A 53758-nucleotide genomic window follows, 5' to 3' on the forward strand; every position below is an offset into this window, starting at 1 on the left:
CCTTGGGTGTTGGAGCATCAGCTCATCTCAAGCCTGGACGTTCCCCTTAACTTGGATGCCAACGCGCACAACAGTTTCTTCCCAACTCTGAAGGCTGCGCGGCAGTCGGCACGCGATCGGGCGAGGGAATTGCCTGTGGTGCCGAACCCTGGTGTGCGTGGACGCTGATCCTCGCCTAGACGCCGCTGAACACGATCGCTGCTAGAAACAGCACGATCAGTGAGAGGAAGATGTATCCAAGGATGAGGCCCGCGAGCGCAAGACCGTTTCCTTGTTCGCCAGTCCGCTTGATCTGACTGCGGGCTATGTGACCAACTGGGATTGCAAGTGGCGCGATGACGATCCCCAGCACTAACGCGGCAACAGCCATTGAGTTCGTGCGCGGGTTATAGCTACCCATGGACTCTTGGCTTTGAACTACCGTGCGGGCCTTGGCTTGGGCAACCTGTCGAGTGTCTTCACGAGCAATACGGACGCGCTCAGACCGTTCGGGGGCGACCAGGAGCAGCACGAGAATCACCACGGCAACGAGGGATGCGACGAGACTGGCCTTCTGCGCCGTTGGTGCGTATTCGTGGGTCCATGACATATTGACCTGCTCGTCATACACGATTTGGACTGCACATGCGGCACCAAAAAGCACTAAGGCGCAGATTGCTGGAATCATGCTCCCCGCGACCGTAATTCCGGTGACAAGGCTCGATCGGTACTGAGGGAAGAGGCTCAGGACGAGCCAAACTGTGCTGACCACCATGACGGCTGAAGCCAGGAACCACAGGAGAAGGTAGAGCACAATCGTCGAGGTCCACTGTGGATCGATAGCGAGCGATTCGACACCTGAATATTGAGTGTTGGTGAGCCGTGCTGCGAGCAGTGCTATCACCGTCGCAACCAGGGAAGTAATCGCTAATCCGCGTCCTCTCCCAATGAGTCGACGCTGCGACTCGGTAGCGGAATTTTCCAGATGATCTTGGCGATAGAGATCCGACATTTGTTATGTCTCCTAAAGAGTTCCTTCGCGGATGAAAACGGAGTGTAGCGCGGTTCGTTGCGAATCGGAATATTTGTCATCTGTTTGGGGGACAAAGGAATCGGGGGCTTGCGGCCGACAGAGTTTTCCACAGGTCGTTGCATTTCGCTATTGCATTTATCGTTAGTTTGGCTCATAGTTATTTGCATAGTAAATAAGCAGGAATCAATGCAATATGAGTTCATATGATCAACCAAACAAAAACCGCCGCGGCCTCGTAGTCTTTCTACTAGTAATCGTTGCCTTCATCGCCGTCGCAGCCTTCAATCAAAAGACCGACCAACCAACTGGCCTCGTAGTTCCAACTGAAACCTCGACATCAGCACCCGCGCAACAGAAGTCCTGGCACAAGGTCATTGAGCTATCCGGCTCCACAAGTAAGCGCAGTGACATCTTCCAGCTGAACAGCTCCAAGCAACGGATCACTTACACAGTGAACGGTGAGTACAGCCCGTTCGTGAACATCTACGTCATGGCAGAGGGTAAATCCCTCGACAAGCACGGTGGAATCCCTGAGGTCACCATGGCTCCAGCAAGTGGAGATACGTTGATGTACAAGGTATCTGGCGGCTACTACCTCGATGTTTCGGGGAATGGTGAGTGGACGGTGATCGTCGAGGAAGAGCGATAGTCATGGGGGCACTACTAAGAACTCCCACTGAGGAAGATAAGCGTGAAGAGGAGAGGTTTAGCGCAAGGATTCTGGCGCGTGTACTTGAGTGGGAAAAGGCCTGGGAAGAGACCAATGGCTTTCCATCGGCCAACTCGACATGTTCGAGTGATGAGGCGAAGTCATGAAGTTGAAGCGCTTCAAACTCTCACCAGTCGATCCCGCAGCGTCCATCCTGATCATCCTGTTGGCTGGTCTCATCCTGGCACCGGCGATCCAATTTCAGACCGAAATATTCAAGACGGACAGATCCGAGCCTTCGCAGCCTGAACTGTCAGAACCGGCCGCTGTTTCCACCAGCGCCATCAATCCGAACTCCCTCGAAGCGCTCGTCAACGTCGAGAGAACCAAAGAAGGCAAACAACCCTTCACAACAAGCGACACACTTCGATCGAGCGCGTGCGCCAAAGCGGATCACATGCTCTCACAAGACTATTGGGCGCACACCTCGCCAGACGGCGTGACTCCCTGGACATTCATCGAGAAGGCCGGCTACCGCTACACAACTGCGGGGGAGAACCTTGCGAAGTCATACCCTGATGATGCGAGTCTCGTCGCTGCCTGGATGAACAGTCCATCTCACCGAGAGAACGTACTTGGCGACTTTAATGACCAAGGGATCTGCCAGAAGGCTGGGACGTTGCAGGGGAAGACGACGACGGTGACCGTGCAGCATGTTGGGGTGCGGTCATGAAAACAACTCTGCGAGAGGAGGTCCTGGCCAGTCCTGTGACGGTTGATGAGAAGAACATCCTTGATTTCTTCACGACTCTCTCGATCATCCTATTCGGTCGTGAGCTGTCGATTGAATGCGTGCAGTTCATCGTCCTGATCATGAGGCTTGGCGGATCTAGGCAGCGGGTTGAACCGCAGGTCATCACTCCCGTGGTCCAGGTTGCCGATTACTCAGCCGTGCGAACCCAGGAGTTGGCGGCAATGCACTCGATGAGGATGCGATCATGAGCCGAGTGATCAAGTTTCGTGCTTGGGATCGTCGCAATAAGAAGATCTACCCAGTCGTATCCATCAGGTGGTCGTACGGGTCTGTGTTGCGCCATTTTCACCGTGGAGTCCCAGAAGGATACTGGCTACCAGAAGAAATCGTAGTCATCCTTGGCAATGGCAAGATGCGTACGTTCTCGTACGTTTCTCATCCAAGGTCGTATATCCGTGTTGGATCACGCAGAGTGCTGAGAGGGCATGCGGGGCGACACATCCGCGACCTGACGCTCTTGGAGTTCACTGATCGACGCGACAAGTACGGAATTGAGATCTACGACGGTGACATTCTCGAATACCAATCACTGGACTACGACTCAGACGAACGCTCGGATCGATACGTTGTCGAATGGAAGGACCGTGGCTTCGTGGCCGTGTGGGAGCACGATCGAGTGTTGAAAAACCGGGACAACGACGGTCTGATCGATCCGCACCTCGACATCGTGGTGATCGGCAACGTGTACGAGCATCCTCACCTACTGGGGGAGCCAGCCTGACGTGGCGAAGTTCTACGTCTACATCACCGATCGACTTCATGGTAACCAGAACTTTGGCTTCGGTCACGAACGCGTGTTCACCGAAATCTACGACGCTGAGAGCAAAGCTGATGTCAAAGAGCTGGTGCTGAAGGACTTCGATTACATGCCGAAGGTGCGGGAGAAGACGACGGCGAAAGTGCCTGATACTGAACGGTTCATCACTAGCATCCATGAACTCAACGACTACTGGCATGATATCTGGTTGACCCCGCACAAGTGCAGGGAGTGCCTTAACGAGTACACGAAGATCGAGAAGGCGAAGTTTCGCATGGGCGGCTCACCTGAGTTCTGCTCTAGCGAGTGCCAGAAGCAGTACAACATCCGCTTCGAGGCGACGACGGTGGATAGCTACAACACCGCGACCGTCTACATGATCACCCACAAGCCGAGCGGAAAGAGGTACATCGGCGTGACCACACGTTGGTTGATGCAGCGCTGGTGGGAGCACATCAAGGCGCAGAGCGGATCGCCATTCCATCAACTCATACAGGCGAGCAGCATCACCGACTTCACGTTCGAAGTGCTGGAGGTGTTCAAGCCGAGTGAACACGATCCTTATGAACGTGAGGCCATTTACATCAAGCAGTACGACGCAGTGGAGCTTGGCCTTAACGCCGTGAGCGGTCACGCTGCGAAGAACTAAGGCGACATGAACACACACCCATCTTTGCCGCTCGAACCTCACGAGCGGCCTTCTGTGCGTTCCTAGTGACATATTTCAAGCATTGTCGTACGTTAAGAACATATGGGTAACCAACCAATCAATATCCGGCGCAGTCTCTTTGGCCTAGTTTGGTTGATTCTGGTTGGACTTCTGATCGCTGGATTCATCTATGGTCTGGCGTACTTCCTCCACACCCAGAACCCACGGGACACGACACCGATTGCAATCCTCCAGCTGATGGGCGTCGTCGTCCTGATCTCCACAGCGGTAACCGCCATCGTCTACAACCTCCACTCGATGACACTCAACGACAGCGGGGTGACGATCAAGAACTGGGGAAGTCTGTTCTTCAGCAGCGAGACGCACTGCGATTGGAATGAGATCGAAGACCTCAACGTGCAGCGAGGGGGGCCGTTGGCGTTCGTGGGTGGTTACGGCAATCTTCTAATCCAAACAGCAGGCACCGAGACGAACCTTCGATTCAACTACTGCCCTCGCCCTGAGTACTGGCGCGACTACATCGACCAGCGCAGCGAGAGCACACCTGAACTAGTTCGCAACGTCTAGAAGAACGAGAAGATCGCACCGGACACAACGAGTAGACCCAGACCAAGAAGCAGCATGTGGAAATCGTCCTTCATCGTTTTCTTCTCAGATTCCTTGTAACCGCTGGTACCTGACTTGCTGCTTGTCTGCCAGAGATCCCAGCCACCGACCAGGACAAGGAAGATTCCGACGAGTCCCGCCACTGCTTGTAAGAACCGCAGCACGCCCAAGATGAAATCCATCGTGAAGTCTTACCACGGCACACCGTCAGCAACGCCGGTACCACGGGTTCCCGCTTAGTTAACTGTTACTAGTTGTTGCGACCGAACGCCTTGTCGCGGTCGTGATTAAGCTGGTGGGATCAATCAGCGCACGGGAGTACATCATGCACCGGCTCTTTATCAGTATGGGACTCGATTCAGAGATCGGGATCTACGAGTTGTACGACCGAACGATGGCATCCGTCAGGCGTTGCTTGAGCGAACTTGGCTACTTCATCGGCCCTTCGACGCTTGAAGATCGGTCTGAGCAGCTTGGTCGTGGGTTCAGTCAGTACCTCACGTTGGAACCTGAAGGACAGCTGGTTGCCACGGTCATTGAGATGGATCAGATAGTTCTCTTCGAGCTACATATCGATGCACTGGAACGGGAGGTCAACCGTGGGTTGCAGTCGATCGTCAACGATCTGATTGACACCTATGACGACATCCACGCGTCTGTTCGCATCGCTGACGACGTTCGTGACTGATCATCGCTGACCGAGTTCAGTTTCCAGTCGTTCAGCAACACTGTCAGGCATGGTCGAGCAAGAATCTTCACCGCGCTCTTCCGCGTGGTCGAGTGCAGAGTCGGTAATCCCCACCGTCGCAACAGTGCCTTCCCATCCACCAAGCGCAGCGATCGAGCCAGGGTTGAACCTCGCGGCTATGTCCACCTTCTCGATAGCGAGTTGATCAGCATCAGGTCCGAGGTAGATCCCGCCGTCTGCTGCACGTTCGATGTACGCGGGTCGGGGTAATACTCCCGATAGTTGGTTGGCGTTGTACTCGCTCATGAACCACGGCGGGGTGTTGAAGTAGTACCAACTCGCAGCGCAGACCCCGTAAAGGCCAGGTCCGAACTGCGCGTAGTTGAGATACAGCTCCAAGATCCGCTGATCTGACATCGAGTAGCTGAACTCTGTTGCCATAACTGCTTCGAGTCCCTTACGGATTGCACTACGCCCAGGCCAGAGGAAGATGTTCTTCACCAACTGCTGGGGGATGGTTGATCCACCAACTCCAGCATCGCCGTCCATGTATTCCCTTGCCTTAGAGGTCAAGTCGCTGATCTCAAACCCACCAGCTCGCATACCAAGTCGCTGATCCTCGTGAGCGATCACTGCTGCAATCATGTATCGGCTGATGTGGTCGAGTTCGACGTACTGGTAAACGATCGGGCCTTCGTCTTGCAGCATGAACGACGTCCGAGGTGGCGTGAACCATCGGTATGAGAGTGTCACCATCTCCGAAAGCACTAGGGGAGTGAGCATTACGAGCGCAACGTACATCGTCCATCGACGCCAGCGGGGGCGACGTCTGCGGGTGGCCGGCGGCTGTTCGGGCTCATAGATCTCGTACTCGGGTTCCGGTGTGTGTACCCGCTGAGACTCGGGGAGCAGATCGTCGAGGGAGAGTCCCCGTGACCTGTCGAAAGCGGTGGTGTTGGCGGTTTCCATGGGTGGCCTCCCAATTCTCTGGAAAATCGCGCACGGGACAAATAGCCGAATGCGGATTTCGATCCATTTTATGCGAGATTTCGAGAAAGGGGATAGCGAGTTTCGGGGGTGGGGAATGGGGAGAATCGCGAGGTGGGGTTAGCGATTCGAAGATGGGGTGTAGCCGTCCATCGTCTGATGGGTGAACAAGTAGTCGATCTTATCTGCGTACTTGCGGACGTACGGGGTAAGAGTGATCTTCGCTGTTAGGGGGATATTTAGTGAACCGTTTGTTTTAACTATCATTACGTTACCTATTTAAACACAAAGTCTAAAGAATTGCAATAGTAAATTGTCCTCATCGCAAGGACGAGGACAATAATGTTTCAACGAATCGCTAGTATCTGAAAAATTAAAGCGTTCGTTACTTGTCATTGTACTTTATCTACTTCGGCAATTAAAGGTCTGAGGTTCAATCAAGTTGAAAGCTGTGGATAAGTTCGACCATTTCGCTATTGCATTTATTGGTCTTTTGGCTCATAGTTATTTGCATAGGAGAAACATGAATATATGAATCTAGAAAAGACATCCACACCCGAGTACATCAGCACTAAGTACTCCTCGCCTCGCGATGAAGTCCTGCATCACCTCTCGTTAGAAGGCTGCGCCAACCAAAGCTCAGGGGACACCGCATCTACCACTGGTTACTTCGCCAGGATCAGCAACAGTGAAGCCGAACTCCAAGAACTGACAATCAACTTCGAGGAAGCCATGCAGTCTGCCGGCCTCGTTGATCCGTCTGCCTTAATCGGACACTACCTCCTCGTTGAAACCGACGATGGCTTCGTTCACGTAGGTGACTACAAGTCTGAGGAAGAGGTGATCGCTGACTATCTCAAGCTCGAAGCTGCTTATGAGGACTGGGCGGGGGAGATGGGATGAGGGAGATCAAGTTTCGAGCTTGGATAAAATTCTCCAAGCGCTTCCTGCCGTTAGACGCTGCCTCGAAAACCTATCTGCGCCTGAATGCAAGTGGTGTCTACTGTGCGACCGTCGAGCCGATTGATTCGAATATGGGCCATGTCGCGGCGGACGACCTAGTGCTTACCCAGTTCACCGGTCTCAAGGATAAGAACGGCGTCGAGATCTATGAAGGTGACATCCTTCGCCATCCGTACATGACAGACGAGGACGACCCTGCTGAGCCTGACGTTGGTTATCTGGGTAGCGAGTCTGTGAAATACGCGGTAGGCGAAGTCAAGATAAGCCCGTATCTCGGTTCGTACCTCAAACTACGGTCGGGTTCGATCAGACGAGTGACGAGACATCGAGTAACTGGCGGTGAAGTCATCGGCAACGTGCACGAGCATGGTCATTTGATGGAGGTCACCTCATGACCCCAACTCAAACCCTCCGCGCTGCAATCAAACTCGCCAACTCCAACGGCTACGACAACCCTGCACTCTTCGGAACCATGGATCTGATTAACCAGTGGAACATGCCACCTCGTGCAGTACTGGGGATCTTGCTGATGAACCACGACTTTTGCCGAGCACTTTGGGGTGAGGAATGGATGGTTCGTACCCAGACCATCGCTGTGTCTGATGATCCGTTCGGGTATCTGGCGGGGAGTTTGGAGGAGCGGGGATGAGTAAAGACAATGCACAAGAACAATATATAAATAAGTTCGTCGATAGATTCGACCATCGAGAAGCGGGTAGGGAACTAAGAGATTTAGTCAACTCCGAAGTACGTCAGGTACTCGATAGGCTGCTAATTGAGCAAGAGACGTTCAGCGATGATTTTCGTCACAATCAGGCGGTAAAGGTAGCAGCTATCGAAGCAGAGAGGAAACGATATGAGTAAATGGGAACCAAGCTACAACGGAGAGCCAAGACCTGGAAACAGGACTTTTGCACTTGCTCAGCTAGCAATAGATAGGGGCTGGAACCCAGCAGGTCATGGCAAGGCGCTGAGTTGTAAATTCTTCTTCTTTATAGACGAGCAATATATCGAGATGAAGGTAAGAGGATATGCAGGCTATGACCCTACGATAAGGTTGAATGTCAGCGATTTTATATTTAATAAGAAGTTTGCAAAAGCGCTAGTAGGTGCGAAAAAGTACAGAAAGTTACTGCAAGGTGCAGTACTGAGCCGAAGTCCTGTTGACTATATGTATCGTGAAGCTATAGATAAGACGGCAAAAATAGGAACACGGATATGACTAACGCCCCTACAGAGTCAGAGTTCGATAAAGAGCTAGACCACATTATGGGTTGGTGTAGCGGTATTGCTCATAGCCCTTGTTGGTATGACGAAAATATCATCGGTAAGAATTTAACTGGCTATGACGAAGATATGTTGGCTAAAGAAGCTATCAAGCGAGCAGTTGATAAACATGTGATCGGTGATCCTATTAACGTCCACAGTCGATCAAATCTATATGCGAGCAAGCCAGGCACCGAGGGACTTGAGCAAAAATGGTATGACTTAGGAACGAACGGACGAGTTGAAGAGCAACGTAAAGCCCTATATGGGGGAGATAAGAAGTAATGGAGATCATTGAATTAGCGAATAGGATTAAGAAGTTAAGCGCAAACGATCGAATGTATCTGTTGCGTGAAATCCTCAACGATGAATCAATCAGCGTAACTGAGCTTCTAGTATCAAAGGTTGCAGATCTCGAAGACTTCAAGAAGAAAGCTAAAAATGACATCGTCATGGTTGCAACAGCTGGCATAGAACTCGGTGAGAAAGAGATGCGTGACGTTACAAAGATTAAAGGGTACACCCGCAAGAAGGACGACTCATTCAAATTGGCAATGGTTAAATGTCTGATCGAAGCAGGTGCTTATAGAGGCACAGAATACGGAGATGAGATCGCGGATGCGGATTTTGGGTCTGTTGATCAGGATTGGTACGAGTCATCTTGGCGACCTCTAACATTCAAAGGAAAGGAGAAGTAATGAGCACATACCCAAGTCAAGAACATTTTAACATTGAGCATAGTGAACCACGTGAGTATGGAGAAGGCGACTATTGTTTAGTGGGCGCACAGTACACAAAAGAGGAAGCGACTAAACGAATCAGCGATTTCATTACAATGCTGACAGGTGAACCGGCTTCAGATTACTACGACATGAATGAAGTGTATAAGATCTCTGTCGGAACTGGAATGAACGAAGATGGTGAGCCTGACTATTGTGTGACGTCTAGAGGAGGCGAACCTTATGAAGCATGGGCGGTAGCGCAATAATGCCTAACCCTACTAAACCAACAACCAACCTAACACGAGAAGAGCTGCTAGCTGCATTGCGTGGTGGAGCAATCAACTTCGACGACGAAGCATCGAAACTCATCGACACCTACACTCAAGCAAAAGAGCGTGAAGCAAGGGTAAGTGAGCGCGAAGGTATGCAGTTCTTCGATGAAAGTGGTGAGGAGACTTTCAAGCCGTATTTGCAGTATAGATTTACAGGTGGTGGCTTGAAGCTATCGTGGGAAGACCGTACGTCTGAACTCGCCGCCCTCAAAACTAAGCAGGAGGTAGCTAACTAGCCCCATATGGAACGAACCAAATCCAGACGAACATCCGAGCGCAAAGCTCCCGAACCACTCAACATCGATTACCCGGCCATGATGGAAGAGATCCTGAACATGCCTGGCGAAGTTGGCAACGCGTACAACAGGTTTCGACGCTACTCGCTGCTCAACCAGGCGCTACTCATGAGCCAAGGCGTTACAGAGCCGATCAACACGTTTAAGGGCTGGCAGGACCTTGGAAGACAGGTTCAGAAGGGCAGCAAAGCCAAGTTCATCATCCGCCCGATCACCATCAAGCGGGAGAACGACAAAGGCGAGGAAGAGCAGTTCATGCGCTTCAAACCCGTCAACTGCCTGTTCACCGTGTCTGAGACTGAAGGCGACGATCTACCTGAGTACGAGCCACCTGAGTGGAGTGAGAAGCGAGCACTCGGGGCACTTGCGATCAACCGGGTCGCGTACGAAGGACTTGACGGCAATGTGGCCGGCTACTCCTACGAGCGCAACGTCGCCGTATCTCCCGTAGCCCCTTACCCGTTCAAAACTCTGATGCATGAACTCGGACATGTAGTCCTCGGACACACAGCAGCGGACGCTCACGCTGAGTACACCCAACACAGGGGAATCGCTGAGTTCCAAGCTGAGGCAACGGCTTACCTAGTTCTCAACGAGCTAGGAGCTACCGATCAGATGGATGCTTCAGTCAGTCGCGGCTATGTCCAGTCCTGGCTCAGTGGTGAAAAGCCTGACGACAAAGCGATCCGTGCGGTGTTCAGTACGACGGACAAGATTGTGAGGGCGGGGCTTGAGGAGACGTCAGACTGACGCTCTAGCGCCCACTCTCAATAACCGCACCGTTCGGTCTGAACTTCGCAACTCATGTGCTACTTTCAGCGCAATCGTGCTCATTGTGAACATTGGGAGATGACCTTGAAGCGAATAAGTGCTGTTGTCGCCGCTGCCTCTGCAGCGGTTTTCGTCCTTGTTGGTTGCAGCAGTTCAGACTCAGATTCAGGCCCAAGTGCAGCGGAAGATCCGCAGGCAGCCTTGCAGCAAGCGGCGGAGACCTATGCCAAGGGTTTCTATGAGGGCGATGCCAGCGCTGCTTACGACCTGTTCACCAAGTCGTGCAAGGAGACGTTCTCGAAGGACGAGTACAAGGCACTTGCTGACTTCGCGCAGGCGACACCGAACAAGATCACGAGTGTTGAGGTCACAGTAGACGGCGATAAGGGGAAGATGGCCGTCAACTTCGAGGACGCGTCTGACAACGATCGCAATGCGCCTTGGGTGCTCGAAGACGGCGAGTGGCGCTTCGATGATTGCCGGATGCGGGAATGATCTTTCCGGTTGAGATCTGGGGCACGGTCGGACAGTGGGCGAGTGCCTTTGCGACAACACTATCTTTCATAGGTGCAGTAATCTTCTTTGCGCGAAATAAGCTTCAGGCTGACCGGGCGCAGGCGAACATGGTAGGCGTATACCTGATGTCGGATAGTCCTCTGAAGGTTCGCATGAGAAATACATCAGCGTCGAGTATTTACGATATTCGGGTGTCTCTCTTGCGCCGCCCGTTCAAGGATGTGCTTTTTCACGGTAATGGCACCTACCTGGTGGAGGCATTGCCGCAAGTAAAACGACAGTGGGAAGCTGCCCATGATCACCTTCGGTTGTATTTTGACCACGAGATAGAATCCCTTGCTCCTAGCGGGGATATAGTGCAAGAGTTTGAGGGTGTCGTGTTGAGTAATTTCCACGAGATGCACGTTTCTTTCATGGATGCCTCCTCGGTGCGATGGAAGCTTATTGTCTCTTCGTACAAGGACGAACAACGGCATAAGCTTTCACGTGTGAAGTTTGATGATGGCTACGAGAGGGAAGGGTCACGCTTTCAGGCGTACAGGGATAGGTTCAGAATCTGGAAATCTCGAAAAGATACGCGAAAATGGTTGCGCGCGAACAGGTAATGCCGCAACGCTCGTGACTTAATCTTCCATATGTCATAAACTAGTCTCATATGGAAGAACAAACCCCTCAAGAAGAAAAGAACAAGGGTGGACGGCCACTCACCTACGCCACAGCGGCTGACTTGAACCAGGCGATCCAACTCTACTTCGATCGATGTGATCCGCACGTGGTGAAGACCATGGTTGCGACAGGTTTCAATACCAACGGGCAGACGATGTTCGATACTCGTGAGGTTCTTACAGAGCAGAAGCCGTACACGATGAGCGGGCTAGCTAGGGCAATCGGACTGACCCGCCAGAGCCTTCTGAACTACCAGGATCGTGATGAGTTCTTTGACTCGATACAGGGGGCGAAGCTCCGTTGCGAGGAGTACGCAGAGTCTCAACTATTCGGCCCTTACTCCAATGGCGCGAAGTTCAATCTGATCAATAACTACAGAGGTAGACACCAAGACTGGTCAGATCGTCAGGAACTCACTGGTGCCGAGGGTGCACCACTCATGCCGATCGGATTAGACAGCGCCATTTTGGCCAGGATGCAAGACCGTGGCGAGACTCCACCAGTCACAACGGAAGATAGCGGAGAGTAGTTCTCGCTTCAAAGTCCTCAGGTGCGGTCGGCGCTTCGGCAAGACCACTTACGCAGTCGAGGAGATGAAAGGCGCGTGCCTCTTTGAGCCCGGGCCTGTTGCTTACTTCGCCACCACCAGAGATCAAGCTCGCGACATCGTATGGGCTGAACTCCTCGAAAACGTCATAGGCACAAGCAATTACGTCTCTCACAACGAACAACGGCTTGAGGTCACGCTTCGACGGCCTGACGGGTCTCTGAACCGTATCCGCTTGTTCGGCTGGGAGAACATCGAGACTGCCCGAGGCAAGAAGTACAGCCTGGTGGTCCTGGACGAGTTGGACTCGATGCGTGCCTTCGAGAAGCAATGGCGCGAGATCATCCGTGCGACCCTCGCTGACTATCGCGGACGTGCCTTGTTCATGGGTACGCCGAAGGGCTACAAGTCGCTCTATCGCCTTGAGAAGCTGTCGAAGACGAACGCGAACTATGAGGTCTTCCACTTCACGAGCTTTGACAATCCCTTCCTAAGTGTCGAAGAGCTGGATGAGATGCGCGGCGAGATGACCGTGACCCAGTACGCACAGGAGATGCTGGCCGAGTACCACAAGATGGAAGGCCTGATCTACGAAGAGTTCAATCGTGATCAGCACATCAAGGCGTTGCCGTTTACCCCTGAACGATGGGCGCTCAGTATCGACTTCGGTTACAACCACCCGTTCGCAGCGGGGATCTTTGCCATTGGCTCGGACAACAGCCTGCATCTGGATCGGATGGTCTACAAGCGCAAGCTCAGTGACGAGCAACGTATGAACGCCGTGCGTGACTTGATCGGGGATACCAAACTCGACTTCCAGATCGGGGACTCGGAAGACCCACTGGCAATTGACACACTCAACAGACAGCTCGGACTCAAGATCCAGCCTGTGGTCAAGGGTGCCGGCTCAGTCTTGGAGGGCATCAACAAGTCGAAATCTCTGCTCCATCAAGGACGTCTGACCATGGACCCATCCTGCGAGGACTTGGCATGGGAGAAGGAAAACTACAGCTGGAAGCTGGACAAGAACGACGAGCCGCTTGACGAACCAGTGAAGCAAGATGACGACGCCTGTGACATGGAGCGCTACGCGGTGATCACGATCCACGGCACGAAGAAGAAGGAGTTCAGGGTGCGAACTGCGTAGGCAGATATGCTCGCAGCTAAACCTCCCGACGCAAGGACGTGGAACTTGATCGACTTGGATGAATTGCCCCGGACGAAGAAGCTGCTCCGCACGGGTGTTCCCGAGATGCTTCACCAGTACACCAATGCAGCCTCAGCAATGTCGATCATCAAGAGTCGATCGTTCTGGGCGGGACTACCTGAGCAGATGAACGATGAAAAAGAACTGAAACTGGCGTACCAGTATTTAAACAACATCGCCCGCGGGCATCATCTCTACAAGACACTGACTGGTCGTGATTCGCTGTTTGCAGAGTGGGTGGCCGACTGTGACTATGACTATTTCCTGAAAAAGAGCCCGAAGTCTTTCATCGTTTCGTTGACGCCGGAGGGAGATTCACTCTCGCAATGGCGTGCGTACTGTGAACGAACAGGAGGATACTGCGTTGGCATACCGGGAGATGTCATTCAAACGGCAGCTGACGACGATGGTTGGTTCTTAGCTCCATGTCTATACGAACATGACGATATACAGACACTTGTAAGTGAGATATTCGATTATCACGTCGACCTCTTTCGTAAGGCTACAGCTTCCCTTTCATCGACCACAGCTTTCGGTAAGGCTACCGTGGCTTGCGGTGATGCACTCTTGTCGGATCTGAGGTTCTACGGTCACTTCATCAAGCATGGGTCTTTCAAAGATGAGAAGGAATGGCGGCTTTTGAAAACGGACCATCACCCGGCTGGCAGCGATCTGCGCTATGCGGGCGGACGTGAGGGTATCCGTGCTTTCATTGAGTTCAAATTTCTCCCTGATATCCATCCTGGATTCCCTTCGAGGCCAAGGCCATCACTCAGGATCGGACCAAATGTCATCCCTGGTAATGCGGAGTATGCGTCGACACGGTTTCTTGAGCAATTGAACGGCGATGGTAACGCTGACGTCTGGAGTACGAACAGCAGCTTCAGATGATCTTGCATAGTTGTGGACACCTAGGTCTTAGGTGAGTTGATGGCCCGTTGAAAAGCGTGACATCCGAATTGGCTTCGCTCTCGATGTGTAAGCCGTCTAGTCAGAAAGGCTAAATTGCTCTAATATCAGAAGTAGAACAACCGTAGCGCACACAACTTCATATGGCACAAAAAAGAACACCCCTTCGTATCAAGCTCGCATCAGCATTACTCGGCAGGAACAAAGCCTTCATTCCTCATCTCAACAACACGCTTGAGATGTTCGATACCGGTAACTCCATCAAGAATTACCGCACCAAGCAAGAAGCGATCACTGCCAACCTGGGTTGGGCGTTCACTGCGAACGACGCAATCGTGCGCCCGACTGCCAGGGTTGAGCTGAAGCTCTACAAGCGGGACAAGAAGGGTGATAGGACTGAGATCTTCGAGCACGACATCTTGGACCTGCTCAAACGCCCGAACGGTGCGCTCAAGGGCAAACAGATGCGCCGACTCCACTTCAGCTACATGAACTTCACGGGTGAGAGTTACGAGCTGATGATGAAGGGCGATGAGCCTTTCGAGCCTGCCAAGGGGCAGCTACCTGACTCGTTCCATGTCTTGCCTGCACATCTCGTTGAGTTCAAGCTGGGGGAGACGTACAGCCAGAGCACGGTGAAGTTCGACAACAAGATCTACTCGATCGGGTCCGTGATCCGCGACCTCAACCCCGATCCGCGGAATCCGTACTTCGGTCAGTCCATCATCACGGCGGCAGCCGCGACGATCGACACCGACGAGCAAATGAAGAACTGGAATCGTCGCTTCTTTGCGAACAACGCACGTCCAGGACTGATCTTCTCAACCAAGGAAGAGATGTCAGATGAGGTCTACAAGCGCTGGAAGGAACAGTTCAGTGATCAACACACTGGTTCCGAGAACGCGTACAAGAACCTCCTGGTCGAGAACGGTGATGCCAAGCCCTACATGGTGAGCCAGCAAGACCTCGACTTCCTCAACAGTCGCAAATTCACTCGCGACGAGATCTTCGCGATGTTCCAGACCTCACCTGGTGTCGTCGGCATGATCGAGAACGCCAACAAGTCGATCATGGACGGCGCGATCTACATCCACACAATCAACAACGTCCTCCCTCGCATCGAGGACTGGGTAGAGCTGCAGAACACCAGCTGGATACAGGTCTACGACCCATCACTTGAACTCGACTTCGTGAACCCCGTACCTGAAGACAAAGAAGCCAAGCTCAAAGAGGCTGACAAGGGCGTAAACAAATGGCTGACGATCGATGAGGTTCGTGAACAGTACGGCATGGAGCCGCTACCAGAAGGCCTAGGGTCGACGATCTACGCACAAGGGTCTCTCAGTCCACTTGAAGCCTTGGGGCACCAGGAAACGCCTGAAACGACGCCACAGGGCAATGGAAAAGATGAAACCTCAACGGACACAACGACTGAGGGTAAGAAGAGCTCCCCAAAACCATAGTGACCCGAGACTTCGCCGACGACAAAGTCGAGGAGTATCGACGTAAGGGAGATCGCCACGAAGCAGCGATGCTTCAGTCGCTCCGCGCTCAATTCGACAGCCAGCGGACTTTCATCCTGGGCAAGCTGGACACCACGCCGACGCCTACTAAGGGCTACACCCGCAAGGACTGGCTCAGCGATGTGGTCGAGTGGGATGGTTTCGACATCCAGCTGGCGCGTGCACTTGCGCCGGTACTGCTGACTGTCATAGGTGAGACGGGCAAGCTCGCGATGCAGCAGGTCGCACTCGATCCCTCGCTGTTCAACACGTTCAACTCAGCAATCCAGGCTTACTACAACGGGCGCAGCACCAAAGTTGCGAAGGACATCAACGACGAAACTGAGAAGCAGCTACGGGCTGAACTGTCGCAGGGGATTCAGGCCGGCGAAACCAGCTTCGAGCTTCGAGCACGCATCGAGAAGGTGTTCGGTGCTGCCCTAACCTACCGAGCTGATCGCATCGCACGAACGGAAGTCACTACGGCACAAAGCTTTGCAGACATCGAAGCGTGGAGTCAGTCTGGCGTTGTCGAGTCGAAGGAGTGGTACACAGCGCTTGATGAGCGTGTATGTAAGTTCTGCCGACCGATGCACGGCACGGTCATAGGTCTGAGAAAGAAGTTCTTCAAGAAGGGGGACATCTTCGAGGGTGACGACGGCAAGACGATCAAGCTCGACTACACCGACATACACGGGCCTTCGCTGCACGGGAACTGTCGGTGTGTGTTGCTGCCAGTTCTGGAAGAGTCTGTCTAAAGGCAGGCGCAGAAGCTTCCCTTCGACTACGCCTGCCCAGACGCAGGCTAGCACTGATCGAACGTATGTGCGAATATGCAAATAGATGCAGTACATCACCACCCCACATCAAGCCGAGTTGAACGCCGCTGAAGTTATGAAGGCCTGGGGCTTTACTGATGCCGTCGCAACTACAGGGGGAGCAGATGGTGGGATCGACGTCAGATCATCACGCGCTCTGGCGCAGGTGAAGTGGAAGGGCGGTGCTGCAGGTAGACCTGAGATGCAGCAGCTTTACGGGGCGCGGGGGACTGACACCAAGAAGGTGCTGTTCTTCTTTGCAGCATCCGCATACAGCAAGGCTGCGATTGGGTACGCCGACGAAGTGGGGATCGGACTGTTCACCTACGACCCGGTAGGGGTGATGACGCCCATCAATGGCGTGGCTCAGCGGGTAATCAGCTCGGGTACACCTGCTGCCACGACCACCGTCAGCCCTAGCTCGCAAGATGGATTGTTCATCGGCGCACTACTTCTCGCGATCGTCGTCATCGGTGGCGTCGTCATCGCTCTCGGGTACCTCTGATCTGCCGTTTGCCCGGATCTCCGCAGCTTTGTACTCAGCGATTAACGGGTAGCGCTGCGCCGCCGCTGCGAACACTCGAAGTGATTCCGAAGTGTTGTGTATGCCCGCGTCGGTCTCGAATGCGGTTTCCCAGGTAAAATGTTTCGAAAGCTCAATGTCAAGTGGTGGTTTATCGAACTCGATCTTAAGAAGAACGCCACCTGTCTCTGCGGGGATGACACCCGACTCAAGTCGGAAATCATTTCCAGGGCCTCTCGGTCCGTTAAGAGTGAAGTTAATCTTATCGACTGCCTTTGGTAGAACTCTGATGTCATGGAATGCACGATGCTTATCGATGTTGTCAAGATTATGGAGGCCGAGAAGAGCGTTTTGTCCCTCGACCGTCACTAAGTGAGGCTGTGATACCCGTAGCCCTTCGATCAGAGGTTCATCGATGTAAGGCTTCATTCGTCTACGCCATTTTCTCCAGGCGTCACCATCCTTCGATACGGGGAATTGAACATCGTGCGGATTGATCGGAACCGATGAGAGTTCGTTCGCCTTCTCCCACATCCACGCATCCAGAGCTGATCGCAGGTTATGGATGGCATCTCCGAACATCGTTCCCCACTCGTCAATTGGCGGAGGTGACGAGACACGAAGTTCGACTTCAAAAGTCCGACCATCGCGCGACGTGTGGTGAACAACGTGGGTGCCGTTCTTCGCCCAGTCGATTACCGCGGCCTCGAGGGTGTCGATATGGAGTATCCCGCGCTGAACCTTTGCCTTGACTGAACGGCTCAACTCGGGCATCGGCGGCCTAATCGGTGTGCTCATGGCGTGACTCTACATGATGTGACAACTTCGTACTATTGATTTAATCGTGAAGTTAGTTGTATCTTTAGGATTAGAGAACAACTATGGAAAAGAAACTAAAGTTATATACAACCACGATCAAATCAATTGACGACGAAAATAAGTCAATCCGCTTCCGTATCAGTGACGATTCAATTGACCGCTACGGCGAGAAGGTTGATCAGTCCTGGAATCTGAAGAACTTCCTGAAGAACCCGATCGGTCTTTGGAATCACAAGAGCTACAACGTCGAGCCTGAAGATGTGCTTGGCCAGTGGAGTGACATCAAGACCGAAGACGACGGTACCTACGGGACGCTGACCTTCGACGTAGACATCAACCCCAAGGCCCTGACGGTATTCAACCAGTACGTCAAGCGGACGCTTCGTTGCGTCAGTGTCGGCTTTATACCTCACTCGATGGAGTGGGAAGACGACACCCCAGTACTGAAAGACAATGAACTGCTTGAAGTCTCGTGTGTGCCGATCCCTGCGAATGCAAACGCGGTGGCACTCGCACTGAAGGACGGCTCACTCAACACCAAGGATGCCCAGTGGATGCTGCGCAGTATGCGGGACGGCGCGACAGAGCTGCAGGAACAACTGAATAAGAACAAGCCTGAAGAGGGCGAGGAGAAGCACGTGGAAGAAGTAAAGACCCAACTCAAGGATCTATCCGATCTGATCGTCAACCTAGGCGAGCAATTTTCAGCGCTCGACACGAAGATCGAGACGGTCAGCGGTGAACTAACCGAGGTCAAATCCACAGTCGCAGAACTGAAGCCAGTTGAGACGGGCGGATCAACCGAACAGGGGCAACCAGCTAAGGGCGGCGAAGACGACCAGCCCGGTGCAGGTGAGGACGAGTTCGATGAAGACGCTGAACTTACTCCAGAGCTACAGGCGCAGATCGACGAAGAGTTCGCCTCTGAGTCGCAACAGCAATAACCAACCAAATCTATTTTGCCGAAGGGGGTGATATGAAGAAGACAGTTAAAGAGTACACAGCCGAAAAAGTGGCTGAAGCAATCAAAAACAAGTCACAGGATCAAGTTCCTGGTGCAGGCGACGGAACGACAACCGTAGTCGAGACAGAAGACAGCAAGAACGCGGACATCAGCAAGGCATTCTTCAAAGCTCTTGCGACGAACCAAGGTATGGGCGAGGCGCAGAAGAAGATCCGCGAGCAGTACAAAGCCAAAGCTCAAACGATCGGAACACCTGACGAAGGTGGAGTCCTCGTACCGTTGACAGTTGACGCGAATATTCGCACTCAACTTGAGTACATCTCTCCGATCCGCCAGATCGCACGAGTAATCAGCAACGCTCCAGCGCGACTACAACTTCCGTCTGCTGATGGTGGCAACGCCTACTGGGTCGCTGAAGCTGCGCTGATCCCAGAAACAGAAGTCAACTTCGCAGTGAAAGAGCTTGTCCCAGAGAAGCTTGCGAGCCGTATCAAGGGCATCACTCTTGAGTTCCTACAAGATGCAGCGATCAACCCAAGTGCTCAGGCCCTACTGGAGAACCAACTAGCGCAGAAGGCTGCTCTCGTTGAGAACCAAGCGTTTGTGAACGGCGACGGCGCAGACAAGCCTTTCGGTTTCCGTTCGAGCGCGGTGACTCCGTTGACACTCGCTCAGGCTGGTGCAGCTCTCGCGTGGAGTGATCTCCTAGCCCTCCAGTTCAAACTGCCTACCGCATACCGCAACCAGGGCGTCTACGTAATGTCATCTGCTGCGCTCGCGAAGGTCATTGGTCTCAAAGACACTGCTGGCCGTCCGCTGTACATCAACTCGATCACTGAGAGCGGTGCGAACACACTCCTCGGTCGTCCTGTGTATATCGTTGATGAGATCCCTACTACGGGAACGACTCCGAACTTCGTGACTGAGGTTTGGTACGGCGTATTCAGCGATTACGTGATTGGTGATCGACTAGGTACGACGTTTGATCTTGGCACCAGTGGTGACGACTTCGATCGTGCGGTGTACACACTTCGTATGCTCAAACGAGTCGGTGGTGTTCCAACAAGCAACAACTTCGCGAAACTTACCGGAGTGACACTCGCCTAATGACGGTCGTAACTTTCGTGGATGATGTCTACCCTCACTGTAACGGTGACATGGTAGACCTCTCAGCCGAAGAATTAAAAGCGATTGATGCCACTGTGTCAAAGCGTGGCATCAAGGGTTACGAAACGGCCAAAGGTGAATCGGTGGAGGAATCCGCTACGCCGAAGGCTAAAACAGAAACAAAGACAGAAAAGAAGTAGATCGGATCAACTTCGCATGAGGGTCGCTAGTAATAGCGGCTCTCTTGTTTTATATTGAGGCTAGATGAGCAAGATAATCACCCTCCCACAACTCAAGGATATAAACCCTGGTGTAAATGACGCTGTAGGAGGCCTTGTGGTCGCCGCAGTGAACTCCTGGATCGAAACTGCGACAAGTAGGTGCTGGGGTGAGACGAGAACCGTCACAGAGCTTCAAAACGCTTCGGGGATCGTGTGGCTCGACCATGTGGATGTCGTCGAAGTCCTCTCCGTCACAACGGGATACCCGAACAGTGATCCGCACATGGTCGATTCCAACAGCTACTACGTGACTCCCGAAGGGCGGTTGGTGCTAAGCAGAGGCCGGCAAACGTCGCTGCCACCGTCAACACTCGACTATCTCTCGATCGAGTACACGTACGGGGTTGCAGAGGACGATGTACCAGCGGCGTTGGTGCTCGCAGGTCTCGGACTTGCGACGGGCTACTACGAGTACGTCTCAAATGGTGGACGGGAAGTCAGTCGCGCGATGGTTGGCAGCTACACCTTGCAGTTTGCCGCAGGTAGTAGTGACGGATCAGGAAGCGGAGCACTTGGTTCGACAGTCACGCGGGATACGACGGTGATCAACTCTTACGCAATGCGGAGGGTGTGATGCTGCTACTTAATCACACGTGCACCGTCAGCAGGGACACTCCGGTGGGTACGAATGGGCGAATGAAGATGCAGCTCTACAAAACTGGGATTCGATGCCTCGCGTTGCCGATGGGATCAGCAGTCACGATCCAGAACGAGATGCAGATGGGTCGTGGATTCGAGGTCAGTATGGGTCCGGGTRAAGACGTCAAGGTTGGCGATCAGTTGTCCTGCAATGGAATGACTCTGAGCGTCAAGTACATCCGTGACTACACAAACGTACCGCCCGTTAGTCACATAGAGCTGGTGTGCGAGCAGGTGATCTGATGGCGTCTGTCACCATCACCGTCGACTCAGCCCAACTCCGCAAGATGTTGGAGATCGCACCTGAACGTGTCAGGACTCGGCTGAACCGTGTTCTGAACATCGTTGCTGTCGAGACACAGCGTGAGATGCGAATCAAAGCGCAGGTAGGCGTCAGTGGAGATCTACGTCAGTCAATCAAGCAGGAAGTCACTGGCACAACGGCGATCATCGGCCCAACAGCCAAGTACGCGGAGGCTGTCGAGAACGGATCTCGTCCTCACTGGACAAGCGTGAAACCCGATACCTCGCTCTACAAGTGGGCGAAGGCCAAGGGAATCTCACCGTATGCGGTGCAACGGTCGATCGCTTACAAGGGTACGAAGGCCCATCCATTCGTCGCACCAACGGTGACGCTGATGGAACCCCGCATACAGCGACGATTCGATACGGAGATAGAAAAACTAACGGAGGAACTTATGAATGGGTAAATCTAGATCAATCAAAGACGCACTGGTGCAAGTGCTCTCGGAGATTCAGAACGGAGATGAGCCAGCGTTCGTGGAGGTGACTGACAGCACTTCGAAGGACTTCGAGGGGTATCCGTCGGTTCGTGTGCTTCCCAATTACATAGAGAACAACAAAGGCTCGATGAGTCAGAACGATCGCGATGTCTGGTTTCAGGTGGTGGTTCACCTGAAGCTGGAAGACGTGACGAAGGTTCAGTCTGAGACGATTGATCAAATGTATGACCTGACCGATCTAATCATGGACACGCTCGATGAAGCGGACTTCAACAACACTTTGGAAAAGAAAGACTCCACCATAGGTACATACGTCATGGATGCCGACCGTGCGGACTGGGATGTAGTCGAAAGTAAGGGAGGTGCGTTGCTGATGCTCGTCATCGGAGTGCAGGTTTCCTATTCAAAAGATCTAGATAATGGAGTAAATTAGCGATATGAGTGAAAGTATCAAGAAAAAATCTAAGGAAGAGGTGATTGAGCAACTAAGTCACCAAGCTCGGCTGTATTTCGTGCCGAATTTTGGGACTGTTGAGGCAGACACCCTTGAAGAAGCAGTCGAAAAAGTAAAAAAGAAGAAAGAAGAGGACGGTGATGCCAACTGAACCATACATAGGAAGGCGTGAAGCGATTGGCTTCGGTATAGGAACAGATCCAGCAGTGACGGTCGCGCCGCAAGGCTGGATTCGCTGGCTTGACCAAGACGTGCAGCCGAAGCTTGAGATCATCGAAAACGAAAGCGCCATGGGCGTTGTCGAGAAGATCAACGACAGTGAAGTGGTCGGCAAGTGGGTCGAAGGAACGATCGGTGGCAAGGTCACAGAAGTCGGCGTTGGGTTTCCACTACTAGGGATCTTCGGATCAGTCACTACAGGTGCGGTAGTTGGCGGCGTGTATCCACACACCTTCGACGTCAATCAGTCGAGCATCCCACCTGCGATCACTCTGGCAAAGGTCACTCCGATCCAATCGAAGCGGCACAGCTACACGACGTTCGATACGTTCGAGCTGACAGCTGAGGAGAAGGGCTGGGTACAGGTCAGCTCTGCAGTTAAGGCTCGAATCGGTGAGACATCAACTGAGGTAGTCGCACTCACAACTGAGAAAGAGTTCACGAGCAAGAACATTGTGCTCAAGACCGCTGCTTCAAGTGCTGGCCTGGCTGCCGCGCCGGCCATTGCCGCCAAGAGTCTGAAGCTCAACATCGAGCGACCATCGGAGATGTGGTTCCCGCTAGGTGGTGACGACAACCCTGTGTTTGATCGGGGTGTCTTCGAAGCCAAGGGGGAGTTCGTGATTCGCTACCTCAGCACTGACGTGGAAGACGACTATCTTGCCAACGCAATCAAGGCGATGAGCATCAAGATGACCAACGGCGCGACGAGTCTGGAGTTCATCGCTACTAAAGTGCGCTTCCGTGAGCTTGAGAAGTCGAGCGACCGCGACGAGATCGTGACGCAGACGGTGAGCTTCTACTGCGAGTTCGATACAACGGCAGGTAAAGCAATCCAAGCTGTGCTCAAGAACCCTCGCGCATCGTACGCAGCAGCGTAGATCGCTATTGACCAATGATATGCCCCTTGCTTAAATAGGGGCATATTTAATTGGAGACTCATCGATGGCAATTTCATTTAAGCTAACCCGAAAATTCAGCCTTGCAGGTATCGCTGATGAGTGGGACGAACAATGCTTCATTCGCTACAACACCATCACCGTTGCGGAGCGTCGTGAACTTGCGCAAGAAAAGATCGTCGATGACTCGAAAGCGACCGAGCGGATTGTCGATGTTGTCACGAGTCATATAGTTGGTGGTCAGGTCTACTCACAATCGGACGCCGGTGGTCTTGCTTTGATTAAGTTCACTTCAGAAGACGCCGTGACAGTACTTGACCTACTTCCTATGGGCATTATAGAACGCATCTATGACGCAATGAATTCAAGTGAGTACTCCGACCCAAAAGCCTCGTAGGCGATGCAAAGATCGCCGCAGAAGATCTCCAGGAGCGCATGCGCGACTACGTGGTCCGTGGGCTGGCCGTAGATGTACCGGCAAGCGTGCAAGATGACTTGCTCATCTTCCGTTATCAGCAGGAGTTCAATCTTTCTTACAATGATGTACTGAGGGAGCCTGAAGAAGCCCTAGAGCGGGCAATTCTCATATGGTCGCTTTATGATGAGCGTGATAAATTGGAAGAGAAGAGGCGGCAGCGAAACAACTAATAAGCCGTCGTGAGTTAAGTAGTGGCGAATAAGAACATCAAGATCACCATATCCGCCGAAGACCAAGCTTCCAGAATTATTGAGGGTGCGGCCGACAAAATCAACGGAGCTACCGAAAGTGTTTCCGATAAGTCCCGTGAGGCGGCAGATAAATTCACAAGTCACTTCGGCTTTATTTCTACGGGAATACGAGCAGCAGCGGCAACAGCGGTAACCGGAGGCGCTGCACTTATTGGATTCGGACTGACCTCCGGTGCTCAGTTGCAGAACACCGCTGCATCCTTCAAAGCGCTGACCGGCGATGCGGCCACGGCGAAGAGCCTGTTCACAGACTTGTATGACTTTGCCCGCGGTACACCGTTTGCGTTCCCAGACGTAACAAGCGCAGCGAAGACCCTACTTGGTTACGGACGTACAGCGCAGCAAGTGAAGAACGACGTAAAAGTACTCGGAGGCATGGTAGCCACCACTGGTGCTGACTGGAGTCGCCTTGCTGTCGTATACGGCCAAGTGAATGCTGCTGGCCAGCTGTACGCGCAGGATGCGCTTCAGCTCATCGAAAATGGTGTCCCGATCACCACTGCACTCGCCAAAGATCTTGGTATTTCGATTCAAGATGTTAAGAAGCGCATGGAAGAAGGCGCAATTAGTGCTGAGGATTTCAACCGCTCGATGGCGAAGATGGTCCCGGCAGATGCGATCGAACAGATGAGCAACACAATGACCGGGAAGCTCTCTGGGCTCACAGGGTCAGTTCGCAACCTAGCGTTCTCGCTTGTCGGGATCGACTATTCCCAGATCGAAGATGGTGGCCCACTTCTGGTTAAGCAGGGAGGTCTATTTGATCGGCTCACCAAGGGCGTCGAGGGACTGTCGAAGAAGTTGAGCGAACCAAAGATCAAGGACGCGCTGTCCAAGATCGGTAACGCCATGGCTGATGTGGTCGAAGGCGGGGGTCGTATCCTACTCAACTTCATCTCTTGGGCTTCGAGCAATATGGGTCTACTCCAAGCTGCGGCAACAGCATTGGGTTTTGCGTTCGTCTCGATGAAGGTTGGCAATGTTGTTGCGGACTTGGCTGCACTTGTTCGCGTCGTTCCGACAGTTAGCGCCGCACTGGCGCTGTTTAACCTGAACCCAGTCGTGTTGGGGATCAGTGCTGTCGTTGGAGTGGTCGCAGCACTCGGGTTTGGTATGGATGCGCTGCGTGCTTCGTCAGGTCAAACCTCTTCTGCCATCGACGCACACAAGGCTGCGCAAGATCGGCTCGCACAAACGAATCGCGATGCCAAGCTCGCTCAGGATGCCCTCAATGGGGCGGTGCTAAGTGCCGAAGGTGCAAATCTCAATGTTGAACGCGCACAACGTGCCTACAACGATGCGGTCGCACAATATGGGCCGAAGTCGCTCGAGGCTAGGGAAGCTGCGTATCAACTGAAGGAGGCCGAGAATCGACTGGCTGAGGCCAACGAGAACGTTAGGCGGAAGACCGAGGAGGCGAGGCAAGCGCAGGACAACCGTGCGAAGGCAGAGGGTGCAGTCAAAGCTACTTCTGAGCGTATTGGTGGTGCAGTCGCAGGTGAAGCCGCTCAGTGGTCAAACTTGGCTGGACGAATTAACGAAGCTGCGGAAGCCCGCAACAGGGGTGAGTTCAAATCTGCACTCCCAACGATGAACGCCGCACCAGGACTGAAGAACGCAATCGGTACGGCTTACTCACCAGGCGGTAGAACGCTTGTCGGTGAGCATGGCCCAGAGATCGTGAACATGCCGCGTGGATCTCAAGTGACGCAGGCCTACCGCACACGCAACGAGTTGAACTCGGGCGGCGATGGCGGGGGAGTGACCAACATCTTGTCGGGCAACTTCACCTTCAACAACCAAGAGGCGTCTGACGCGTTCTTCAACCGACTCGATTCAACACAACGACTAGCAAAGGTAGGCATGTAATGAGCGCAATCGCACTGAAATACGGAGCATTTGACCTCCAGACCGACAAGATCACTACGACGGACACGGACGTCTACTCACCGCCGAAGAACAACGTGCAGGCTGACAAGCTCGCTGGTGCGGACGGAGCTGTGATCGTGAAGACGAACTTTGAACCGAAGACCTTTACCGTTGCCGGCCGAATCAGGGGGAGTACCCGTGAGGAGACGGAGAAGTTGATCGACGCGTTCAACACAGCGATGATGCAGCCGAATCAGGCCTTCGACATCGCTCGCAGTGGTGACATCAGGCGGTACGTTTCAACTGCTCAAGGCATCATCATCAGCACAAGTGGTCACAACACGGCGGGCTTCTCGGTGGACTTCATGTGCCCGACTGGCGTTGCTTCTGACACCTACAATACGGCGCTTCTCAGCCCGTCGAACGTCGCGACTTCTACGGCTTCACTCGGCGTCAGCGTTGGCGGCACGTATCAAGCCGAGCCAGTGATCAAGCTGAAGATCAACACACTTACGGGTGGGACAGCCAAGCGAATCACCGTGACGAATGGATCGACCATGCGCGGAGTATCAGTCACGCGTAACTGGGCAGCGGGGGACACGATCGAGATCGATTGTCTTCGTAAGACGATCTTCGTCAACAGCGCTCCGACTGATTACCTAGGGCAGTTCCCGGTTTGGGTGGTCGGACCAGGCGTGATCGCATACAGCGACGACTTCACTGCTCGCGACGTGACAATCGAGTCGATCTACGTAAGACGTTGGCTCTAAACATCATTCACCTATAGGACGATCAGAGCGCTCGTCGTATATTGAGGGAAAGCAGTAAACAGGAAATCACATTCAATGGCCAACAGTTTGTATGACAAAGCGAGAGAAGGTTTTCTGGACGGATCTATCGTCCTGACGACCAACAATATCAAGGCAGTACTTGTTGATACGAGTACCTACACTCCGAACCTGGCGACTCACGCCAACCTGAGTGACATCCCAACACCAGCGCGAGTAGCAACGAGTGGGAATCTGACTGGCAAGACCGTGACCAACGGAGTTTTCGACGCAGACGACCTGACGTTCGCCGCACTCGGTGGCGCGAGTGTTGAAGGGATTGTTCTGTACAAGGACACAGGAACAGCAAGCACCTCACGACTGATCCACTACATGGATACAGGTACCGGGCTTCCCWTCACCCCGAACGGTGGTGACTTGAATCTAGCCTGGTCAAACGCGGCAAATAAGATCTTCAAGATCTAAGGCTCGACCAAGTGATCTACTACTTCGGTGACGGATCAGACGGCGCACTCAACGTAGCGTCGGGCACTCAGAACTTGCCGTTGAATCAGATCCACCAGTTCACGAACGTCACGATCGCAGCGGGTGCGACTCTCAGTACTGCATCGACTACGGGATCGGTTCTCTTCATTGCAGTGCAAGACACCTTCACTTTGAACGGCACGATCAATGTGTCGGGCAAGGTCAACCCTGGCTCTGCGGACTGGTCGTTCACAGTAGATGGAGTCACCTACTCATCACCTGGCGTTGCTGTGGGTTCCTATTACTCAGACCATGGTCCAGCGAACTTCGGTTTTGGTAGTGGAGGCGCTGGAGGAGGGTTCAGCGGAGGACCGCTCGGCGGCAGTGGCGGCAGTGGTGGGTACGGGATATCCGGTGGCGCAGGCGTAGGGCAATCACGCAACTCAAATGGCACGTTCAGCATGAACGGAAACGCGGGCTCGAACTCGGGCGGTGGGTCGGGAAGTAGCGCGATCACGATCAGCAAGGACAGCACTCGCTTCCTGACCGTCACCAGCAACAGTGGTAGGGGTGGAACCTCATACGGTGAGAGTGGTGCCGACGGCTCGGGTTCAGTTGTTGATCAAGGTGGAACTGGGAGTGCAGGTTACTCGTGGGCATCAAATGGCGGTGGAGGTGCTGGAGGTATCGCAGGACGCGCAGGTGTCCACATTGTCATCCGAGCTAGGAAGATTGTTCTCAACGGTACGATCATCACCAGTGGATCGGCGGGCGGCAATGGTGGTAACGGCGGGCGGTTGCTCCGGCAGTCAGGTGCAACCAACTTCTGGGGATCGCCAGGACTCGGCGGTGGTGGGGGATCGGGTGGAAACATCTCGATCTTCTACGCAGACACGCTCACTAATACTGCGGCGAAGTTCGTCAACGGTGGGTCGGGTGGAGCTGCTGGGTATGGCGACACTGGGTTTGTTCAACCAGTAAGTCAGGGTGGTTCAGGAACTCCCGGCACCTTCACCTCCAAGAAACTCACCCCTGCTGAGTACGCGTCGTCAATTTCAGTCGATAGCACCAATTCTCAAGTCGCCTATGGATCGCCAACTCTGACAGCTGGAGCAGTGACGGTCACCCCGACTAGCGCAGCCTCCGGTTATGCGGCAGGGCCACCGCTAATCACGATGAACATCTGGGACGTTGGAAACTCAGCGTCGGTAACCGGCTATGGATCGCCAACGATCACACAAGGGCCACCACCTCCACCGCCTCCAGTGAACTGGGAAGACCTCGGAGTTGAGAACACCAAAGAGTATGTAGCCAAGGTCTATTCGAAGACCGGGCAGTTCATGCGCGTACTCACGGACATCACAGACGATCTGACCTTCTCCCAACAGATCCTCACACCAGGAACTACCACCACAATCAGACTGGCGCGATCTGCTGAGAACACGATCGAACTGCGCGAACCACTCACCGATCAAGCTGGTGTGGGATATACCGATCAAACCGGCGACCCATACGTCGTCACCAGCACCACAGCAAACACTGTCGGTCCAGACACGGACATCGAGATCGGTCTCGGCGTGGACATCTTCGCTCACTACGGAGGCTATGAACCCCTCGTTGACGATAAGGGCGAGCCGTACGTTGATCAGGACGGCGATCCCTACATCGTTTCTACGGGTGCTCCAATGGGCCGGCGAGTCTTCAGCGGCAAGATCATGAAGTACCGCGCTCACTACGGCGACACGGAGTACGTAGAAGCGACGCTCATCTCGCACGGAGTCGAGCTGACAAAGGGTGAGCTGATCAAGAGCGGTGCAGCGACCACCGTGACCTATCCGTCTACTGAAATCGCTACAATCGCCAAGAGTGTCCTCGACACCAACCCTGGCCGAATCGGTTACACCACAGGATCAATCGACACCACAGGCGTAACGCCGACGATGAAGTTTGAGCTGAACACCAAACTTGAGGGGATCAAGAGCCTCTACTCGCAGACCCCAGATGGCTACTTCTGGTACGTCGATGTGGGGGAGAACCTGCTCTACATCAAGAAGCGAAACACGGTGGCAGACCACATCTTCGTTAAGGGAAAACACCTGGCGGACATCGACATTGAGAAGTCTGCAGAGGATCTGAGAAACAAGGTCTACTTCGTGGGTGGTGATCCAGGCAGCGGCACACTCTTCAAGGTCTATACCGATACTGCGGCAATTACCGATTCTGAACTGGGAGTACACCGAATAACAGACCGACGCTTCACCCTCACGGCAAGTGCTCAGCGTTATGCCAGCAAAGTAATGAGTGAGTATGGCCGCCCGATTTGGACATCGACAATCACGATCCCGTCGAGCGTGTATGACATCGAGAGCATCAAACTGGGGCAGATGGTTGGTTTTAGGAACTTTGGGAACTTCGTGGACACGCAACTTCTTCAGATTGTCGGGTATAACTACACCTCGACGCTGATCACGTTGACGCTCGGAACTCTTCAAGAGGGGATGGCAGAGATCATCGCGGACCTGGATGCGGGGTTGTCGAATGAACAATACCAACAGCTACCTACAACTCCGTCTTAACATGTTATATTAGCGATAAAGAGGAACAACTGAATATGGCAAAACAAATTACAGACAACGCTTCAAAATCACCGGTCGCGCAAGAAGACATACTTTTAGTGCGGGATGTCACTTCAAATACCGATAAAAAGACGACGGTTGCAGGAGTTGCACCCGCTGTCGCTGCAAATCTGCCACCCGCCTCAGTGTCGTCGACGAAAATAAATTTTGGAGGGTCCGGTGCGGGTGTCTGGTGGGAGGAGATAGCTCGAACGACGATAGCATCATCCGGAACAAGTATCATTGTCTCAGGTATTCCATATAGGAAATACATGCAAGTTATAGTCACCGCGTGGCCAGGTGGTGCTGCACTCGATATGTATATCCGCTTCAATGGAGACACATCGGCAAACTATGTTTGGCGTTACGATGGAAATAACGGGACAGTTACAAACACGGTTTCTGGAAGCAGTTTCGTTGCTACAGGTAGCGGCGGGCCATATCCAAAATCTACTTGGTTGAACGTCGTCAATGTCGCAAACCGGGAAAAAATGATTTTCGGAGAATGCGTTGAATCTGGCGGGCTCACTGCCGTCAACATCTCGACAAAGTCGGAAGTTTCGGGAAAGTGGGCTAATTCCACCGAAGCGATCAACTCGATATCAGTCTTTGAGGGAACCGGAACGAGCAATGCTTTCGCGTCAGGCAGTGAAGTGATCATTTTGGGTCATAATTAATTGCAATGAATGACCAAGAGAAGATAAACAAGCTAGTCACGGATGTCGCAGTTATTAAGACTGTTATTAAACATTCGGACGAACGACATGCTGAGATGGTTGAGAATGACCGTCGGATCATTGAGCGTCTTGACAATCTGGCAGTTGTCAAGACTGAGGATTTCACTGCATATAAGAAACAAGTGGAGGACACATATGTCCCGCGCACGGAGTTGGCAGGCCTGCTCAAAGCGTGGAGCATTGCAACCAATTGGATTACCAGGGTGCTCGTGCTTAGCCTGGTGGGCCTAGCCATTTGGGGTGCAGTTCAGAGCCAGGACATGACGGAGATAATTAGGATAGATAGGAGGTGACATGGCTAGATTCTTAACGCCAGTTTCGGATCGGATCACGCAACAGTTCGGCGAGAACCCCGACTACTACAGGTCGCTTGGGCAACTGGGTCATACGGGCATTGATTACGGATGCTCTCTAGGAACTGCTGTACGGGCGACTGGCGACGGAAGAGTTAGCTTCGCAGGACCAGGAGCAAATCATGGTGGGTTCCTGTCAGTAGCCGGAAACGCGATTCTTCTCGACCACGGCGACATTTACAGCGCTTACTCACACCTGAGTCGGTTCGCAGTGAGTCAGGGTCAGCAAGTGAGTCAAGGACAGGTAATCGGATACTCGGGAAACACCGGCCAAGTCACAGGTCCTCACCTACATTTCGAATTCTGGGGTAAGCCGACGAACTGGCAGAACGGATGGTCCGGCCGTTTGAATCCAAACAACTATTTAAGTTCCGCAATAGCGGGAGGAGGTGAAGTTATGAACTATGACGATGGAGTAGCACTGTATCGAACTGGATTGCACCGCGAACCTGAAAATGATGCAGCAGCGCGAAGTATGGTGGGGATGACGCCGCGATCTGCCATGGATAACTTCCGAGGCAGTGAGGAGTGGTTGAATCAAAATCACAAGATCGTGTACTTCGATCAAGTCAACGCTCAGCTGCAGGAAGCGAACGCAAGAATCGCTCAACTAATTCAACGACCGGATGTCTCTCCAGAGCTGACTGCCCAACTGGAAAAACTTCGAGATGATAATGAAATTGCGTTGGAGAAAAACAGTGAACTTGAAAAACGGAAGATGGAACTCGAAAGCGTGCAGCGCGCAGACAAAGAAGCAGGCGAATCGCTCCTACGCAGGCTTGGGCAGTTCGTCAGCAAATACATACCAGGATTGAAATAAGGAGGTGAACATGAACCATACATACGATCAACCAACATCAGCCCCAACATCGAAAGTAGCAGCAGCCGGAATCGGTGGATCTGTCGCAATCGTACTCATCTGGCTTGCCGGACAGTTCGGTGTCGAACTCAGTGCGGAGGTTGCATCTGCAATCACCGCGATCGTTGCGTTTGCAGCTGGATACTTCAAACGAAGCAGCACTAACTAGCTCTCAAAAGCATTTTGCGTCGCGCCTGACACGTGTTGTCGGGCGCTTTTGATATGTAAGGCCTGCGAGTTGCACGGCGTCTCCTGCAAGCTCTGATACGCTAAATTCCACTGAGTAAATTAGTTGTTCAAATCCAAGGAGAGCCAAGTGGCTGAACGCATCATCAAGCAACTGATCGATGATCTGGACGGAAATGACATTGACGAGGGATTCGGTCAGAAGGTCGAGTTCTCTTACCAGGGAACCGATTACACGATCGACTTGCGTGACTCGAATGTGGACAAGCTAGAGAAGGCGCTCAAGCCTTACATCGAAGCTGCGCAGAAGATTGGCGTGGCCCGCAAGACCCGCAAGGGAAGTGGAACACCCAATGCCGCAAGTGGTTCCGGTCGTTCAAAGGAACAGCTTCAGGCGATTCGTGACTGGGCTGTGAAGAATGGCTTCGAGGTTGCACCCCGTGGGCGTATCAAGGCTGAAGTGATCGACGCCTTCGACGCAGCGCACTAGCGTCTCTGCACCACTTCTCCGCCGCTATATGTGGTGGCATCAGACTCCCCTGGCTGAAATCTGGTTGGGGGAGTCTTTTTGTCTGCTCACCCCTGTTAATCCGTGGAGGATCGGCGGGGTAGGGGAGTGCTGCTGGGGTTTGTCACCCCTGAAGAACGCATTCCAACGAGACGAGTAGGGGAGTGCTGGAGTGAACGTGATTGTCGTGGGCACTCAGTAAGGTGTGAGGATGCCAACATACGGAGTCTGGAAGTCGAGTCGATACTTCATGATCACCGATCTCGATCCTGCGAAAGAGTCTGACTCGTTGTCCGAGCTTGAGTCATTTGCCCTGCAGCGCAACTGGTATGCACCAGCTCCGGCATTGATCGCCCGACGGAACGGTAACGCCTGGGTTCCACTTGACTGGGTACGTAAGGATGGACGCGACCCGCTCACACCGGGCCAGCCGATCAAGTACCAGGAAGTGCGCGAAGGTAAGCGAGCGTGGGCGAAACATCTTGGTAAGCGGCCTTCTGATCTCACGCAGGCGTAGCCAGAAAGACCGAAACCCAGCAGACGGTTTCGTTGCTGGGGTTCGGTCGTAGATCGACGTGATGGGGCGTTACCTGATGTGCGTGAAGTCTCTCAAGGTATCTCGGATTCGGATGAAGTCATGGTTCGCCAGTGAATCGACTTCGCCAGTGATTGCCTGGATGCGTGCGCGAGTTGGAGAGTCGAGATAGTTGTTCGGATCAATCTCATCTCCCATCATGCGGCGCGCTTCGTGTGCGATTTCTCGGCACTCGATCATGACGGACTCGGCGTGCATTTCAAGTCGTTCCGCTGCTTCGACCATTGCCTGTAGGTCGTTGATCCTGGTGCTGTCATCCATCGTGTTGATCCCATCATCGAAGGTCAAAGTGGCTGTTAGGGAACCGTGTTCGATTCGATCGACATCACTCCTGACGGGTCGTCAAGGTGAATGCTGGACGGCCTGGTTGATGCGGAACTGAATGTGCTCCAAATAGGCATTCAGGCTGACAAGCATGATCGTCGCGAGTGCTGGATTCTCTTCGCGTAAGTCGTCTACAGCACTTGCCATCTCGTGCGCATCTTCGACCAGCTTCTCAATCGTGGTGACTGCTTCAGCTTGCAGCGTCATCTTTGATCTCCCGGTTCTGATCGTCGGGCACGTCGTATGTTGAAGTGCCGATAGGTTTGTGCGACTGCTGCGTTGGCGTAGTGGGTCTACGACGCTGAACTTCCGCAGCATCGATTGACTCCATACTCCTTCCGTACTTCTGCTCCGAGATTTGGAAGGCGCGTTGGCCGTGCCCGTAGCCGATCGCTTCGGGATAGGTGTGCATCGTGAACGGCCTACTCGTGCCCTCTTTGGTGTTGATTCGGGCAAGGGCGTCGAACGCTTTCAGGTTGACGATCTGTTCTGCAGTGATGGTTCGATCTGCAAAGTCACGTTGATGTATCTGCGCGCTCTTCGGGCTGGACTGGAAGATGATCTTTGAACGGGCATTCGCTGCAATCGCGTCTTGAGTTGAGGTCGGGAGGCGTTCAACGTACTGAGTTGCTAGGACTAGTCCGAGCTTCTTACGACGGGCGGTGGCAAGCATGTCCTCGAAGTCCGAGTTCAGTCTGCTGAAGTACTGGAACTCATCGATGAACATCAGATTGGGCTTCTCGGGGGCTGATGCACTTGCGGCTCGCCACAGCGCAGAGACAATGAAGCTGCCGATCAACGATGCGACCTGTTCCGATACTCCTGCGAAGTTCACGAACAGCAGACGGTTGTTGTTGATCACGTCGAACGGATCGAACGACGATGTTTCTTGAGTCACCAAGTATCGGGACTCTGCAGGCGTCAAGATTTCCCAGAGTCGGTTCTCAAGTGCCTGACTGTCCTTCTCTCGTGTTTCCTTGCTCTTGCCGAGCCAGTCGGTGAGGAACTGCTTGATCGGGCGATCTTTCTGCTTGCCGGCCACATCGCGTGCCCACGCGAGTTCAACGGGGTTGCGCGGGTTCGCCATAACCAAGACGTCTGCGAGGGTCGCGTTGGGGACGACTTCGAGTGCGGGAATGATGTGGCTGATCAACTTTCGTGTGTAGACGCTCTTGTTGTCGGGGTAGATCGCTTCGAGCAGGGTAGTGAGCTGTCCTGCAACTAGACTCGGCGAACCGAGCTTGATGATGTTCAACCCCACCGGGAACTGGTTTCGAGTGAAGTCGATAACGATCACATCATCGAGTCGGTGTGCGGGAACCTGGTTGAGCCCTTTGTTGAGCAGGTTGCCCTCGTACTCGAACACGAAAGCCCCATAGCCCTTGTCGATCGTCTGCCGCAAAAGTCGTTCAGCAAGCGTTGTCTTACCGACTTCAGTTGCCCCACCGATGTATAGGTGAGTGAGCGCTTTCTCCCAATCCAGTGCGATCGGGCGTTCTACTCCGGGCATCGTGCTGCGACCAAGTACCAGCCCACTTCGAGGAACCCCGTTTGTCGGTGGGCGGTGCTGTGTTGTCCCTCTGACCAACCCTGGAATGTCAGGCACACGAGAACCCATGGGCCAGGCGATGACTCCGCTCAGCTCCTTGGTCGAAAGTTCAGCAGTCATGATCAACGGTGTGCGGGCAAACTCAATTTGATCCGACAGCTTCACCGGATCGACGGGTTTCGTCTTGAAGTAAGCTGCACCCGATTSGCTGGTCAGCGCAGTCACAACATCGTTCACGAGACGAGCTGCTCGCTGCTGGTTGGCGGCCTTCGCGGCGATTCGTCCCGTTGCGAGGAACATTTGATCGGACTGTTTAGCCCGACGATCACCGATCTCTTCAGGACTCGCAATGGTCTTACCCATCAAGGCCTGCCAGATGGTGGTGTTGGCACTTGAGACGTTCTCTGCCCCGTGAGCGATTCGTTTCGCGTTGGAGTGGCGGATCACCCACTGCAGTATCAGTTCATCGCCGTCTTCGACGGCGTCTTGCATCGAGCCGAGAAGCCGAGCGCTGTAATCAGATTCGCTCGCCAAGGCTAGAGTTCTTGCCCCGTTGTGCATCTTGATCGAGACGCCGTAGTCGTACTTGTAAGCAACCTTGTCGTCGTACTCCTGGTATCCGATGCCGTCTACCGAAGTTCGCAGCATCTTCATGAGGTACTGCCCTTTCCCCTTCGGAAAACGGATGATGTGCTGAATCCCGCTGGGGGAGACGACAACCTCGAAGACGWTGGTCGGTGTGCCATCGAAGGCGTGAGAGCCGGGGAGAAGTGAAGTGCMGATCGAGCGGAGAAACGCAGTGACACGTTCTTCTGGAAGCTCAGGCTGGAAGGTGAGGATGAACGAGTCACGCGAAGTGTCGTACGCGTGTTGATGTTTCGAGAAGAAGCCCATCAGGAATCGCCCCTCTCAAGGGGATCTGGTGGGTGCAAGACTGGGAGTAGACGTTCGATCATTGTCTACTCCCAGCTTGACACACTCTTGATAATTCGTCACTTGACGAAAGTGACGGCTAGAGACGCAGGTAGAACTTTGCGGCTCGCCATGCGATGACCGAGACGGCAACCACGATGACCACGGTGATGATCAGGGGAGCTGCTGCTTGGATGACCGGCACCGCGATCGAAAGAGCGATCGCGATGACGAGCACCGACCAAGCAACGGAGGGAAGGCGTTTGATCATAAGCCGTAACGCTTTCGTGCTTCGAGAAGCATCTCGGCGTCCATCTGTCCGAGCTTCCATTCGACCGCGAGGTCTTTGAGTCGCTTGTCATATGCGCGCTTGGCGCGCTTCTTGCGTGTGAGGAACAGGTAGAGCGCAGGAATCCAGAAAAACGATGTGAGGGCCGCAAGCGCGATGATGATTTCGATTGCGCCAATGATGGAGTCCATGATTTCTCCTTCTAGCTCAGTACTCGCGAATAGTGACTTCTTCTTCGATCCACGTCCGCCCGAACTCGTCGGTGTGTTGAACGCGTCGTCCAATGATTTCGCGACTCGGTTGCCGAATCGCCTCGTTGAACCCGATTTCATAGGCCAGCTGATCGAGCGCACTGGTCGGGCGCTTCTTCTTTTCTGCCATGCACCGGACAGTACATGACAGATTATGTCCAAGACAAGAGATGGCTTGTGTTGACCGAGACAGCGTTTGTCATATGCTGGCTGGTAACATGGGCAGATGTCGGATGTGTATACAGAAAAGATGGTCGCGCTAAGGGCAATGTGCGCAGGACCGGGCTTAGCTTTCAGGAAGGCCAATCCTGATCGCAGATCAGATTCCGGGCAATTTGCTGGTAGATCCTACGATGAGATTGTCGAACTGATACAGCAAGCGATTGACTTGGTACCTCCTGGCAACCCGTACATAGACGCAATCGCAAATGCCCTTGCTATGCCGGGAACCTTCGGTGCCGAGCTAGATGCACACCTGACGGTCCGGCAGGCAGAGTATGCGAAGCTTATGGGCATTTCTGAGCGCACGTACTCCCGTTACATCAACAAGGGATGTGAACTTCTCGCAAAGCAGATCGATGTCGTCCTGAAAATGCGCGCTGAGGGGATGACCGTTGACCAGGGCAACCCAACACTCGAAGGCCTTGCTACGCGCGTGAGTTACCTTGAGCAGCAACTCGTACGAGCTCTATCACGGATTGACGCGCTCGAAGCTGGTACGGTCCAAGATAATTCGCACCAGGAGGCCAAATGACATCGGTAGTTGTAGACGTTGGGGGTTCAGGGGTTCGTCTCGCAGTCCTTGAACGTGGAAACATCTCAGCGCCAACTAGGCAGAGCGTCAAATCTATTGACGACCTGGTTCATGCGATTCGCGATTGCACGCAGTCGCCGTCCGCCGTCGCGATCTCCCTTGCAGGTTTTGTCGATAGCAAAAGCGGATACGTGCGATTAAGTCGAAGCGCGCCTTGGAGCGAAGGAAAGTTCAAGTCGAGGCTGTCTGAGATTCTCGGTTGCCCAGTGGCAGTAATGAACGATGGTGAGGCGCACGCTCAGGCGATCAACCAGATGAGCGGTGTTGAACTGGGGGCGGTTTCGCTGTCTCTCGGTACATCTGTCGGTATGGGTCTACTTGATCCTGGCGGCAGAGTAATTCGCCCGTGTTCAGGTGAAAACTGGGACATTGGTGACGTACAGCTGAAGAACACCAGTGCAGCCGATCCCTCGGTTTGGTGGGCGCTCGGCTCACAGGGACTTGCTGATCTTGAAAAGAAGTATGGAACCAGTGCGGGCAGGCAGCGGTTCGGATTTAGACTGGGGTCGTACATCGTTCAACTTTGCAGTACCTTTCAGCCGAAAACCGTTGTGCTGTCTGGTGGCATTGCAGTCAGTGCATGGGAAGAGATGAAAGGCCCGATAAGGTCTGAGCTTGAGCGTGTACCCGCTCATTTCGTAACACCACGCGTGCAGTTGTCACCGTTTGCGGAAGCGGCTTTGGTAGGTGCAGCGTACGTCATCAAGCCTTCCACTTGATTTCGATCAGTTCTGGATCAAATCGCCACTTGTCCTTGTACTTTGGGTAGGTGTATCCCTCGTGAGTGGGTCGTGGGTGGACGACTATCTCAACTCCGAGCGTGCTCAATAGATCTCGCTGCCAATGGATTCCAGAGTTCACCCACTTGCTTCGAAACTCGATTGCGGCTTCAGTCGTGACTCGACTTGATGTCTGCTGTTGTATCGACTTTTCAACCGCACGAAGCTCGAGGTCGACAGACGACTTCATTCGCTCGAACTCGTCACGGTTGAGTAGCCCGCTGACGTAGTAGTCGTTGGTTATCTCGACACTTCGGCCTTCCAAGGCCCGCTGACGCACATGAAGTTCCCGGAGAGTTGTTGTGTCACTCTCATAAGTCGCAAGCGAAGCAGCAAGCTCTGGTGACTCCAGACGTGCCATGATGCAGTCAGACAACAGATCGATGATCGGCTCGACCATTCGACTTACCTTCCCGCAACCGTTCGGTCTGCCCGTTTGCGAGTCGGTTTTTCCACAGGCTGCGGTGGTCTTGTAGCTTCCGTCGCGTTGCTGCTTTGACTTGTGGAACAACTTCTTTCCACACAGACCGCAGAACAAGTAGCCCTGCAGCACATGCTTACGAGTGCGGCCAGGATGAACTGACGTCCGCTTGCTAAGTGAGATGGCAGCCTGAAGGTCATCCCATTCGTCCTTGGTGAGGATCGCTGCTGACTCGGCCACATACTCGACACCCTTGTGATCCACGATGCCAGCGTTGATCGGGCGGATCAGAAGGTTCCGGATCTTTAGGGCATTCCAGTCTTTGCCATGTTGTGTCAGTATCCCGCGCTGATTGAGGTCGATTGCGAGCGACCAGTAGGAAGCACCGTTGGTGAATCTGTGCGCAAGCTCACGGATAACGGCTGCTTCGGATTCTCTGATGGCAGTTCGCTGAGGTTCGAACCCGTAGGGTCGCTGGCCTCCCAGATACTTACCTGACTTGGCAGCCTGCAGTTTGGCTGATCGTTGTCGTTCGATCATGTGCTCGACTTCGTACCTCGCGACCGAACCGAGTTGGCGGGCTACGAGCCGACCTGAAGGGGTGGAGAGATCCAATGGTCCTGCCTTCGCCGTGTGGGTTGTGACGCCACCAACTTCTGACGCTGTCACGTACTCCTCAAGCTCGACCATCGATCGGTGTAGGCGATCCGAGTGCCACGCAATCACCATGCCGATCTGACCGTTTCTCATGAGTTCGAGGAGGCTGAGGTACGACGGACGGGGCTTGCCTGAGTACGCGCTCAGATCGTTGTCTACGAGTACGTGAGATACCGTGACGCCGAGGCGCTGTGCCAGTTCGCGGCAATCTCCCTCTTGCCGTTCGACTCCGAGGCCGGCTCCAGTCTTGTCTCGACTGATGCGGCAATAGATTGCAGCTGATGTGTTGTGTTGCAGTGTGTTTCGTTGGTCTTGCATTGATCGTTACCTACCCTCATTATCTCACGATGTGGGGTGGTTTACAACACTCGACGAATGTGCCGAGATCGGGGTGAAGGTGCTCGAAGCGCTACGCACGCCACTCGAAGACGGGGAAGTGCGAATCGCCCGGCGGGACGGAGTTGCGCGGTACCCGGCGCGGTTCCAGCTGATCCTGGCCGCCAATCCCTGCCCATGCGCGCCGCCGCGAGACGCGGACTGCGTCTGCGCACCCGCGGCGCGTCGCCGTTACCTGGGGAAATTGTCCGGTCCACTCTTGGACCGAGTCGACATCAGGGTTCGGATGCAGGCCGTTGCAACCGGAGCGCTGATCGACGAAGTAGGGGAAAGTACCGGCGATGTCCGTGCGCGCGTGGCGGCGGCTCGAGACACTGCAGCCCAGCGGTGGAGTGAGTACGGGTGGCGGACCAACGCGGAAGTACCAGGGCCGGCGTTGAGACAGAAGTTCAGACTCTCGCGTGCGGCGCTGGCGCCGGTGGAACGGGCGCTGCGCAAAGGTGTGATCACTGCTCGTGGTGCGGACCGAGCGTTGCGGGTTGCCTGGAGTGTCGCCGATCTGGCAGGTGAGGCGATGCCCGGACCAGACCAAGTTGTCACCGCACTCGACTTCCGAGACAGGGGATTCCAATGACTGCACACGATCCGCGACTACTCGCTTGGGCATATCTGTCCCGCGTCGTGCAGGGCCCAAGCGCGTATATGTCCATGTTGATCGACGAGCTCGGGGTCGAAGAAACTGCGAGGGCGGTCCGCAACGGCGATCTGCCACCCGCGATCGAGGAGAAGACGCGAGCCCGCGCTCACATCGACACAGCCCAACGAGACCTCGACCTGATGGAGGCGATGGGTGGCAGACTTGTAACACCGAACTGCGCCGATTGGCCGGCGTGGCGAATGCTTTCCTTCGACGGACTCGATGCCTCCGGGGGTGAGACGGCGCCATTTGTGCTGTGGGTGTTGGGGTCCGGGGATTTGGTTGATCTGACCGAGAGATCGGTTGGGATTGTCGGCACGCGAGCATCTACTGCGTACGGCGAACACGTGACGGCAGAGATTGCCGGTGACCTCGCTGTCGACGGATGGACCGTGATTTCCGGGGCGGCCTTCGGTATCGACGGGGCCGCGCACCGCGCTGCATTGGGCGTAGGTGGAAACACACTGGCTGTCTTGGCCTGTGGGGTCGATCGAGCGTATCCGTCAGGGCATGCGCGACTACTCAAACAGATAGCGAGTTCGGGTGCAGTGATAAGTGAGTATCCACCGGGCACAACACCTGCAAAGTTCCGGTTTCTGGCAAGGAATCGACTGGTAGCTGCGTTGTCGGACGGAGTAGTGGTGGTCGAGGCGGGTTGGCGCAGTGGTGCACGCAATACCGCCAATTGGGCCCGGAAATTGGGCCGCCCGGTAATGGCGGTGCCCGGGCCGGTTACTTCGGCATCGTCGACCGGATGTCACCGGATGATCCGCGAAGGTGAAGCGCAACTCGTTTCCAATGCCGTGGATGTAGTCGAAGCGTCAGGTCCATTTGGTGTCGGGGATTCCGCGGAGGATGCAGCCGCTACACGTGACATCGACGCATTGCGGGGCAATTCTCGGTTGGTATACGAAGCATTGCCGGGAACAGGTTCACGTAGTACGCGTGAGCTGTCCGAGGAATCGGGATTGCTCATAACGCAGGTTCGTGCAACTCTTCCTCTGCTCGAACTCGAGGGGTTTGCGAGTTCGGATTCGAGTGGATGGTTTCGGACACGGTAGCGCGTGAACTTGATTGTGCTCGTCCGGTGGGCGGGTGGCGATGCCCACTAACCGTTTCGGCGAGAACGAAACTCGAATACCCTCGCGATGCTGGTAATTGCACGTCAGGACTGCTTTTCGTGAACTCGATCGGCCTGTGTGCAGCGTTATTCTCGACCCAGCTTTGCAGACCTGGCCGTGAATTTAACGGGCCTCAGGAAAGTCTCAGGTCAATGTGCTTTGAAGTCTGATTAGTCTGGATCCCCTGAGTGCGGGTATTGATTGGTGCGTCGTTAACCCGCTGCTAATTCGGACCATTGAGTCTGTTCGGAAATGGCACAGGTTTCCGGACTTCTTTTGTTCATCAACGCTCTATCTGTGTATTGTGAAGGAGAATTGAATCGATCATTGAAAGAGGAGTGCAATGGCTGAGAAGCTGATTCGGCAACTCATCGACGACCTTGACGGCAAGCCGATTGACGATGGATTCGGTGATCGAATTGAGTTCTCTTACCAGGGAACGGATTACGTGATCGATCTGCGCGCCACCAATGCAGAGAAGTTCGACGCTGCGGTGAAGCCGTTCGTCGAGGCGGCGGCGAAGGTGAGCGGGAAGCGTGGCAAGAAGGCGCAGGCTGCATCTCCGCAGGCCACGTCGGGTTCTGGCCGCTCCAAGGAGACGCTCCAGGCCATTCGTGATTGGGCGGGTAAGAACGGTTACGAAGTTGCTCCGCGCGGGCGTATCAAAGCGGAAATCATCGACGCTTTCGACGCTGCACACTAGGTTGAATTAATATCTCCTCTGGCCCCTGGCGAACCTCGCCGGGGGCCAGAGGCGTATTTTACTATTGCTTTGCTGAATTTCTCCGATAGCGATGTGCTGCCTGATCATGCACGAGTCCTGATTCGGAAATTTGGCTGCCACCGACGAATTTACCCGGCAGAGTGGTCGGTTTATTTCGTTGCGCACCGTGGTCTGTCGCGCGCGGGGCGGATGTGCCGGGGGAGGCATTTTGTCCATGCGCTGCAATTGTCGTGTACCTTAGTTAGGTAACACTAACTTTTGGAAGGATCTTTCTGTGGCCAAGCCGACAACTGCATTGACGGTTCTGCGGACCGAACAATTGACTCCCCATATGGTGCGAGTGTTTCTCGGGGGACCGGGCTTCGAGTCCTTCACTCCCAGCGAATACAGCGATTCCTATGTAAAGATCGAATTCGGCACTCCTGATCAGCCGATACTGCGCACCTACACGATTCGTTCGTACGATCTTGATGCCAAAGAGATTGCAATCGATTTTGTCGTCCACGGCGACATGGGAGTCGCAGGTCCGTGGGCCGCGTCCGTTCAGCCGGGCGCTGAGATTACCCTGCGTGGACCGGGTGGCGCGTTTTCGCCGTCACCATCCGCTGATTGGTATCTCTTCGTCGGAGACGAGACCGCAATACCTGCTATTACTGCTTCGATAGCGAGATTGGCGCCGGATGCGGTCGGCTACGCCGTCGTCGAAGTCGGGGGGCCGGAAGACGAAATCGCGCTCGATGCCCCAGAAGGTATTGCCGTGACCTGGCTGCATCGCGGAGCATCGTCCGATGCTGTCGGCGAAGAATTAGCTGGCGACAACGCTCCGGTTGTCGCCGCGGTCAAGGCACTCGAATGGTTGCCGGGCGAACCGCACGTGTTCATTCACGGTGAAGCACAAGCCGTCATGCACAACCTCCGGCCGTACATTCGCAAGGAACGAAATGTCCCGGCGGCGGCTGCTTCTATTTCCGGCTATTGGCGTCGTGGTCGCACCGAAGAAGGCTTCCGGGTCTGGAAGTCCGAACTCGCCGCGGCCGAAAACTAACTCGCGGCGGCCTTGCCGCGAGTCAGCAACACGAGCGCAACGGCCGCGAGAACTCCGAAGGTGGGAATTGCGATTGCCATCGGCACGGCAGTGTCTTCTCCCGCAATTCCCACCAACGGCGAAACCAGCGCTGCCAAGCCGAACTGGCCCGCTCCCATCAGGGCTGAACCAGTTCCGGCCGCGTTGGTGACCTCTCCTTGGGCGAGAGCGGTTGCATTGCCCATGATGAACCCGATGCTCGAAATCGCCACGAACAGCGGGACCAAGATCAGCCATGTATTCGTGGAACTGAAAACCACGCTGGTACAGAACAATACGGCGCCACCAATGAGGAGCAGGCAAACCCCGAAACGCAGCAGCGTGCGAGCTCCGACGAGACCGAGCAGGCGAGTGGTGATCATCGCTGCCGTGACCATTCCGGTGGCGTTCACTGCGAACACGATCGAGAATTGTGACGGACTCAGCCCGAGAACATTCTGAACGACGAACGGTGACGCGGAGATGTACGCGAACAAGGCGCCGAATCCGAAGACGAATGCGAGCGCATATCCGAGGTAGTGCCGGTTCCGGACCACGTACTGCAGATTCGAGATCAGGGCCTTCAAACCACCGCCATGGCGTCGCTCGGGTGGAAGTGTCTCGGGAACGAGCAAAACGACACCAGCCACCATCACAGCGCCCGCGACAGCCAGGACCCAGAAGATCCCGCGCCATCCGACGGGGCCGAGAAGTGCGCCGCCGATCAGTGGCGCGACCACGGGAGCGATACCGCCGATGATCATCATGATGCTGAAGAGCTTCGCTGCGTCGTCGCCACGCGCTCGGTCGGCAATACAAGCGCGGGCGAGAACGATGGCAGCGCCTCCACTCAAGCCCTGGACGAGTCGTGCACCGATGAGAAACTCGATGTTCGGCGCCACCGCGCATGCCGCGCCGCTCAGTGCCGTGACGATTGTCGCGGCCAGCAGTATTCGTCGCCTGCCAAGTCCGTCGGAGATGGGACCGATGATCAGCTGGCCGATTCCGAGGCCTGCCATGAAGGTGGTCAGCGTGAGTTGAACGCTGGCCGCAGTAGTGTCGAGTGCATCCGCCATCAAAGGTAGGCCGGGCAGGTACATGTCGATGGACAGTGGAGCGATTGCGGAAATCAGTGCCAGTACACACAACATCTTCAGAGGAATTGCTCGATTCACCGATCAACCCTATCGGCGAGGGAGCTTGCAGTTTCAATCGCGGCGAGCGAGCGTGTGTTCATGACTGACGCATTGCCGGCGAGCTTGAGCGTTCACCTCGATGCGTATGCCGAGCAACTCCGACTGAGCCGAGGCCGGTCGGAACACACGATCCGCGCCTACGTCGGTGACGCGCGGGCATTGCTGACCCATTTCTCCGCGGGTTCGGAGAATGCAGATCTCGACCGCCTCGACCTAGGTGTCATGCGTTCGTGGTTGGCCGCCCAGAATGCCGTAGGAACAGCCCGTACGACGGTAGCTCGACGGGCTTCTTCGGCGCGTGGTTTCACTGCGTGGCTCGCGCAGACCGGACGTATTTCCGTCGACCCGGGCACACGTCTGGCGGCTCCACCTGCTCGTCGCACGCTGCCGACGGTGCTGCGTCAGAGCCAGGCCCTCGACGCAATGGATGCAGCGGAAAGCGGTGCGCAGCAACAAGAGCCGCTCGCCCTGCGAGACCGACTCATCGTGGAATTGTTGTACTCCACCGGAATTCGCGTCGGCGAGTTGTGTGGACTGGACGTCGAGTCCGTCGATGCTGATCGACGTTTGCTTCGTGTCCTCGGCAAGGGGAACAAGGAGCGATCGGTGCCATACGGCCTGCCTGCAGAATCGGCACTGAACGGGTGGCTGGAGCACGGGCGACCCGCGCTGAGTTCGGATAGGTCCGGGCGAGCATTGCTCCTCGGAGTTCGAGGCGGCCGGCTCGATCAGCGTCAGGCGCGTTCGGTGGTCCACGAAACCATGGCTGCAATTCCAGGGGCTCCCGACATGGGTCCGCACGGGCTTCGGCACTCGGCTGCGACGCATTTGCTGGAGGGTGGTGCAGACCTTCGTGTGGTCCAAGAACTCCTCGGGCATGCGAGTTTGGCGACCACTCAGCTGTACACGCACGTGTCGGTCGAACGCCTTCGATCCGTCCACGATCAGGCCCATCCACGCGCCTAGATTGTGAAGCGACGCGAGTTCTCGGCCGGTATTTGGTAGCGTCGCAGCTCAGAAGAGTGAACAATCGGCAAGTTCGATCGTCGTGTCGAGACACTCGATGACATGCGAAATCCGGGGGATTCGTGAACCGCCAAGATGTGAAGCACCTGCCGAACAGCGGCCAACCGGCCTGGCTGTCCGAAGCGCCACAACCGGCTCCCGAGCCGGCGCCGACGCCGGAGCCTGTGGCACGACTGCAAGAGGTCTGGACCACGCCACCGCCACCGTCGAGCCAACAGCAGGTGACAAACCAGGATCTGGTTGCCGAAGCTTTACTGAAACGCCCTAAACGGACGCCGCGTGGCGGATGGCGTAGGGGATTGCATCGTGCGACCGGAGGTGTGGTCAATCTGGGGGATTCGACCAACGAACAGCRCAACCGTGCACTGGCCGCCCGAATCGAGCAGCCGATCCGTAACGACTATCGAGTCGCTTTGCTCTCGCTCAAAGGGGGCGTGGGCAAGACGACGGTCACGGTCGGACTCGGTGCGACATTTGCTTCGCTTCGTGGTGACTGCGTCGTGGCGGTTGACGCCAATCCCGATTTCGGAACTTTGGCGCAACGTGTTCCGCTGCAGACCAATTCGACGGTGCGCGATCTGATTGCTGCTAGACCGGACATAAAAAGCTATTCGGACGTTCGAGTGCACACATCCCAGTCGTCGAGTCGTCTCGAGGTCCTGGCGAGTGAGCAGGATCCGGCGATTTCGGAGGCATTCAGCGAGGCGGACTATCGCCAGGTCATCGACATCTTGCAGGTCTACTACAACATCATCCTCACCGATTGCGGTACCGGGATCATGCACTCGGCGATGAACGGCGTTCTCGATCTTGCCAATTCGTTGGTTCTCGTCAGTTCGCCGGCAATCGACGGAGCGCGCAGCGCAGCGGCAACGCTCGATTGGCTTCAGTTGCACGGATACGGCCATCTGGTCGAACGGACCGTCGTCGTCATCAGCGCCGCCCGACCAGGGTCGAGCGTGATCGACATGGACGCTTTGGTGGACTATTTCATGCGTCGATGCCGCGCCGTCGAGGTCATTCCTTTCGACGAGCATCTCGCGGAGGGGTCGGTGATGGACCTCGAGTTGATGCGACCGGCCACCAGACGAGCGTTCATGGAACTGGCAGCGATGGTGGCCGACGACTTCGCGGACGCTGTGGGTCGGCACGCCGTTTCCGAGTGGCACTGATTCTGCGACCGATTTCTGCGACCGATCAGCCTCCTTTCAATGGCTTGAGCCTGAGCGGTTGCGTCCGAACGAGTCCGAGTGGATCGAGATACTCGCGTCCACGGCGCAAGCCCCAGTGCAGACATGCTTCGACAGCACACCCTTCGTGCCCGGTTTCGAGGGTTCCGATCACGGACCTGGCGGCGACGCGTTCACCTGCGCGAACGACTGCTACGACGGGTTCGTAGGTCGTGCGTAGGCCGCCGGAGTGATCTATCGACACCGTCGGCTTTCCGGCGACCACTCCCGCGAACACCACAATGCCGTCGCCGGCCGCGAGGACGGATTGGCCGGCACTGCCGCCGAGATCGACCCCGCGATGACCCGGCAGCCAATTCTTGGCCGGTTTGTCGAAAGCGCGTTCCACGTGCGGCCGGGGAGCGAGCGGCCAGTCGAAACGCGTGTCTGCCGACGCCGTGCCTACGGCGACACAGCAGGAGATCACGGCAACGACCACTCCTCGTCGAGCTCCGCGAAACATCGTCATTCCTTGATCTTGCGTGGAGTCGCACGCGCTTCAATGCAGATCAGACGGGTAATCCACAAGATGATCGCCGATCCACAACCGCCGGTTCGGTCTGTTGCTTCCGGGGTGGTTATGGCATCGGCGGACGAGGACGTACACTTGTCGAGCGGTCTGTGCTCGCACAGTCCGACTTCGCGCGCCCGCGCACGTTTTCCGGCCTCGGCTGGTCCTGGTTCTCACGAAACAGGTCCGACGGCCGTGCGGGTGCCAGGGCAGGGATCACCCGATCGCCTGCATCAACCGGATTGAAAGTTTGAGGTACACAGCCATGGCTGTCGTAACCATGAAGCAGATGCTCGATAGTGGAACCCACTTCGGACATCAGACCCGTCGCTGGAACCCGAAGATGAAGCGATTCATCTTGACCGACCGCAACGGCATCTACATCATCGACCTCCAGCAGACGCTGACGTACATCGACAAGGCGTACGAGTTCGTCAAGGAGACCGTTGCCCACGGCGGCACCGTCCTCTTCGTCGGCACCAAGAAGCAGGCGCAGGAGTCCATCGCTTCCGAAGCGACTCGCGTCGGAATGCCCTACGTCAACCAGCGTTGGCTCGGCGGCATGCTCACCAACTTCACCACCGTTCACAAGCGTCTGCTTCGCCTCAAGGAGCTCGAGGCAATGGAGCAGACCGGTGGATTCGAAGGTCGCACCAAGAAGGAAATCCTCATGCTCACGCGTGAGATGACCAAGCTGGATCGCACCCTCGGTGGTATCCGCGACATGGCCAAGGTTCCTTCCGCGGTGTGGATCGTCGACACCAACAAGGAGCACCTGGCAGTTGCCGAGGCTCGCAAGCTGAACATCCCGGTCATCGCGATCCTGGACACCAACTGCGACCCCGACCTCGTCGACTACCCGATCCCGGGCAACGACGACGCCATCCGTTCCGCAGCACTGCTGACCAAGGTTGTCGCTTCCGCGGTTGCCGAAGGTGTGCAGGCACGTGCAGGACTGAGCGCCGACAAGGACGCGAAGCCCGAAGCCGGCGCAGGCGAGCCCCTCGCCGAGTGGGAGCAGGAACTGCTCTCGCAGGCAGCTCCGGCTGCAGAGGCTGAGGCAGCTCCGGCTGCAGAGGCTGAGGCAGCCCCCGCCGCAGAGGCACCGGCCACCGAGGCCTGATTCGTTGAAACCGGCCCTGACCAAGAGTTCTTTTGGTCAGGGCCGTTTCACCGTTAGGCCCGAGCACCACCGTCAGGCCGTGCTTCACCGCTAGGCCGTGCTTCACCGTTAGTCCTAGGTCCGAAACAGACACATGAGGAGGCTCGCTAATCATGGCGAACTACACCGCCGCTGACGTCAAGCGGCTCCGTGAGCTCACCGGCTCCGGAATGATGGCATGTAAGAACGCACTCGCAGATGCAGACGGCGATTTCGACAAGGCCGTCGAGCAGCTGCGCATCAAGGGCGCGAAGGATGTCGGAAAGCGCGCAGAGCGCACCACCGCTGAGGGTCTCGTCGTCGCCAAGGACGGCGTCATGATCGAGATCAACTGCGAGACCGACTTCGTCGCCAAGAACGACGAGTTCATCAAGCTGGCCGACGAGATCGTGACCGTCGCTGCTGCTGGCAAGCCTGCGGACCTCGACGCTCTCAAGGCGCTCGAGCTCGACGGCAAGACCATCGACACCGTCATTGCGGAGCAGTCCGCGAAGATCGGCGAGAAGCTCGAACTGAGCCGCGTCGCTTCCTTCGACGGCCCCGTTGCCGTTTACCTGCACAAGCGCAGCTCCGACTTGCCGCCCGCTGTCGGCGTTCTCATCGAGTACACCGGCGAAGGCGATGCTGCTGCTGAGGCCGCTCGCGGCGCTGCAATGCAGGTCGCAGCACTCAAGGCAAAGTACGTCACGCGTGACGAGGTTCCCGCTGAAATCGTCGCTTCCGAGCGTCACATCGCCGAGGAGACCGCCCGCGCAGAAGGCAAGCCCGAGCAGGCTCTGCCGAAGATCATCGAAGGCCGCGTCAACGGTTTCTTCAAGGACGTCGTTCTGACCGAGCAGTCTTCGGTCACGGACTCCAAGAAGACCGTCAAGGCGATCCTCGACGAGGCAGGCGTGACCATCAAGCGCTTCGTGCGTTTCGAGGTCGGCGCCTCCGCTTAATTCGGAGCCCGTACACATGGACCCCGCCTGAAGAGCATTTGCTCTACCGGCGGGGTCTACGTGTACCTGGGGCCTCCGATGAGGCAGGATAAGAGTGCTTCGGGACGAGTCCCGGGGGCTTTCCTATGTCGCGGTGTCCGATTCGGCGGCAGAAGAAGAATGAAGGACCTACAAGGTCTTGTATCGAACTGAGGAGAACAATGTCCGAACCAGCCAACGAACGTCCAGGATTCAAGCGGGTCCTGCTCAAACTCGGCGGCGAAATGTTCGGAGGCGGCAAAGTCGGTCTCGATCCCGACGTGGTCACCAAGGTGGCTGAGCAGATCGCAGAGGTCGTTCGATCGGGCGTACAGGTTGCAGTGGTCATCGGCGGCGGAAACTTCTTCCGCGGAGCGGAACTGCAGCAGCGTGGCCTCGATCGCGCGCGCTCCGACTACATGGGCATGCTCGGCACCGTCATGAACTGCCTCGCTCTGCAGGATTTCCTGGAGAAGGCCGGCGTCGATTCTCGAGTGCAGACGGCAATCACCATGGGACAGGTCGCCGAGCCGTACCTTCCGCTTCGCGCACRTAGGCACCTCGAGAAGGGGCGCGTAGTCATCTTCGGTGCCGGGATGGGTATGCCCTACTTCTCCACCGACACCACTGCTGCGCAGCGCGCGCTGGAGATCGGTGCCGAGGTAGTGCTGATGGCCAAGGCCGTCGACGGCGTCTACTCGGCCGACCCGCGTATCGACCCGGACGCGACGATGTACGAACAGATCACGCACCGCGAGGTCATCGAACGTGAGCTCAAGGTCGCGGACGCGACGGCGTTCAGCCTGTGCATGGACAACTCGATGCCGATGATGGTGTTCAACCTCCTCACCGAAGGAAACATCGCTCGCGCGGTGTCCGGTGAGAAGATCGGCACCCTGATCAAGTCGTGAGTGACACCCAAAAAATGATGCAGAACAACATGGAGGAACAGCCGTGATCGATGAAGCGCTCTTCGAGGCAGAAGAGAAGATGGAAAAGGCTGTCACGGTAGCCAAGGACGATCTCGGCTCGGTTCGCACCGGACGCGCGAACCCCGGTATGTTCTCGCGCATCGTGATCGACTACTACGGTTCGATCACGCCGATCACGCAGCTCGCGAGCATCAACGTCCCCGAGGCCCGCATGGTCATCGTCAAGCCGTACGAGGCTTCGCAGCTCAACGCGATCGAGACGGCGATCCGCAACTCGGATCTCGGTGTGAACCCGTCCAACGACGGCAGCATCATCCGCATCTCGGTTCCGCAGCTCACTGAAGAGCGTCGTCGTGAACTGGTGAAGCAGGCCAAGTCCAAGGGCGAGGATTCGAAGGTCACGCTGCGCAACATCCGCCGCAAGGCGATGGACGAACTCGGCCGGATCCAGAAGGACGGTGAAGCCGGCGAGGACGAGGTCGGTCGCGCAGAGAAAGAACTCGACAAGACCACGGCGAAGTACGTGCACACGGTCGAGGAACTCGTCAAGCACAAGGAAGCAGAGTTGATGGAGGTATAGCCTCCTCATTTGCAGTGTTTGTCGTCGGGAGTAGATCAGGGAGTTTGGGTGCACGCACAAGAGGGAACCGCCGGTGGTCCCGTCACGGACGGGCCTACGGGCGGCGCTGAGGGCGCGCAACCGCCGAAGTCGAAGGCGGGCAGGAACCTACCTGCCGCCATCGGCGTCGGAGCTGGTCTCGGAGCCTTGGTCATCGGCACTTTGATCTTCCTGCCCCCGGGATGGATCGCTGTCGTCGCGATCGCGATGTTCATCGCGACGTGGGAGGTCACAACGCGGCTTCGTGAAGCCGACATCGAGGTGCCGCGAATTCCCCTTCTCGTCGGAGGGCAAGCCACGATCTGGCTCGGCTGGCCGTGGGGACCGGTCGGGGTGCTCAGCGGATTCACCGCAACCGTCCTGGTGTGCATGGTGTGGCGGTTGTTCGACCACGGGCTCAAGGCGACCCCGAAGAACTTCCTGAGAGACACCTCCATCACGGTGTTCGTTCTGGCGTGGATCCCGCTGTTGGCGTCATTCGGTGCATTGATGGTGCTCGAAGACGACGGCCCGGGTCGCGTCTTCGTCCTGATGATCGGTGTCGTGTGCTCCGACATCGGCGGTTACGCGGCCGGAGTGCTGTTCGGGAAGCACCCGATGGTGCCGGCTGTGAGCCCGAAGAAGTCCTGGGAAGGATTTGTCGGCTCCCTCATTTTCTGCGTCATCGGCAGCCTGCTTTCGGTGACGTTGATCCTCGACGCGAACTCGATGATCGGCGTCCTGCTCGGTGTCGTCCTGGTAGTCGTCGCGACGGTCGGAGACCTGATCGAATCGCAGATCAAGCGTGAACTCGGCATCAAGGACATGGGAACCCTGCTTCCCGGCCACGGCGGAATCATGGATCGCCTGGATTCACTCCTGCCGTCGGCATTTGTCACCTGGCTGATTCTGTACGCACTCGTCTGATTTCGCGTGCGTGATTTCTTCTCCGGCCGTTCCAAGCCGATCCCCAGCCCGAACATCTGGCACTGGCCGGGCGTGTACGAAATCGAGAACCGCGCGCAGGACGTCGACGGTTCCATCTGGGCCGCGATGCGAGCCCAGGTCGACTGGTCTGGACGCGACGTCGTCGACGTCGGCTGTGGGGCGGGGTTCCATCTACCGGAGTTCGCTCGTGCTGCCCGTCGTGTTGTCGGAGTGGAGCCGCACGCACCGCTGGTGAAGGCCGCGCGGGAACGAACCCGCGATTCGGCGTCGATCGACGTAGTCCAGGGTTCAGCAGAGTCCACGGGTCTGGTGGATGCTTCAGTCGATCTCGTTCATGCCCGTACGGCGTACTTTTTCGGCAAAGGCTGCGGCCCGGGAATTCGTGAAGCCATGCGCATCCTGAGGCCCGGGGGAGCCCTGCTGATCGTGGATCTCGATGTGAGCGCCGGCCCGTACGGAGAGTGGATGAGGGCGGATCTGCCCAAATACGATCCCGCGGCGGTCGAAGGATTCTTCGAGGCTCAAGGGTTCTCGCTCACGCGTGTCGACGCCCGGTGGGAGTTCGAGAATCGAGACGACTTGCGGCGGGTACTCGGAATCGAGTTCACCGAGAAGACTGCCGAGCGTGCGTTCTCGCAAGTAACGGGATTGGGCTTCACGGTGCGATACCGGATCCATGTTCGGTCCAAACCACGATCACTCGAACTTGCGTGAAAGCGGGCTCGAAAGACGAACGTCAGGCGCTCCGACTTGAGCGCCTGACGTTTTCTGCACCGATTCAGTAGTAAAAAAATCAGTGATCGGTGGGGATGTGGAACAGGGTGGCGAGCTTGTGAATCTTCTTCGCCTTGGCGAGCTTGGGCAGGTCGCTGCCATCGCGCACGCGTGAGCCGTCTTCGCCGAGATCGTCGATGACATTCTGAGCCCAGATCGCGTCGGCCACGGAGGGACTCAGTCCCGCGTTGACGGGGGCAGTCTGCGCGGTGGTCATGCAGAGTTTGCCGGCCATACCGAGTGACAAGGTGATCGCACAGTCTCGGGCGAGCAGATCCAGATCGGGGCCGAGCGTGGGACCGTCGATCGGCGGAGCGATGCGTGCCGCGCGGCTGGCGATGGTGAGCCGCGAACGCGGGTACGACATCGACGTGGGGGAGTCGTCCATCCCAGTGTCGCGCCGGAAGTCGCCGCTGCCGAATGCGAGACGGAAGATGCCGTCAGTGCGTGCGATCTCGGGCGCAGCCTCGAGTCCTACCGCGGATTCGACGAGAGCAAGAATCTTGGTGCCTTCGGGAAGTCGCTCGGCCGTGGCGTCGGCCTGCTGACCGCTTTCGGTCTTTGCGAGCATGACACCCTCGAGTCCGGGGAGGCCCGCGAGTGCGGCCAGATCCTCTTCCCAGAACGGTGTCGTGGCGTCGTTGATCCGAACCCAGGCGTGATTGTGTTCGCTCAGGAATGCGGCGACATCGCGGCGGGCCGCCGGTTTGTTGGGTGCGGTGACGGCATCCTCGAGGTCGAGAATGACGGCGTCGGCCGCACTCGCGAGKGCGGCGTCGAAGGTGTCCGGTTTGGACGCGGGGACGAGGAGCCAGGATCTTGCCTGTTGCGGGGCAATACGCGAGGTCACAGGTCTCTCCATGTGAGTAGTCACATCGGGGCCTTTCGGGTGATTTCCACGACAACAATGATGCCTGCTTACTCGCGGGTAGACCCAATTGCGTAACTAGATTTCAGTCACATCTGCCGCTTCGCTGCGCGCCGGATCTGAATGATGCGAACCCCGCCTGCCAACGCCATGATCAATGCGCCCGCGATCGCGGAGAGCAGGATCGTGATTCCGAGCGGAAAGTCGATTTGCCAGGCCAGGATCTTGACGGAGACGCTCTCGAGGTTCTGCAGGATGAACACCAGCAGCATGATCAGCACGATTGCGCCGATGACCAGGCCAACCCACGTCGTCGCAGCCCTGGTTCGGTCGGTTACCGCGGTTCCGGTCGGCACCGGTTCAGGCGTCGGGTTCGGTTCGGGATCGTGTTTTTCGACTGCCTTGTCCTCGCCCACCTTCGGAAGTTCCGGGTCGGGACCGAAACCGTCGGCAGGGCCGTACACGGGGGAGTTCGACGGATCCTCTGGTGTGGTTGACATGACATGATCATCACGCAACCTGCGCAAAGTTGCACGGGYAATCCGGCCACAATCGGGTGGCAGTGGGG

General features: G+C 55.6%; 74 protein-coding genes and 2 pseudogenes. 61 read left to right on the plus strand and 15 right to left on the minus strand.

Going from position 1 to position 53758, the window contains the following annotated elements; translation table 11 throughout:
- Positions 1-175: 175 nt before the first annotated feature.
- On the minus strand, positions 176-991 hold the full coding sequence (locus AC1DWA_RS24685; RefSeq protein ID WP_477845850.1) for a DUF4190 domain-containing protein: 816 nt from the start codon (positions 989-991) through the stop codon (positions 176-178).
- A 214-nt stretch (positions 992-1205) separates the two neighbouring features.
- Here AC1DWA_RS24685 and AC1DWA_RS24690 point away from each other — a divergent pair, with 214 nt between their 5' ends.
- The 6 genes from AC1DWA_RS24690 to AC1DWA_RS24715 all read left to right on the plus strand — a co-directional run bounded on the left by AC1DWA_RS24690 (position 1206) and on the right by AC1DWA_RS24715 (position 4469).
- Positions 1206-1661 carry a hypothetical protein gene (locus tag AC1DWA_RS24690; protein ID WP_477845851.1) on the plus strand — a complete coding sequence of 152 codons (456 nt, stop codon included), beginning with the start codon at positions 1206-1208 and terminating at the stop codon, positions 1659-1661.
- A 163-nt stretch (positions 1662-1824) separates the two neighbouring features.
- Positions 1825-2394, plus strand: a complete 570-nt coding sequence (locus tag AC1DWA_RS24695) for a CAP domain-containing protein (protein ID WP_477845852.1) — start codon at positions 1825-1827, stop codon at positions 2392-2394.
- A complete protein-coding gene (locus AC1DWA_RS24700; RefSeq protein WP_477845853.1) occupies positions 2391-2663 on the plus strand; it encodes a hypothetical protein in 273 nt (90 codons plus the stop codon). The genes AC1DWA_RS24695 and AC1DWA_RS24700 overlap by 4 nt, the downstream gene beginning before the upstream one ends.
- 224 nt (positions 2664-2887) lie before the next feature.
- Complete coding sequence (locus AC1DWA_RS24705; protein ID WP_477845854.1) at positions 2888-3196, plus strand: YopX family protein; 309 nt, start codon at positions 2888-2890, stop codon at positions 3194-3196.
- A 1-nt stretch (position 3197) separates the two neighbouring features.
- On the plus strand, positions 3198-3881 hold the full coding sequence (locus AC1DWA_RS24710; protein ID WP_477845855.1) for a GIY-YIG nuclease family protein: 684 nt from the start codon (positions 3198-3200) through the stop codon (positions 3879-3881).
- A gap of 153 nt (positions 3882-4034) precedes the next feature.
- Entirely contained in the window at positions 4035-4469 is a 435-nt protein-coding gene (locus AC1DWA_RS24715) for a hypothetical protein (RefSeq protein WP_064444422.1), read from the plus strand.
- On the opposite strand, the gene AC1DWA_RS24720 is transcribed toward AC1DWA_RS24715, so the two are convergent.
- Complete coding sequence (locus tag AC1DWA_RS24720) at positions 4466-4690, minus strand: hypothetical protein (protein ID WP_477845856.1); 225 nt, start codon at positions 4688-4690, stop codon at positions 4466-4468. The genes AC1DWA_RS24715 and AC1DWA_RS24720 overlap by 4 nt on opposite strands.
- Before the next feature lie 101 nt (positions 4691-4791).
- Between AC1DWA_RS24720 and AC1DWA_RS24725 the strand changes: the two genes are divergently transcribed.
- A complete protein-coding gene (locus AC1DWA_RS24725) occupies positions 4792-5196 on the plus strand; it encodes a hypothetical protein (protein ID WP_477845857.1) in 405 nt (134 codons plus the stop codon).
- On the opposite strand, the gene AC1DWA_RS24730 is transcribed toward AC1DWA_RS24725, so the two are convergent.
- Positions 5197-6165, minus strand: a complete 969-nt coding sequence (locus AC1DWA_RS24730; RefSeq protein ID WP_477845858.1) for a transglycosylase domain-containing protein — start codon at positions 6163-6165, stop codon at positions 5197-5199.
- A 549-nt stretch (positions 6166-6714) separates the two neighbouring features.
- Between AC1DWA_RS24730 and AC1DWA_RS24735 the strand changes: the two genes are divergently transcribed.
- From AC1DWA_RS24735 to AC1DWA_RS24820, 18 genes are all read left to right on the plus strand, one after another.
- Positions 6715-7086 carry a hypothetical protein gene (locus tag AC1DWA_RS24735; protein ID WP_477845859.1) on the plus strand — a complete coding sequence of 124 codons (372 nt, stop codon included), beginning with the start codon at positions 6715-6717 and terminating at the stop codon, positions 7084-7086.
- Positions 7083-7541: a YopX family protein gene (locus AC1DWA_RS24740; RefSeq protein ID WP_477845860.1), complete on the plus strand. Its 459-nt coding sequence runs from the start codon at positions 7083-7085 to the stop codon at positions 7539-7541. Before AC1DWA_RS24735 ends, AC1DWA_RS24740 begins: the two co-directional genes overlap by 4 nt.
- On the plus strand, positions 7538-7795 hold the full coding sequence (locus AC1DWA_RS24745; protein ID WP_477845861.1) for a hypothetical protein: 258 nt from the start codon (positions 7538-7540) through the stop codon (positions 7793-7795). Before AC1DWA_RS24740 ends, AC1DWA_RS24745 begins: the two co-directional genes overlap by 4 nt.
- Positions 7792-8010 (plus strand): hypothetical protein, encoded by a 219-nt coding sequence (locus tag AC1DWA_RS24750; RefSeq protein ID WP_477845862.1) that lies wholly within the window; start codon positions 7792-7794, stop codon positions 8008-8010. The genes AC1DWA_RS24745 and AC1DWA_RS24750 overlap by 4 nt, the downstream gene beginning before the upstream one ends.
- Positions 8003-8368 carry a hypothetical protein gene (locus tag AC1DWA_RS24755; protein WP_477845863.1) on the plus strand — a complete coding sequence of 122 codons (366 nt, stop codon included), beginning with the start codon at positions 8003-8005 and terminating at the stop codon, positions 8366-8368. The genes AC1DWA_RS24750 and AC1DWA_RS24755 overlap by 8 nt, the downstream gene beginning before the upstream one ends.
- Entirely contained in the window at positions 8365-8697 is a 333-nt protein-coding gene (locus AC1DWA_RS24760; protein WP_477845864.1) for a hypothetical protein, read from the plus strand. Before AC1DWA_RS24755 ends, AC1DWA_RS24760 begins: the two co-directional genes overlap by 4 nt.
- A complete protein-coding gene (locus AC1DWA_RS24765) occupies positions 8697-9110 on the plus strand; it encodes a hypothetical protein (protein WP_477845865.1) in 414 nt (137 codons plus the stop codon). The genes AC1DWA_RS24760 and AC1DWA_RS24765 overlap by 1 nt, the downstream gene beginning before the upstream one ends.
- Entirely contained in the window at positions 9110-9400 is a 291-nt protein-coding gene (locus tag AC1DWA_RS24770) for a hypothetical protein (protein WP_477845866.1), read from the plus strand. Before AC1DWA_RS24765 ends, AC1DWA_RS24770 begins: the two co-directional genes overlap by 1 nt.
- Complete coding sequence (locus AC1DWA_RS24775) at positions 9382-9702, plus strand: hypothetical protein (RefSeq protein ID WP_477845867.1); 321 nt, start codon at positions 9382-9384, stop codon at positions 9700-9702. The genes AC1DWA_RS24770 and AC1DWA_RS24775 overlap by 19 nt, the downstream gene beginning before the upstream one ends.
- Positions 9703-9708: 6 nt before the next feature.
- Positions 9709-10512 (plus strand): ArdC-like ssDNA-binding domain-containing protein, encoded by an 804-nt coding sequence (locus AC1DWA_RS24780; RefSeq protein WP_477845868.1) that lies wholly within the window; start codon positions 9709-9711, stop codon positions 10510-10512.
- 99 nt (positions 10513-10611) lie between these two features.
- On the plus strand, positions 10612-11028 hold the full coding sequence (locus tag AC1DWA_RS24785; RefSeq protein ID WP_477845869.1) for a hypothetical protein: 417 nt from the start codon (positions 10612-10614) through the stop codon (positions 11026-11028).
- On the plus strand, positions 11025-11654 hold the full coding sequence (locus AC1DWA_RS24790; protein WP_477845870.1) for a hypothetical protein: 630 nt from the start codon (positions 11025-11027) through the stop codon (positions 11652-11654). The genes AC1DWA_RS24785 and AC1DWA_RS24790 overlap by 4 nt, the downstream gene beginning before the upstream one ends.
- 50 nt (positions 11655-11704) lie before the next feature.
- Complete coding sequence (locus tag AC1DWA_RS24795; protein ID WP_477845871.1) at positions 11705-12244, plus strand: terminase small subunit; 540 nt, start codon at positions 11705-11707, stop codon at positions 12242-12244.
- On the plus strand, positions 12201-13409 hold the full coding sequence (locus AC1DWA_RS24800) for a terminase large subunit (protein WP_225989491.1): 1209 nt from the start codon (positions 12201-12203) through the stop codon (positions 13407-13409). Before AC1DWA_RS24795 ends, AC1DWA_RS24800 begins: the two co-directional genes overlap by 44 nt.
- Positions 13410-13454: 45 nt before the next feature.
- A complete protein-coding gene (locus AC1DWA_RS24805) occupies positions 13455-14360 on the plus strand; it encodes a DUF2971 domain-containing protein (protein WP_477845872.1) in 906 nt (301 codons plus the stop codon).
- A gap of 161 nt (positions 14361-14521) precedes the next feature.
- Entirely contained in the window at positions 14522-15841 is a 1320-nt protein-coding gene (locus AC1DWA_RS24810; protein ID WP_477845873.1) for a phage portal protein, read from the plus strand.
- Positions 15841-16638: a phage head morphogenesis protein gene (locus AC1DWA_RS24815; protein WP_477845874.1), complete on the plus strand. Its 798-nt coding sequence runs from the start codon at positions 15841-15843 to the stop codon at positions 16636-16638. Before AC1DWA_RS24810 ends, AC1DWA_RS24815 begins: the two co-directional genes overlap by 1 nt.
- An 85-nt stretch (positions 16639-16723) precedes the next feature.
- Positions 16724-17203 carry a restriction endonuclease gene (locus tag AC1DWA_RS24820; RefSeq protein ID WP_477845875.1) on the plus strand — a complete coding sequence of 160 codons (480 nt, stop codon included), beginning with the start codon at positions 16724-16726 and terminating at the stop codon, positions 17201-17203.
- Here AC1DWA_RS24820 and AC1DWA_RS24825 read toward each other — a convergent pair.
- Positions 17147-18019: a hypothetical protein gene (locus AC1DWA_RS24825; RefSeq protein ID WP_477845876.1), complete on the minus strand. Its 873-nt coding sequence runs from the start codon at positions 18017-18019 to the stop codon at positions 17147-17149. The two genes, AC1DWA_RS24820 and AC1DWA_RS24825, sit on opposite strands and share 57 nt — an antisense overlap.
- Before the next feature lie 83 nt (positions 18020-18102).
- Between AC1DWA_RS24825 and AC1DWA_RS24830 the strand changes: the two genes are divergently transcribed.
- From AC1DWA_RS24830 to AC1DWA_RS24935, 22 genes and pseudogenes are all read left to right on the plus strand, one after another.
- Positions 18103-18984: an HK97 family phage prohead protease gene (locus AC1DWA_RS24830; protein ID WP_378631118.1), complete on the plus strand. Its 882-nt coding sequence runs from the start codon at positions 18103-18105 to the stop codon at positions 18982-18984.
- Between the two features lie 32 nt (positions 18985-19016).
- Positions 19017-20111, plus strand: a complete 1095-nt coding sequence (locus tag AC1DWA_RS24835) for a phage major capsid protein (RefSeq protein ID WP_477845877.1) — start codon at positions 19017-19019, stop codon at positions 20109-20111.
- On the plus strand, positions 20111-20311 hold the full coding sequence (locus AC1DWA_RS24840; RefSeq protein ID WP_477845878.1) for a hypothetical protein: 201 nt from the start codon (positions 20111-20113) through the stop codon (positions 20309-20311). Before AC1DWA_RS24835 ends, AC1DWA_RS24840 begins: the two co-directional genes overlap by 1 nt.
- Positions 20312-20447: 136 nt before the next feature.
- Positions 20448-20966, plus strand: a complete 519-nt coding sequence (locus AC1DWA_RS24845; protein ID WP_477917149.1) for a hypothetical protein — start codon at positions 20448-20450, stop codon at positions 20964-20966.
- Positions 20967-21028: 62 nt separating this feature from the next.
- A complete protein-coding gene (locus AC1DWA_RS24850; protein WP_477917151.1) occupies positions 21029-21274 on the plus strand; it encodes a hypothetical protein in 246 nt (81 codons plus the stop codon).
- Entirely contained in the window at positions 21274-21741 is a 468-nt protein-coding gene (locus tag AC1DWA_RS24855) for an HK97 gp10 family phage protein (protein ID WP_477845881.1), read from the plus strand. Before AC1DWA_RS24850 ends, AC1DWA_RS24855 begins: the two co-directional genes overlap by 1 nt.
- Complete coding sequence (locus tag AC1DWA_RS24860) at positions 21734-22207, plus strand: hypothetical protein (RefSeq protein ID WP_477845882.1); 474 nt, start codon at positions 21734-21736, stop codon at positions 22205-22207. The genes AC1DWA_RS24855 and AC1DWA_RS24860 overlap by 8 nt, the downstream gene beginning before the upstream one ends.
- Positions 22208-22211: 4 nt before the next feature.
- Positions 22212-22379, plus strand: a complete 168-nt coding sequence (locus tag AC1DWA_RS24865; RefSeq protein WP_477845883.1) for a hypothetical protein — start codon at positions 22212-22214, stop codon at positions 22377-22379.
- Between the two features lie 55 nt (positions 22380-22434).
- A complete protein-coding gene (locus tag AC1DWA_RS24870) occupies positions 22435-23328 on the plus strand; it encodes a phage tail tube protein (RefSeq protein ID WP_477845884.1) in 894 nt (297 codons plus the stop codon).
- A gap of 64 nt (positions 23329-23392) precedes the next feature.
- A complete protein-coding gene (locus tag AC1DWA_RS24875; protein WP_477845885.1) occupies positions 23393-23743 on the plus strand; it encodes a hypothetical protein in 351 nt (116 codons plus the stop codon).
- A 38-nt stretch (positions 23744-23781) separates the two neighbouring features.
- Complete coding sequence (locus AC1DWA_RS24880; RefSeq protein ID WP_477845886.1) at positions 23782-23994, plus strand: hypothetical protein; 213 nt, start codon at positions 23782-23784, stop codon at positions 23992-23994.
- Positions 23995-24015: 21 nt separating this feature from the next.
- Positions 24016-25944 carry a tape measure protein gene (locus tag AC1DWA_RS24885; protein WP_477845887.1) on the plus strand — a complete coding sequence of 643 codons (1929 nt, stop codon included), beginning with the start codon at positions 24016-24018 and terminating at the stop codon, positions 25942-25944.
- Positions 25944-26714 carry a phage distal tail protein gene (locus tag AC1DWA_RS24890; protein WP_477845888.1) on the plus strand — a complete coding sequence of 257 codons (771 nt, stop codon included), beginning with the start codon at positions 25944-25946 and terminating at the stop codon, positions 26712-26714. The genes AC1DWA_RS24885 and AC1DWA_RS24890 overlap by 1 nt, the downstream gene beginning before the upstream one ends.
- 75 nt (positions 26715-26789) lie before the next feature.
- The gene (locus AC1DWA_RS24895; RefSeq protein ID WP_477917153.1) at positions 26790-27197 is read left to right on the plus strand and encodes a hypothetical protein; all 408 of its coding nucleotides are present in this window, start codon (positions 26790-26792) and stop codon (positions 27195-27197) included.
- Between the two features lie 11 nt (positions 27198-27208).
- Positions 27209-29773: a hypothetical protein gene (locus tag AC1DWA_RS24900; protein WP_477845890.1), complete on the plus strand. Its 2565-nt coding sequence runs from the start codon at positions 27209-27211 to the stop codon at positions 29771-29773.
- 35 nt (positions 29774-29808) lie between these two features.
- On the plus strand, positions 29809-30489 hold the full coding sequence (locus AC1DWA_RS24905; protein ID WP_477845891.1) for a hypothetical protein: 681 nt from the start codon (positions 29809-29811) through the stop codon (positions 30487-30489).
- Between the two features lie 5 nt (positions 30490-30494).
- Positions 30495-30842, plus strand: a complete 348-nt coding sequence (locus tag AC1DWA_RS24910; protein ID WP_477845892.1) for a hypothetical protein — start codon at positions 30495-30497, stop codon at positions 30840-30842.
- A 1-nt stretch (position 30843) separates the two neighbouring features.
- Positions 30844-31203: pseudogene (locus tag AC1DWA_RS24915) on the plus strand (M23 family metallopeptidase); the annotation flags it as partial.
- 96 nt (positions 31204-31299) lie between these two features.
- A complete protein-coding gene (locus AC1DWA_RS24920; RefSeq protein WP_477845991.1) occupies positions 31300-31722 on the plus strand; it encodes a hypothetical protein in 423 nt (140 codons plus the stop codon).
- 10 nt (positions 31723-31732) lie between these two features.
- Positions 31733-31930: a hypothetical protein gene (locus AC1DWA_RS24925; protein ID WP_064444459.1), complete on the plus strand. Its 198-nt coding sequence runs from the start codon at positions 31733-31735 to the stop codon at positions 31928-31930.
- Positions 31931-32077: 147 nt separating this feature from the next.
- Positions 32078-32437, plus strand: coding sequence for a histone-like nucleoid-structuring protein Lsr2 (locus tag AC1DWA_RS24930; protein WP_042951599.1), 360 nt, complete (start codon positions 32078-32080; stop codon positions 32435-32437).
- Positions 32438-32666: 229 nt separating this feature from the next.
- Complete coding sequence (locus tag AC1DWA_RS24935) at positions 32667-32972, plus strand: hypothetical protein (protein ID WP_477845893.1); 306 nt, start codon at positions 32667-32669, stop codon at positions 32970-32972.
- A 69-nt stretch (positions 32973-33041) separates the two neighbouring features.
- On the opposite strand, the gene AC1DWA_RS24940 is transcribed toward AC1DWA_RS24935, so the two are convergent.
- From AC1DWA_RS24940 to AC1DWA_RS24965, 6 genes are all read right to left on the minus strand, one after another.
- Complete coding sequence (locus AC1DWA_RS24940; protein ID WP_477845894.1) at positions 33042-33311, minus strand: hypothetical protein; 270 nt, start codon at positions 33309-33311, stop codon at positions 33042-33044.
- A gap of 81 nt (positions 33312-33392) precedes the next feature.
- Complete coding sequence (locus AC1DWA_RS24945; RefSeq protein ID WP_477845895.1) at positions 33393-33581, minus strand: hypothetical protein; 189 nt, start codon at positions 33579-33581, stop codon at positions 33393-33395.
- Positions 33565-35817 (minus strand): type IV secretory system conjugative DNA transfer family protein, encoded by a 2253-nt coding sequence (locus AC1DWA_RS24950; protein ID WP_477917155.1) that lies wholly within the window; start codon positions 35815-35817, stop codon positions 33565-33567. Before AC1DWA_RS24950 ends, AC1DWA_RS24945 begins: the two co-directional genes overlap by 17 nt.
- A gap of 118 nt (positions 35818-35935) precedes the next feature.
- Complete coding sequence (locus AC1DWA_RS24955; RefSeq protein WP_477845897.1) at positions 35936-36106, minus strand: hypothetical protein; 171 nt, start codon at positions 36104-36106, stop codon at positions 35936-35938.
- Positions 36103-36315 carry a hypothetical protein gene (locus tag AC1DWA_RS24960; protein ID WP_477845898.1) on the minus strand — a complete coding sequence of 71 codons (213 nt, stop codon included), beginning with the start codon at positions 36313-36315 and terminating at the stop codon, positions 36103-36105. The genes AC1DWA_RS24955 and AC1DWA_RS24960 overlap by 4 nt, the downstream gene beginning before the upstream one ends.
- A 16-nt stretch (positions 36316-36331) precedes the next feature.
- Complete coding sequence (locus AC1DWA_RS24965; RefSeq protein ID WP_477845899.1) at positions 36332-36505, minus strand: hypothetical protein; 174 nt, start codon at positions 36503-36505, stop codon at positions 36332-36334.
- 96 nt (positions 36506-36601) lie between these two features.
- On the opposite strand from AC1DWA_RS24965, the gene AC1DWA_RS24970 reads away from it, so the two are divergent.
- The gene (locus tag AC1DWA_RS24970) at positions 36602-37129 is read left to right on the plus strand and encodes a hypothetical protein (protein ID WP_477845900.1); all 528 of its coding nucleotides are present in this window, start codon (positions 36602-36604) and stop codon (positions 37127-37129) included.
- On the plus strand, positions 37126-37908 hold the full coding sequence (locus AC1DWA_RS24975; RefSeq protein ID WP_477845901.1) for an ROK family protein: 783 nt from the start codon (positions 37126-37128) through the stop codon (positions 37906-37908). The genes AC1DWA_RS24970 and AC1DWA_RS24975 overlap by 4 nt, the downstream gene beginning before the upstream one ends.
- Here the strand turns inward: AC1DWA_RS24975 and AC1DWA_RS24980 are convergent.
- A complete protein-coding gene (locus AC1DWA_RS24980; protein ID WP_477845902.1) occupies positions 37892-39364 on the minus strand; it encodes a recombinase family protein in 1473 nt (490 codons plus the stop codon). The two genes, AC1DWA_RS24975 and AC1DWA_RS24980, sit on opposite strands and share 17 nt — an antisense overlap.
- A gap of 49 nt (positions 39365-39413) precedes the next feature.
- Between AC1DWA_RS24980 and AC1DWA_RS24985 the strand changes: the two are divergent.
- The 4 genes and pseudogenes from AC1DWA_RS24985 to AC1DWA_RS25000 form a co-directional block, all read left to right on the plus strand.
- Positions 39414-40016, plus strand: a pseudogene (locus tag AC1DWA_RS24985) (ATP-binding protein); the annotation flags it as partial.
- Positions 40013-41140, plus strand: coding sequence for a DNA-processing protein DprA (dprA, locus tag AC1DWA_RS24990; protein ID WP_020907367.1), 1128 nt, complete (start codon positions 40013-40015; stop codon positions 41138-41140). The pseudogene AC1DWA_RS24985 and the gene dprA, both read left to right, overlap by 4 nt.
- Positions 41141-41543: 403 nt before the next feature.
- Complete coding sequence (locus AC1DWA_RS24995; RefSeq protein WP_003942721.1) at positions 41544-41903, plus strand: histone-like nucleoid-structuring protein Lsr2; 360 nt, start codon at positions 41544-41546, stop codon at positions 41901-41903.
- A 295-nt stretch (positions 41904-42198) separates the two neighbouring features.
- Positions 42199-42969 carry a siderophore-interacting protein gene (locus AC1DWA_RS25000; RefSeq protein WP_019747982.1) on the plus strand — a complete coding sequence of 257 codons (771 nt, stop codon included), beginning with the start codon at positions 42199-42201 and terminating at the stop codon, positions 42967-42969.
- Here the strand turns inward: AC1DWA_RS25000 and AC1DWA_RS25005 are convergent.
- Entirely contained in the window at positions 42966-44138 is a 1173-nt protein-coding gene (locus tag AC1DWA_RS25005) for a multidrug effflux MFS transporter (RefSeq protein WP_477845985.1), read from the minus strand. The genes AC1DWA_RS25000 and AC1DWA_RS25005 overlap by 4 nt on opposite strands.
- A gap of 84 nt (positions 44139-44222) precedes the next feature.
- Between AC1DWA_RS25005 and AC1DWA_RS25010 the strand changes: the two genes are divergently transcribed.
- Together AC1DWA_RS25010 and AC1DWA_RS25015 are read left to right on the plus strand one after the other, a co-directional pair.
- Positions 44223-45149: a tyrosine recombinase XerC gene (locus AC1DWA_RS25010; RefSeq protein WP_037134373.1), complete on the plus strand. Its 927-nt coding sequence runs from the start codon at positions 44223-44225 to the stop codon at positions 45147-45149.
- Positions 45150-45271: 122 nt separating this feature from the next.
- Complete coding sequence (locus AC1DWA_RS25015) at positions 45272-46381, plus strand: MinD/ParA family ATP-binding protein (RefSeq protein ID WP_477917157.1); 1110 nt, start codon at positions 45272-45274, stop codon at positions 46379-46381.
- A 25-nt stretch (positions 46382-46406) separates the two neighbouring features.
- Here AC1DWA_RS25015 and AC1DWA_RS25020 read toward each other — a convergent pair whose 3' ends face one another.
- The gene (locus tag AC1DWA_RS25020) at positions 46407-46907 is read right to left on the minus strand and encodes a M23 family metallopeptidase (RefSeq protein ID WP_024487342.1); all 501 of its coding nucleotides are present in this window, start codon (positions 46905-46907) and stop codon (positions 46407-46409) included.
- 307 nt (positions 46908-47214) lie between these two features.
- On the opposite strand from AC1DWA_RS25020, the gene rpsB reads away from it, so the two are divergent.
- The 6 genes from rpsB (at position 47215) to AC1DWA_RS25050 (ending at position 52262) form a co-directional block, all read left to right on the plus strand.
- Positions 47215-48072 (plus strand): 30S ribosomal protein S2, encoded by an 858-nt coding sequence (gene rpsB, locus AC1DWA_RS25025; RefSeq protein WP_003942709.1) that lies wholly within the window; start codon positions 47215-47217, stop codon positions 48070-48072.
- A gap of 152 nt (positions 48073-48224) precedes the next feature.
- The gene (gene tsf, locus AC1DWA_RS25030; protein ID WP_019747987.1) at positions 48225-49052 is read left to right on the plus strand and encodes a translation elongation factor Ts; all 828 of its coding nucleotides are present in this window, start codon (positions 48225-48227) and stop codon (positions 49050-49052) included.
- A gap of 200 nt (positions 49053-49252) precedes the next feature.
- Complete coding sequence (pyrH, locus tag AC1DWA_RS25035; RefSeq protein ID WP_477917160.1) at positions 49253-49981, plus strand: UMP kinase; 729 nt, start codon at positions 49253-49255, stop codon at positions 49979-49981.
- 43 nt (positions 49982-50024) lie between these two features.
- The gene (gene frr, locus AC1DWA_RS25040; RefSeq protein WP_003942777.1) at positions 50025-50582 is read left to right on the plus strand and encodes a ribosome recycling factor; all 558 of its coding nucleotides are present in this window, start codon (positions 50025-50027) and stop codon (positions 50580-50582) included.
- Between the two features lie 48 nt (positions 50583-50630).
- Positions 50631-51527 (plus strand): phosphatidate cytidylyltransferase, encoded by an 897-nt coding sequence (locus AC1DWA_RS25045; protein WP_003942673.1) that lies wholly within the window; start codon positions 50631-50633, stop codon positions 51525-51527.
- Positions 51528-51533: 6 nt separating this feature from the next.
- The gene (locus tag AC1DWA_RS25050) at positions 51534-52262 is read left to right on the plus strand and encodes a class I SAM-dependent methyltransferase (RefSeq protein ID WP_477845904.1); all 729 of its coding nucleotides are present in this window, start codon (positions 51534-51536) and stop codon (positions 52260-52262) included.
- A gap of 79 nt (positions 52263-52341) precedes the next feature.
- Here the strand turns inward: AC1DWA_RS25050 and AC1DWA_RS25055 are convergent, their stop codons facing one another.
- Positions 52342-53184: an HpcH/HpaI aldolase/citrate lyase family protein gene (locus tag AC1DWA_RS25055; RefSeq protein ID WP_030244636.1), complete on the minus strand. Its 843-nt coding sequence runs from the start codon at positions 53182-53184 to the stop codon at positions 52342-52344.
- Positions 53185-53279: 95 nt separating this feature from the next.
- Complete coding sequence (locus tag AC1DWA_RS25060; RefSeq protein ID WP_180279630.1) at positions 53280-53690, minus strand: LapA family protein; 411 nt, start codon at positions 53688-53690, stop codon at positions 53280-53282.
- Positions 53691-53758: the final 68 nt, after the last annotated feature.

The sequence above is a fragment of the Rhodococcus sp. P4_F3_2 genome, from assembly GCF_056401335.1.

Coding starts and splice junctions, on each gene's coding strand:
- AC1DWA_RS24795 (WP_477845871.1), top strand. CDS start 11,705: ATGGAAGAACAAACCCCTCAAGAAGAAAAGAACAAGGGTGGACGGCCA.
- AC1DWA_RS24905 (WP_477845891.1), top strand. CDS start 29,809: ATGGCAAAACAAATTACAGACAACGCTTCAAAATCACCGGTCGCGCAA.
- AC1DWA_RS24995 (WP_003942721.1), top strand. CDS start 41,544: ATGGCTGAGAAGCTGATTCGGCAACTCATCGACGACCTTGACGGCAAG.
- AC1DWA_RS24980 (WP_477845902.1), bottom strand. CDS start 39,364: ATGCAAGACCAACGAAACACACTGCAACACAACACATCAGCTGCAATC.
- AC1DWA_RS24880 (WP_477845886.1), top strand. CDS start 23,782: ATGCGCGACTACGTGGTCCGTGGGCTGGCCGTAGATGTACCGGCAAGC.
- AC1DWA_RS24920 (WP_477845991.1), top strand. CDS start 31,300: ATGAACTATGACGATGGAGTAGCACTGTATCGAACTGGATTGCACCGC.
- AC1DWA_RS24730 (WP_477845858.1), bottom strand. CDS start 6,165: ATGGAAACCGCCAACACCACCGCTTTCGACAGGTCACGGGGACTCTCC.
- AC1DWA_RS24810 (WP_477845873.1), top strand. CDS start 14,522: ATGGCACAAAAAAGAACACCCCTTCGTATCAAGCTCGCATCAGCATTA.
- AC1DWA_RS24695 (WP_477845852.1), top strand. CDS start 1,825: ATGAAGTTGAAGCGCTTCAAACTCTCACCAGTCGATCCCGCAGCGTCC.
- AC1DWA_RS24910 (WP_477845892.1), top strand. CDS start 30,495: ATGAATGACCAAGAGAAGATAAACAAGCTAGTCACGGATGTCGCAGTT.
- AC1DWA_RS24875 (WP_477845885.1), top strand. CDS start 23,393: ATGGCAATTTCATTTAAGCTAACCCGAAAATTCAGCCTTGCAGGTATC.
- AC1DWA_RS24840 (WP_477845878.1), top strand. CDS start 20,111: ATGACGGTCGTAACTTTCGTGGATGATGTCTACCCTCACTGTAACGGT.
- AC1DWA_RS24755 (WP_477845863.1), top strand. CDS start 8,003: ATGAGTAAATGGGAACCAAGCTACAACGGAGAGCCAAGACCTGGAAAC.
- AC1DWA_RS24820 (WP_477845875.1), top strand. CDS start 16,724: ATGCAGTACATCACCACCCCACATCAAGCCGAGTTGAACGCCGCTGAA.
- AC1DWA_RS24685 (WP_477845850.1), bottom strand. CDS start 991: ATGTCGGATCTCTATCGCCAAGATCATCTGGAAAATTCCGCTACCGAG.
- AC1DWA_RS24765 (WP_477845865.1), top strand. CDS start 8,697: ATGGAGATCATTGAATTAGCGAATAGGATTAAGAAGTTAAGCGCAAAC.
- AC1DWA_RS24965 (WP_477845899.1), bottom strand. CDS start 36,505: ATGGCAGAAAAGAAGAAGCGCCCGACCAGTGCGCTCGATCAGCTGGCC.
- AC1DWA_RS24700 (WP_477845853.1), top strand. CDS start 2,391: ATGAAAACAACTCTGCGAGAGGAGGTCCTGGCCAGTCCTGTGACGGTT.
- AC1DWA_RS24760 (WP_477845864.1), top strand. CDS start 8,365: ATGACTAACGCCCCTACAGAGTCAGAGTTCGATAAAGAGCTAGACCAC.
- tsf (WP_019747987.1), top strand. CDS start 48,225: ATGGCGAACTACACCGCCGCTGACGTCAAGCGGCTCCGTGAGCTCACC.
- AC1DWA_RS24745 (WP_477845861.1), top strand. CDS start 7,538: ATGACCCCAACTCAAACCCTCCGCGCTGCAATCAAACTCGCCAACTCC.
- AC1DWA_RS24690 (WP_477845851.1), top strand. CDS start 1,206: ATGAGTTCATATGATCAACCAAACAAAAACCGCCGCGGCCTCGTAGTC.
- AC1DWA_RS25060 (WP_180279630.1), bottom strand. CDS start 53,690: ATGTCAACCACACCAGAGGATCCGTCGAACTCCCCCGTGTACGGCCCT.
- dprA (WP_020907367.1), top strand. CDS start 40,013: ATGACTGCACACGATCCGCGACTACTCGCTTGGGCATATCTGTCCCGC.
- AC1DWA_RS24855 (WP_477845881.1), top strand. CDS start 21,274: ATGGCGTCTGTCACCATCACCGTCGACTCAGCCCAACTCCGCAAGATG.
- AC1DWA_RS24780 (WP_477845868.1), top strand. CDS start 9,709: ATGGAACGAACCAAATCCAGACGAACATCCGAGCGCAAAGCTCCCGAA.
- AC1DWA_RS24785 (WP_477845869.1), top strand. CDS start 10,612: ATGACCTTGAAGCGAATAAGTGCTGTTGTCGCCGCTGCCTCTGCAGCG.
- AC1DWA_RS24945 (WP_477845895.1), bottom strand. CDS start 33,581: ATGACGCTGCAAGCTGAAGCAGTCACCACGATTGAGAAGCTGGTCGAA.
- AC1DWA_RS24975 (WP_477845901.1), top strand. CDS start 37,126: ATGACATCGGTAGTTGTAGACGTTGGGGGTTCAGGGGTTCGTCTCGCA.
- AC1DWA_RS25005 (WP_477845985.1), bottom strand. CDS start 44,138: ATGTTGTGTGTACTGGCACTGATTTCCGCAATCGCTCCACTGTCCATC.
- AC1DWA_RS24750 (WP_477845862.1), top strand. CDS start 7,792: ATGAGTAAAGACAATGCACAAGAACAATATATAAATAAGTTCGTCGAT.
- AC1DWA_RS24935 (WP_477845893.1), top strand. CDS start 32,667: ATGCCAACATACGGAGTCTGGAAGTCGAGTCGATACTTCATGATCACC.
- AC1DWA_RS24835 (WP_477845877.1), top strand. CDS start 19,017: ATGAAGAAGACAGTTAAAGAGTACACAGCCGAAAAAGTGGCTGAAGCA.
- AC1DWA_RS24955 (WP_477845897.1), bottom strand. CDS start 36,106: ATGATCAAACGCCTTCCCTCCGTTGCTTGGTCGGTGCTCGTCATCGCG.
- AC1DWA_RS24740 (WP_477845860.1), top strand. CDS start 7,083: ATGAGGGAGATCAAGTTTCGAGCTTGGATAAAATTCTCCAAGCGCTTC.
- AC1DWA_RS24925 (WP_064444459.1), top strand. CDS start 31,733: ATGAACCATACATACGATCAACCAACATCAGCCCCAACATCGAAAGTA.
- AC1DWA_RS24720 (WP_477845856.1), bottom strand. CDS start 4,690: ATGGATTTCATCTTGGGCGTGCTGCGGTTCTTACAAGCAGTGGCGGGA.
- AC1DWA_RS24790 (WP_477845870.1), top strand. CDS start 11,025: ATGATCTTTCCGGTTGAGATCTGGGGCACGGTCGGACAGTGGGCGAGT.
- AC1DWA_RS24960 (WP_477845898.1), bottom strand. CDS start 36,315: ATGGACTCCATCATTGGCGCAATCGAAATCATCATCGCGCTTGCGGCC.
- rpsB (WP_003942709.1), top strand. CDS start 47,215: ATGGCTGTCGTAACCATGAAGCAGATGCTCGATAGTGGAACCCACTTC.
- AC1DWA_RS24735 (WP_477845859.1), top strand. CDS start 6,715: ATGAATCTAGAAAAGACATCCACACCCGAGTACATCAGCACTAAGTAC.
- AC1DWA_RS24940 (WP_477845894.1), bottom strand. CDS start 33,311: ATGGATGACAGCACCAGGATCAACGACCTACAGGCAATGGTCGAAGCA.
- AC1DWA_RS24865 (WP_477845883.1), top strand. CDS start 22,212: ATGAGTGAAAGTATCAAGAAAAAATCTAAGGAAGAGGTGATTGAGCAA.
- AC1DWA_RS25010 (WP_037134373.1), top strand. CDS start 44,223: ATGACTGACGCATTGCCGGCGAGCTTGAGCGTTCACCTCGATGCGTAT.
- AC1DWA_RS24860 (WP_477845882.1), top strand. CDS start 21,734: ATGGGTAAATCTAGATCAATCAAAGACGCACTGGTGCAAGTGCTCTCG.
- AC1DWA_RS24890 (WP_477845888.1), top strand. CDS start 25,944: ATGAGCGCAATCGCACTGAAATACGGAGCATTTGACCTCCAGACCGAC.
- AC1DWA_RS24830 (WP_378631118.1), top strand. CDS start 18,103: ATGGAAAAGAAACTAAAGTTATATACAACCACGATCAAATCAATTGAC.
- AC1DWA_RS24775 (WP_477845867.1), top strand. CDS start 9,382: ATGGGCGGTAGCGCAATAATGCCTAACCCTACTAAACCAACAACCAAC.
- AC1DWA_RS25020 (WP_024487342.1), bottom strand. CDS start 46,907: ATGACGATGTTTCGCGGAGCTCGACGAGGAGTGGTCGTTGCCGTGATC.
- AC1DWA_RS24770 (WP_477845866.1), top strand. CDS start 9,110: ATGAGCACATACCCAAGTCAAGAACATTTTAACATTGAGCATAGTGAA.
- AC1DWA_RS24825 (WP_477845876.1), bottom strand. CDS start 18,019: ATGAGCACACCGATTAGGCCGCCGATGCCCGAGTTGAGCCGTTCAGTC.
- AC1DWA_RS24970 (WP_477845900.1), top strand. CDS start 36,602: ATGTCGGATGTGTATACAGAAAAGATGGTCGCGCTAAGGGCAATGTGC.